This window comes from Methylobacterium phyllosphaerae, from assembly GCF_001936175.1.
Lineage (GTDB): Bacteria > Pseudomonadota > Alphaproteobacteria > Rhizobiales > Beijerinckiaceae > Methylobacterium > Methylobacterium fujisawaense.
Genome location: NZ_CP015367.1, coordinates 4,267,672 through 4,322,507 on the forward strand (window position 1 = coordinate 4,267,672; position 54,836 = coordinate 4,322,507).

The window sequence follows — 54,836 nt, forward strand, 5'->3', positions numbered from 1 at the left end:
CGGCACCGCGGTGATGCTGGTGACCCACGACATGGGCGTGATCGCCGAGGCCGCCGACCGGGTGGCGGTGATGTATGCCGGGCGCGTCGCCGAGATCGGCCCGGTCGCCTCGGTGATCGCGAAGCCCCACCATCCCTACGCGGTGGGGCTGATGGGGGCGATCCCGACCCTGTCGCAGGAGGCCACGCGGCTGAGCCAGATCCCCGGCTCGATGCCGCGCCTCACCGCCATCCCCAAGGGCTGCGCCTTCAACCCGCGCTGCCCGAAGGTCTTTTCGCGCTGCCGGGTCGAGCGGCCGGAGCCGCAGGCCGTGGAGGCGAGCCGGGTGGCCTGTCACCTGTACGATGCAGCGGAGCGCGCAGCGTGAGCGCCTACGTCGAAGTCACCGATCTGCGCCGCCGGTTCGACGTCTCGAAGCCCTGGCTCAACCGGGTGCTCGAGGGCGAGCCCCGGAAATTCCTCACGGCGGTGGACCGGGTCGGGTTCACGATCGAGAAGGGCGAGACCTTCGCGATCGTGGGCGAATCCGGCTCCGGCAAGTCGACGGTGGCGCGGATGGTGGTCGGCCTGCTGCCGCCCTCGGCCGGGGAGGTGACGATCACCGGCGTCTCGATGACCGACCCGCGCCAGGCCGCAGCCCGGCGGCGCCTGCGGGCGCGCATCCAGATGATCTTCCAGGACCCCTACGCGTCCATGAACCCGCGCTGGCGGGTGGGGAAGATCATCGCGGAGCCGATCCGGGCCTTCGGCCTGATCCAGGGGGAGGGGGCGATCCGCGCCCGGGTCAGCGAGCTGCTCGGCCTGGTCGGGCTCCACCCGGACGATGCGAAAAAATACCCGCACGAATTCTCCGGCGGCCAGCGCCAGCGGGTGGCGATCGCCCGGGCGCTGGCGAGCCAGGCGGAGTTCCTCGTGGGCGACGAGCCGACCTCGGCGCTCGACGTCTCGGTGCAGGCGCAGATCCTCAACCTGATGCGCGACCTGCAGGACCGTCTCGGGCTGACCTACCTGTTCATCTCCCACAACCTCGCCGTGGTCCGCCACATGGCGACCCGGGTGGGGGTGATGTATCTCGGCCGCCTCGTGGAGGTCGCCGCCGCCAAGGACCTTTTCGCCAGGCCCCGGCATCCCTACACCCGGATGCTCCTCGACGCGGTGCCCGACCTCGCCCATGTCGGCCGCGCCCGGGTGCCGGTCTCCGGCGAGATCCCGAACCCGATCGACCCGCCGCCCGGCTGCACCTTCAATCCGCGCTGTCCGCTGGCGAACGACCGCTGCCGGACCGAGGTGCCGGCGCTCCTGGACGGCGTCGCCTGCCACGCCGTCCAGGAGGGGCGAGCCTGAGGAGGCCCGCCCGGTCGGCCCGAGGGGCCGTCAGGCCGCCCGGACCGTGGCGAGGAAGCCCGACACTTCGGCCCCGAGCTGCTCGGATTGCCGTGACAGCTCCGACGCTGCGGTGAGCACCTGCGCGGAGGCGGCGCCGGTCTCGCTTGCGGCCTGCGTGACGCTGCCGATGCTGACGGTGACCGACTGGGTGCCCTGAGCCGCCTGCGTGACGTTGCGGACGATCTCCTGGGTCGCCGCGCCCTGCTCCTCCATGGCGGCGGCCACGCCGACGGCGATCTCGCGGAGTTCAGTGATCGTCGCGCCGATCGACTGGATGGCCGCGACGGCCTCGCGGGTCTCGCCCTGGATGGCGTTGATCTGCGCGGCGATGGTGTCCGTCGCCCGCGCCGTCTGCGAGGCCAGCTCCTTGACCTCGCCTGCGACGACGGCGAAGCCGCGTCCCGCCTCGCCCGCACGGGCGGCCTCGATCGTGGCGTTGAGCGCCAGCAGGTTCGTCTGAGCGGCGATCCCGGAGATCAGGCCGACCACCGCCCCGATCTTCTCGGCGCCCTCGGCCAGCCCGCGCACGATCGTGGTGGACTGCGCGGCATCCGCGGCGGCCCGCTCGGCCATGATCGTGGAACGGGCGACCTGCTGGGCGATCTCGCCGATGGAGGCCGCCATCTCCTCGCTCGCCGCCGCCACGGTCTGGACGTTGGAGGAGGTCTGCTCGGCGGCCGAGGCGACGCTCATGGATTGACCCGCCGTCTGATCGGCCGTGCGGCTCATCGACTGGGCGGTCGCCTCCATCTCGGTTGCGGCCGAGGCCAGGCCGTGCGTGAGCTGCGTGACCTGGCTCTGGAACGCCCGCGTCGCATCGTCCAGCACCTGGGCCCGCCGCATCTTGGCGGCGTTCTCGATCGCCGCGGCCGCGTCGGCGTCCCGCTTGGCGATCATCGCCTCCTTGAACACCTGGACGGCCTGGGCCATCCCACCGATCTCGTCCGCCCGTTCCGCGCCTGTGACCGGCGCCTCGAGCTCGCCGGCGGCCAGGCGGGTCATCGTCGCCGTCATGCCGCCGAGCGGACGGATCACCTGCACGACGATCGTGTAGATGCCGTAGGCGATGCTGAGCGCCGCGAGGACGAGGGCGGCCAGCAGGGCGAGGCGCGACCAGCCCGCGGTGGTCTCGGAGCGCTCGAACTCCGCCTCCGCTTCACGGACCTGCAAGGCCGTGAGCTTGCCGAGGGTCGCGTTGGCGGTCCGCAGGCTCGTCAGCAGGTCCGCATGCGTGGACTCGAAATCCGAAGCGCGACCCGCCGCGATGCGCTTGAGGATCTCGGCCGCGATGGCATCGTTCCGGTCGAGCGACCCCTGCAGCTCGGTGGCCAGGGCCTTCTCCTCCGGGGTCAGGTAGGTCGCCAGATAGGCCGACCACTGCGTGTGCAGGTTGGAGAGATCGCGCTCGATCTGGTCCTTCGCCTGGGCCGGGTCGATCTGCCGGCCGCGCAGCCTGCGCGAGACGTCGATCAGGTCGTCATAGGCATCGCGGATGATGCTGAATTGCCGGAGGCAGACGACGCGGTCGTCGAAGACGGTCTTGAAGCTCTGGTGATTCCAGTGAAGGGCGAGATTGCCCATGGCGGCACATGCGAGCAGGAGCAGGCCCATGACGGCCAGGAGTGCGAGCAGTCTGAGTTTGATGGTCATCGTGGGCGGGTGGCCTTCCAGACGGTGGCATCCGAGACCGGCGGCGGCGCAGACACGCGCGCGGTGATTTCGGAGTTTGCACCTTGGTGAGGCACGATGATTAAAGTTTAGTCGATAAATGCAGTCGAGTTTCGAGCCAAGACAAGATTTCAAACGAACGTGATCGCGACTGCAAAGCGCGTGACTGATTTCTATCTAGAACTGATATTTTCAAGAAACTTCTATCGGAAGGTGTAAGTCCCGGCCTGCGACGGGGCTGGCCCGGCGACGGAGCCGACAGGATCGGCCGCTTCCTCAGGCGTCGCGCCATGCCGAGAAGGTCGCGGCCTGTCCCATATTCGTGCCGTCGCGGTCGAGCTGCCAGACCACCGCCTGGTCGATCCAGAACCGCCGGCCGTCCTTGGCGATCCGCAGGCCGCGATAGCCGCGGCTGTAGCCGTCCCGGGTGACCGCGTCGAGGAGGCTCTGCCGCGCGGCCCGTTCGGGCGCCTCGGCCGAGAGCCGCGAGGGCAGGCCGATCAGTTCGTCCCAGGCGTAGCCGAAGCAGGCCTGGGCGGCCCGGTTGCCGTAGACGAAGTGGGGATCCGCGCCGCCATCGTGGGCGAGGACCGCGAAGGGGGCCGCCGCGTAGAGCCAGGCCGCATCGGCACCGGCCGGCACCAGGGACTCGCCGAGCCGCCGCGCATAGCTGCCGGTGAGCAGGGCGAAGAAGTCCGGGTCGTGCGAGAGGTCCGTCATGATCCGCTACAGGACAGGGTCCGCGTCGATGCGCATGCGCAGGATCGCGTAGGGCGGCTGCTGCAGGTCCCGGCCGCGGTTGAATTCCGGCCGCCGGTTGACCTGGGCTGCCGAGATATAGAGCCATCGGTCCGGGGTGATCCAGAAGGTGTCGGCCCAGATCAGCCGGTCGTCGGCGGCCAGCACCTCCACGGTGCCGTCCGGCAGGCGCCGGCCGACCGCGTTGTGCTCCTGCAGGCTGAGATAGACCCGGTCCTCGGAATCGGTGGTCAGCCCGCCGGTCATGCCCTTCTCGCCGAGATCCTTGACAGCGGCGGCCACGGCCGCGTCCGAGACGTTCGGGTCGCGCAGGGCCGCGGTCTCGACCGCGTAGAGCCGCCGGCTCATCAGCGGCGCGTAGTACAGGCGGCGTCCGTCCGGGCTGATCGCGATGCCGTTGGCGCCGCCCTTCGGGCTCTTCTCCGGCGCGTCGCCCTTCCGCTCCATCACGGGCCGCCGCTCCACGAACTTGACCAAGCCCTCCTCGGAGCGCGTGCTGGGATGGTCCGCGAGGCGCCGCACCACCCGCCCGCTGTCGAGATCTACCGCGAGGATCGCCCCCGCGCCGGCCTGCCCCTGATCGGTGACGTAGGCCAGCGCCCGCCCGTCGCGCACGTCGACCCGCAGGTCGTTCAGCGAGGAATCCGGCACCACGCCCGCGTCGAGGGGGATCGTCCGGCGGATGCTGTTCCGGCCGATATCGATCGCCAGGATCTTCGCGCCGCCCGGCACCGGCCGTCCCTTGCCGGTCGGCAGGCCGGCATCGAGCACCCAGAGGGTGTCGTCACGGTCGAAGACGCCGTTCGGCACATGGAACAGGGTGGCCTGCGGCGCCTGCGGATCCGGGCGGTTGGCCGCCGCGTCGGGGTAGGGCTTCACCGATCCGTCGGGCAGCACCTCGCCGAGGGTGATCGGCTCCGCACCGGTGAAGCGCGGCATCGTCACGAAGATCCGTCCGCCCCGGGCGATGGCGAGTCCCGTGGGGGTCGAGGGCGCATCCGCCGCGATGGCGAGGTCCAGAATCCCCGCAGGCCGGCTCGTCGGGGGCGGCGGCGTCCCGGCGCGGGCCGCGGGGGCGGCGAGGGCCAGGAGCCCCGTTCCGATCAGGCGGCGGCGGTCGAGGCGCATGCGGATCCCGGCGTGGCGGTCATCGGAGTCCCGGCGGGGGCGCGGCGCGCGACCGACGGGATGCCGGCCCAACGCACGGGCCGTCCGGGCGATCCCGCGCGCCGGAATCCGCGCCCCGCCGATCGGGAGCCGGCGACGGGCGGTCCACAGGCGCCGCCGCGCGACGCTGGCCCCAGCCAGCGGCGTCACGGTAAGCACGATCGTGCCGGACCTCGATTCGGCGCCGCACGGGCCGAGGCCCGGGCCTGAGATTGGAGAGGTGGGACACGCATGGATCCCGAAGGATCCGAACCGGCGCCGGACACCGCGCCCCGGCCCGGCGCCGGCTCGCTGCGGGTCCTCGCCCTGGCGGTGCAGAAGGGCGGGACGGGCAAGACAACCCTCGCGGCCTCCCTGGCCGTCGCCGCCGCGGAGGCCGGCGAGCAGGTGACCGCCCTCGATCTCGACCCGCAGGGATCCCTGGCCGGCTGGGGGGCCCTGCGCAAGGGCGACCGCGGGAGCGACCGCGAGAGCGACGCCGTCGCGGTCGACCGGATCCAGCCCTGGGAGATGGGCCAGCTGTCGGAGATTCTCGGCATCCTCGCCGAGCAGGGCACGACGCTCGCCGTCCTCGACACCGCCGGCAGCGCGTCCGGCCTCGCGCCGGCCCTGAAGGATGCCGACTTCGTCCTGATGCCGGTCCGCCCCTCGCGGCTCGACATCGTGGCCGCCCGGCCGACCCTCCAGGCGCTCGTCGGGCTCGGGCTGCGGGAGCGGCTGGCCCTGGTGCTGAACCAGTGCCCGCCGCCGCCCTCGCCGCGCACCAGCGCCTACGCGGCGCAGCTGCGCGCCCTGGGCGTCCTGGCCGAGCCCGGCATCATCCACCGGGTCGACCACCAGGACGCCCTGGCGACCGGGCTCGGCGTCACGGAATACGCCCCCGTCAGCCCGGCCGCCGACGAGGTCCGGGCCCTCTGGACCTGGATCGACGGGAAGATGCGTTCGGCCTCCGCCCGCTGACGGCTCAGCCCTGGCCGAGGGCCGCGAGGATCCGCGCCCAGGAGCGCGTGCCCTTGTGGAAGCTCGTCAGGTCGTACTTCTCGTTCGGCGAGTGGATCCGGTCGTCGTCGAGGCCGAAGCCGATCAGCAGGGTGTCGCGCCCGAGGATCCGCTTGAAGTCGCCGACGATCGGGATCGAGCCGCCGGCCCCGACGGTCACCGCCGGCACGCCCCACTCGTCCTGCAGCGCGGCCTTGGCGGCTTCGAGCTGCGGCATGTCGAAGGGCAGGCTGATCGCCCGCGAGCCCTTGTAGGTGATGACCTCGACCCGGCAATCTGCCGGCACGCGTTCCCGCACGAACGCCTCGAAGCTCTCGGCGAGCCGCTTCGGATCCTGGTCGTCCACGAGGCGGAACGAGACCTTGGCGGAGGCGGTCGAGGCGATCACCGTCTTGGTGCCCTCGCCGGTATAGCCGCCGATGATGCCGTTGGCGTCGCAGGAGGGGCGCGACTGCACCAGCTCGATCGGCATGCGCCCGCGCTCGCCCGCGGGCTCCTTGAGGCCGATCGGCCCGAGCAGGGTCTCCGGCGTCAGGCCGAGGCCGCGCCACTGCTCCAGCACCTCGGGCGGGCGCTCGTGCACGCCCTCGTAGAAGCCCGGGATCGTCACGCGACCGTCGGCATCGTGCAGGTCGGCGATGATCTTCGACAGGACGTGGATCGGGTTGCGGGCGGCGCCGCCGAAGAAGCCCGAATGCAGGTCCCGGTCGGCGCAGGTCACCTTCACCTCGAAATAGGCGAGGCCGCGCAGGGACGAGGTGATGGCCGGGGTCTTCCGGTCCCACATGCCGGTGTCGCAGACGAGGACCACGTCGCAGCCGAGCCGGTCGCGGTTGGCGGCGACCCATTCGGGGAGCCCCTGCGAGCCGCTCTCCTCGGCGCCCTCGATCAGGATCGTGACGCCGCAGGGCAATTCGCCGTGCATGGCGATATAGGCCCGGCACGCCTCCACGAAGGTCATCACCTGCCCCTTGTCGTCGGAGGCGCCGCGCCCGACGATTTTCTTGCCGCCCTGCCCGTCATTGGCGAGGTGCGGCTCGAAGGGCGGCGTCGTCCACAGGTCGAGGGGGTCGACGGGCTGCACGTCGTAATGGCCGTAGAACAGGACGTGCGGCGCTCCGGGCTTCGGCTTGTGGGCCAGCACGACCGGATGGAGCGAGGTCTCCTCGACGGAGGTCTCGAAGCCCAGCGCGGTCAGGTCCTTGGCGAGCCAGGCGGCGGCCTCGCGGCACTGGCCGGCATAGGCGGGATCGGTGGAGATCGACGGGATCCGCAGGAAGGCGAACAGCCGCTCCAGGGCGTTCTCCAGATCCGTGTCGATGTCGTTGAGGATCGCGTCGAGCGCGGCCATCGGGGGCTCCGGGGTGCGGCGGGGACTCTGCGGGACGAGGGTTAGCCGAGGCGGGGCGGGGGCGGCAACGTCGGAGGACGAGTTGATTGGCCCCGGAGCCGCTTCGCGGACCCGCCAGCGATCATGGGGTGAGACAGCGCGCACCGGAACAGGCGCAGATTGGAATGGTTATCGATCGAGCCCTCAGGCCGGTGCCCGCGCGTCTCTGCCGGTTGCCGCTTCGGCCGATCCGTTCCCGCCCGGCCCCGGCCGGCCCAGACCGTGGACGACATCATGCGACTCGAGACCCAGCCGCCGGTGTCGGCGGATACGCCCATCGGCATCACGCTGACGATCAACGGGCAGCGGCGCGAACTCCGCGTCGCGCCCTGGACCACGCTCCTCGACCTGCTGCGCGAGCGGCTCGACCTCACCGGCACCAAGAAGGGCTGCGACCACGGCCAGTGCGGCGCCTGCACGGTGCTGGTGAACGGCACCCGGGTGAATTCCTGCCTGACCCTCGCGGTGATGAAGGACGGGGCCGAGATCACCACGGTCGAAGGGCTCGCCGCCCTCGGCGACCGGGCGGGCAGCAACGCCCTCCACCCGATCCAGGAGGCGTTCATCGAGCACGACGCCTTCCAGTGCGGCTACTGCACGCCCGGCCAGCTCTGCTCGTCGGTGGGCCTGATGAATGAGGGCCACGCCCACACCCGGGACGAGATCCGCGAGGCGATGAGCGGCAACCTCTGCCGCTGCGGCGCCTACACCAACATCGTCGACGCCATCGAGGACGTCATGCAGGGAGACGCCCGATGAACCGCTTCGATTACGTCCGCGCCGGCACGGTGGCGGAGGCGGTGCAGGCCTTCGGGGCCGGGGCCCGCTTCATCGCCGGCGGCACCAACCTGATCGACCTGATGAAGTACGAGGTCGAGAAGCCGGGCCGGCTGATCGACATCACCCACCTGCCCCTCGACCGGATCGAGGCGCACGGGGACGGGCTCCGGATCGGGGCGCTCGTGACCAACGCCAAGGTGGCGTACGACGACAGAGTGACGGCGCGCTATCCGCTCCTGCGCAACGCCATCCTGGCCGGCGCCTCGGCGCAGCTGCGCAACGCCGCCTCCACGGGCGGCAACCTGCTGCAGCGGACCCGCTGCTACTATTTCTACGACGTGGCCACGCCCTGCAACAAGCGCGCGCCCGGCTCCGGCTGCCCGGCGATCGGCGGGATGAACCGCATCCACGCGATCTTCGGCACGAGCGACAAGTGCATCGCCACGCACCCCTCCGACATGTGCATCGCGCTGGCCGCCCTGGAGGCCACCGTGCAGGTGAACGGGCCGCAGGGCGAGCGGTCGATCCCGTTCTCCGAATTCCACCGCCTGCCGGGGGAGTCCCCCGAGACGGACACGAACCTCGCCCCCGGCGAGATCGTCGTGTCGGTGGACCTGCCGGAGAGCCGCTTCCCGCAGCACTTCACCTACCTGAAGCTGCGCGACCGGTTGTCCTACGCCTTCGCGCTGGTCTCGGTGGCGGCGGGGCTCGAACTCGACGGCGACCGGATCAAGACCGCGCGCCTCGCGCTCGGCGGCGTCGCCCACAAGCCCTGGCGCAACCGCGAGGCCGAGGCCCTGCTCGAGGGCAAGCCCGCCACCCGCGCCAGCTTCCAGGACGCGGCCGACCTGATCGTCGCGGAAGCCAAGCCGCAATCGGAGAACGGCTTCAAGATCGATCTCGCCCGGCGGGCCATCGTGCGCGGCCTCGAACAGGCCGCCGCCGGCACGCCCCAGTCGCTCAGCGACAAGCGCATCCAGTAGGCCCCGCCATGACCCAGACCTCGAACCCCCAGACCTTCAGCTCCACCGGCCGCGACACCTTCGTCGGCACGCCGCGCAGCCGCATCGACGGGCCCGCCAAGGTCACCGGCCTCGCCAAGTACGCGGGCGAGTTCGCCGCGCCCGACCTCGCCTACGGCTATGTGGTGTCCAGCTCCATCGCCAAGGGCCGGATCACCGCCATCGAGTCCGCCGAGGCCGAGGCGGTCCCGGGCGTCCTCAAGGTCATTACCCACGCGAACCGGCCGCGCACCGCGTGGCGGGACAAGAACTTCCAGGACGCGGTGGCGCCCCCCGGCTCGCCCTTCCGCGCCCTCTACGACGACCTGATCGTGTTCAGCGGCCAGCCGGTCGCCCTGGTGGTGGCGGAAGATTTCGAGACCGCGCGCTACGCCGCGTCCCTCGTCCGCGTCAGCTACGCGATGCAGGAGCCCGTCACCGACCTGAAGGCCGTGCGCGGCGACTCCTACGATCCGCCCACCAAGCGCGAGGGCATCAAGCCGCCGCCGGCTCCGTGGGGCGACGCCGACCAGGCGTTCGGCAGCGCGCCGATCCGCGTGCAGGGCGGCTACAGCATGGCCAACGAGCACCACAACCCGATGGAGCCGCACGCCACCACGGTGGTGGTGGAGCAGGACGGGACCTACACGGTCTACGACAAGATCCAGGGCGTCTCGAACAGCCACCAGTACCTCGTCAACGTGTTCGGCCTGAAGCCCGATCAGGTCCGGGTGCTCAACCCCTATCTCGGCGGCGGCTTCGGCTCCGGGCTGCGCCCCCAATACCAGGCGTTCCTGGCGATGCTGGCCGCCCAGGAGCTGAAGCGCTCGGTCCGGGTCACCCTGACCCGCGACCAGATGTGGTCCTTCACCTACCGGGGCGAGGCGCTCCAGACCGTCGCGCTCGGCGCCGAGCCGGACGGCACGCTGACGACGCTGCGGCACGACGCCGTCCAGGGCACCTCCACCTTCGAGGATTACCAGGAGGTGATCGTCAACTGGTCGGGGGTTCTCTACCGCTGCGAGAACGTGGCCCTGACCTACCGCATCGCCAAGCTCGACACCGCCACCCCGGGCGACATGCGCGCCCCCGGTGCCGTGACCGGGGTCTTCGCCATCGAGACCGCCATGGACGAGCTCGCCTATGCGACCGGCCAGGACCCAATCGCCCTGCGGCTGAAGAACTACGCCGAATCCGACGCCACCGCCCAGGGCAAGCCCTTCGGCTCGAAGGAGCTGAAGAGCTGCTTCCGGCAGGGCGCCGAGCGCTTCGGCTGGGCGAAGCGCAATCCCGAGCCCCGCTCCATGCGCGAGGGGCGGGAGCTCGTCGGCTGGGGCGTGGCCACCGGCATCTGGGAATCGATGATGATGCAGTCGAGCGCCATCGCGACCCTGACGCCGGACGGCCGCCTGACGGTGGGCAATTCCACCGGCGATATCGGCACCGGCACCTACACGATTCTGACGCAGATCGCCGCCGACACCCTCGGCCTGCCGATGGACGCGGTGACGACCAAGCTCGGCGACACCCGCCTGCCGGAGGCGCCGGTCGCCGGCGGCTCCTGGACGGCGGCCTCCTCGGGCACCGCCGTGATGAAGGCCTGCCGCAACGTCGGCGAACAGGTGTTCAAGCTCGCCCGCGGGCTTGAGAACTCGCCGCTCGCCAATGTCGACTTCGACCGGGCCGTCTTCGCGGACGGCCGGATCTCGGTTGCCGGCGATCCGGGCCGCAGCGTCTCCCTGGTCGAGGTGATGCAGGCGGCCGGCGTCGACAAGGTCGAGGCGGTCGAACAGGCCGGGCCCGACAAGGACTTCAATCAGAAATACGAGGCCTACACCCATTCGGCGATCTTCGTGGAGGTGAAGGTCGACGAGGAACTGGGTCAGGTCCGGGTGACCCGCGTCGTCTCGGCGATCGCGGCCGGCAAGGTGCTGAACCCGAAGACCGCGCGCAGCCAGATTCTCGGCGGCGTCGTCATGGGGATCGGCTCGGCCCTGGAGGAGGAGTCGATGCTCGACCACCGGATCGGCCGGTTCATGAACCACAATCTCGGCGAGTATCATGTGCCGGTGAACGCCGACATCTACGACATCGACGTGATCTTCGTGGCGGAGGAGGACAAGGCGAACCCGCTCGGCGTGAAGGGGCTCGGCGAGATCGGGATCGTCGGCACCGCGGCGGCGATCACCAACGCGGTGTTCCACGCCACCGGCAAGCGGGTGCGCGACCTGCCGATCACGATCGACAAGCTGCTCTGAAGCCGAGATCCGAGCGCCGCCGCGCCCCGGGCGCGGCGGTCACATCAACGTCCACGGGCGCATCCGCATCGCGAGCGCCGTGATGCGATCTGGGGGTGCGCGCTCGGTCGGCGTGGCACTCCGCCTGTCGCTCCGCGCGCGAAGACGCCGAGCGCCCGGAACCGAAACGGCGTGAGAGCTCCGTGAGCCACCTGCTGCACTCCTGGCGCTTCTGGGCGCTCGCCGCCGCCGGCTTCGCGGCACTCACCGCGATCCTCGCCAAGGTCGGGGTCTCGGGCGTCCAGTCGGATGTCGCGACCTTCGTGCGGACCGCCGTGATCCTGGTCTTCGCCGGGGCGATCGTCGTCGGCTCCGGGCAGGCCGGCGGCCTCGCGCAGATCTCCGGCCGCAGCCTCGTCTTCCTCACCCTGTCGGGGCTCGCCACCGGGGCGTCGTGGCTCTGCTACTTCCGGGCCCTGTCGCTGGGCGACGCCGCCCGGGTCGCGCCGATCGACAAGCTCAGCGTCGTGCTGGTGGCGATCCTCGGCGCCACCCTGCTCGGCGAAACCCTCAGCCTCGCCGCCTGGATGGGCGTCGGCCTGATCGCCGCCGGGGCCGCCCTCGTCGCATCCGGCTGGTAAGCGCTGGTCAGCGGATGCGTGCCGGCGCACAGATCCGTTAACCGGTGGAGCGCATCCTGACGGTCCCTCGCGAACGGGGACCGTCATGGATTGGGTCTATCGTGGCTTCGAGACCTCGCTGATCGGTCTCGCCCTGTGTCTCGGCCTCGCCGCCTGTTTGACGCTCGGTACCGAGCGGACACCGACCGGCACGCTCTCCGTCACCCTGCCGATGCTCACGGTGACCGCTCCCGCGCCCTGAGGCGAAGGGAGCGGTCGGATCCGGCGGAGCGTCAGGCGGCGCTGTTCACGGCGCGGAACATGAAGCTCCGGGCCTCGTCGTCCATCTCGGCCTTGAAGGCGTGGCGGCCCTTCAGCGCCTCGGCGGCCTGCGCGGCCGGCCGCGCGTTGAGCGCATCGAGGTGGCGCTTGACGTTGGGCAGGTCCCCGAAGGCGCCTTCGCCGAGGATGAACGGCACCATCCGGGCCCAGCCCCAGACCGCCATGTCGACGATCGTGTAGGTGTCGCCCAGCACGTAGGTGCGGTCGGCGAGGCGCTGGTCGAGGATGCCCCAGTGCCGGCGCGCCTCGAAGGTGTAGCGTTCGGTGGCGTAGGCGCCCCCGTCCTGCGCGAAGTGGCGGAAATGCACGCACTGGCCGGAGAACGGCCCGATGCCGGTGGCCACGAACATCAGCCACGACAGCATCTCGCCGCGGACCGGCTCGCCCTCCGGCAGGAACCGGCCGGTCTTGCCCGCCAGATACATCAGGATCGCGTTCGAATCGAACACGGTCACGTCGCCGTCGACGATCGCCGGCACCTTCCCGTTCGGGTTGACCGCCGTGTAGGCGGGATCGAACTGCTCGCCCTTGCGGGTATCGACCGGCACCGGCTCGTAGGGCAGCCCCATCTCCTCGAGGCAGAGGGCGACCTTCATGGGGTTGGGGCTGAGATTGTAGAAGAATCGAATCACGGCGCTCTCCCTGAACGACCCCGGCAGGATGTCCGGGCCGGGCGAACGCACAAGCCGCCGCCGCGCAGGGCGGCTATTCCACGATGATCTTGTAGCCGCGACCCGGCACCAGCGCGGCGCCGCGCTCCAGGCCGTTGAGGACGAGGAACCGGTCGAGCGCCCGGTCGGGCACCGCCATGCGGCGGGCGAGATCCTCGGCATTGGCCGACATCGCCTGGACCACCTGCAGCCGCAGGGGACGCAGGACCGCCTCGTCCGGCGACACGGCGACGAGGGTCGCGGTCCAGCGGCGGAAGGCCGGGTCGGGATCGGCGGTGCCCTTGGCGGCCATGATCATCCGGTAGGTCGAATCGCCGATCCGGATCGCCGCGAGGCGGAAGGTCCACTCCTTCCCCCGCGACAGCGCGAAGGCCGCCGGGTGGCCGCCGACCTCCCGGGTCTCGAAGCCGGCCGGGTCGAAGGCGTCGTTCCAGCTCGCCTTGAGCACCGCGTCGAGGGGCTGGCCCTCCTTGGCCTCGATCTGGTCGAACAGCAGGCGCCGGCTGCCGTCCTGGGTCGTCCCGAGCACCGCCGAGCGGGTGTTCTCCAGGGTGAAGCCCTCCGGCACCTCGAAGGCGATACCGAGGCCGGGATGGATGAAGCGGTGCCCGCGCACCGCGCCGTCGCGCGGATTGTCGCCGTAGGCGAGGCCGTCCACCGCCGCGAGGTAGGTGGCGCGGTCGTCGGTGCCGATGCCCGGCGCGCCGATGCGGCGGGCCGCCCGGGTGACCTGGGTGATGCGCTCGGCCGTGCCCGGATGGGTCGCCAGCATGTCGGGCGCGTTGGCGCTGCCGGCCTTCAGCCCCGTCGAGCGGCTGAGGGCGGTGAGGAAGCGCCCGGCCGCGAACGGATCGTAGCCGGCCTTGGCGAGGGTGCGCACGCCGGTGGCGTCCGCCTCCAGTTCCTGCTCGCGGGAGAACCGGGCCAGGGCGAAGCGGGACTGGTGCTGGAGCTGCGCGCCGGTATCGGGATCGTTCAGCACGTCGGCCACGACCCGGCTGACGAGCGCCGAGCGCAGCTCCAGCTCGCTGCGGGCCGTGGCGTGGTTGAGGGTCACGTGGGCCATCTCGTGCGCCAGGACGGCGGCCACCTCGGAGGTATCGCTCGCCAGGGCCACGAGGCCGCGGGTCACGTAGAGCCGCCCGTTCGGCAGCGCGAAGGCGTTGACCACCGGCGAATCGAGGAGCGTCACCGTGTAGCTCTGATCGGGCCGGTCGCTGGCCCGCACGAGGCGGTCCGTCACCTCCGTGAGCAGCCGCATCACGTTGGGCGCCCGCGCCTCGCCCCCGAAGGAGGCCACGAGCTTGAGGTGGTCGGCGTCCGCGGCGCGCTCGCGGCCCGTCGTGCGCGGCGCCTCCGCGGGCACCCGGACCACGGCCGGCCGCACGGTCGCCTCGGTCTGGTCGGCGACGCAGGCGCCGAGCAACAGGGCGAGCCCGCCGAGCGCCGCCGCACCGCGCGGGCGGCGTCCCGCCCCGTGGACGCACGCCCCGATGATGTGACCCGTGATCCCGCCCATCGCGATCAGCGCCGCAATTCCCGTTCCCTGTCCGGACCGGCCTCCGGCCGGTCCGCCTCGTCCAGAACCTCGATCCCGTCGACGGCGGCCTCCAAGGTCGGGCCGCGCCGGACCTCGAGGAGGCCGCGCACCCGCACGCGCCGGTCTTCGAGCGAGGCCGCACTCAAACCACGGGCGCGCATCATTCGCCAAGTGCGTTTCGATACCGTCACCGTGAGCCCGTCCGTGCCCCGGGCCGCGAAATCGAGATAGGTGCGCGCGCCCCGCTCGCCGATATGGCGGATGCGCCCCTCCACGACGACGAAATGCCCCGCCTTCGCCCGGAGCGCCGGGCCGTCCTGCGCCCCTGGAAGCGGCGCGCGCCAGAGGCCGAGCCTGCGCGCGCGGGCCGCCGCCTCCACAAGGCGCAGGGCGGGGCGGCAGAGCGAATCGGCCTCGTTCGCGTCCGCGACGGCGAGGCCCGCCCCGATGAGGCCGCCCGCCAGATCCTCCTCACCCTCCGCGATCAGGAGATCGGCCCGCACCCGATCCCAGCGGTCGGGCTGCCCGCGCGGAATCATCGTGACCCTGGCGCCCAGACGGGCCTCCAGCCAGGCCTGGGCCGCGGATGCGGCCTCCGGCGCGTCCGGCCACCGCAGCGAGTCCGGCACCGCCCGGACGCCCGACGCGAGGCGGATCTCCCCCCGGGGACCGATCCCCGCGATGACCTCGACGCGCGCCGGCCCCGCGATGCATTCGGACAGGCTGGTCCGCGGGGCGGCCCGGACCGGAAGGACGCCCGGCGTCGCGGCGAGGGAGGCCGTGAGCACGACCGCGCGCACCGCTGCGCGCACCACCCGCGCCGCTGCCGCGCTCCGCTGTCTCTCCCAGCCCGTGATCCCGCCCATGGAACACCCCCGAGGCCGCGAGCCCCGGCCGTCCGCCTTTCCACCGGGCGCGGTTGGCCTCGGACGGGGAGAATGCTATGGAGCACGCGGTTGTCTCCGTAGCTCAGCTGGACAGAGCACAGGTTTCCTAAGCAGGTTCAATTGGGCGTCGCGTCGGGAAACCACGCGGCGGATCCGCTCAAAGTCGGGGAAAGCTTCCGGCATCGGCGCTCAGGCGTCCGATGCTCTGCCGATCCCGAGCCAAGCCCGACGGTGCCCCGGCGGGAAGGTGTAGAGACTAGACGGGCGGCACCTAACGGCTGGAGGCGATCCAGCCCACGGTGAAGGGATAGTCCAGGCCACGAACGCGAGCCTTCGGGACGCGGCGGCGAAAGCCGAAGTGGTATGAAACCTGGGGTCGCAGGTTCGAGCCCTGCCGGGGACGCCAAGTTTTCGCGTCTTGCAATTCTCTCCGGCCGCGGAGCCGCGCGCAAATCGTCCGCCACGGTGACCGCCTGCCGGTGACAAGTACCGAGGGCCGCGCTAAGCTTTGCTGCCAGGATTCATGGCGGGGGTGGACGAGCACTTCATGGCGGGCCAGAAGACCGATCAGCGCGACGTCTATGTCGGGCAACGCATCGCCGAGCAGCGCCGGAAGGCGTCGCTCACACAGCGCCGCGTCGCGCAGAGCTTCGGTATGTCTGCTGCCCAGCTCCAGAAGTATGAGAAGGGCACCAACCGGATCAGCGCCGTCCATCTCGATATCTTCTCGCGGATGACCGGCGTGCCGATGGATTACTTCTTCAAAGGCATGCCCCGGAACGATGACTTCGTCGCGCCGGGCTTCGGCGAGCGCGAGCAATCGGCCCTGTCGGATGGCGGCCTGAAGGGGCTGGCCGAAATCGTGGGCCGTCACATCACCGAAAACTTCTCCGAGGAAGCGCGCCGCGACGTGGCCGACGCCATCCGCGCCCTGGAGAGCAAGATCGGCGGTTGAGGCCGCGGCGGGATCCCCGGGTCGGCCGTTCTTTCGGTCGTTTCGTTCGTTATAACGGATCCGTTCGTTCCTCCATCTTGACCGTCCACTGCTCGGGTGCGAGAACGCCCGCCCCATGAAGGGTCTAACGCCGCGATCGCGACGGCGTACCTCTGAAACTGAGGCCGTCTGATGCCGCGCTCAAACTATCTGTTCACCAGCGAGTCCGTGTCCGAGGGGCACCCCGACAAGGTCTGCGACAGAATCTCCGACACCGTCGTCGACGCCTATCTCGCGGCGATGCCGGAGGCACGGCTCGGCGTCGAGACCCTCGCCACCACCAACCGCATCGTCATCGCCGGCGAGGTGCGCGGGCCCGATTCGGTCACCTTCAAGGACCTCGAGGCCCTGACCCGCGAGGCCGTGAAGGATATCGGCTACGAGCAGTCGGGCTTCCACTGGAAGAACAACGACGTCGCCATCTACCTCCACGCCCAGTCGGCCGACATCGCCCAGGGCGTGGACGCCGCCGGCAACAAGGACGAGGGCGCGGGCGACCAGGGCATCATGTTCGGCTACGCCGCCGACGAGACCCCCGAGCTGATGCCGGCACCGATCTTCTACGCCCACAAGATCCTCAAGGACCTCGCCGACGCCCGCAAGGCGAAGCAGGGCGACGCCGCCAAGCTCGGGCCCGACGCCAAGAGCCAGGTCACGGTCCGCTATGAGAACGGCCGCCCGGTCGAGGTCACGCAGATCGTGCTGTCGACGCAGCACCTCGACGAGTCCCTCGATTCCGCGGACGTGCGCGCCATCGTCGAGCCCTACATCCTCAAGGCCCTGCCGCAGGGCTGGGTCAACGAGGGCACGGCCTGGCACGTGAACCCGACCGGCAAGTTCGTGATCGGCGGTCCGGACGGCGATGCCGGCCTCACCGGCCGCAAGATCATCGTCGACACCTACGGCGGCGCGGCCCCGCATGGCGGCGGCGCGTTCTCCGGCAAGGATCCGACGAAGGTCGACCGCTCGGCGGCCTACGCGGCGCGCTACCTCGCCAAGAACGTGGTGGCCGCGGGCCTCGCCAGCCGCGCCACGATCCAGCTCGCCTACGCGATCGGCGTCTCGAAGCCGCTCTCGATCTACGTGGACCTGCACGGCACCGGGAACGTGGACGAGGCCAAGCTCGAAGCCGTGCTGATGGACGCCATGGACCTGTCGCCCCGCGGCATCCGCACGGCGCTCGGCCTCAACAAGCCGATCTACGCGCGCACCTCGGCCTACGGCCATTTCGGCCGCGCCCCGGAGGCCGATGGCGGCTTCTCCTGGGAGCGGACCGACCTCGCCGGCAAGCTGAAGTCCGCCCTCGCCTGAGGACGGAATCGCCCCGGACCCGCGGAGCGGGTTCGGGGCAGCGCCGGTTCCGGTGTCGTCCGGGGCCTGCTCCGGACGCACACCCACCGCGATCGGCGCCCCCATGCCTGGGTCCGACCGGTGGCCGGCTCGGGCCGGCAACCGCTGCGTCATCCGGGGCCGCCCCGCGGAGTCCGCATCCAGACGCGCCGGCGGATCCGGATCCGCGTCGGGACGGCGATCCCGGATCCGGGCTTGCCCGCGGCCCCCGGACCGATGGCGCGAGACACCGGCACGGGACGAAGGTCCCACGCCGCCGAGCAACCCCGCTGAGATGCGCAAGCCCTTCGACGGCGCACCGTGACCATGTCTGACACGTCTGGACGCGCCGCACCGCCGGCCGAGGAGCTGGAGCGCGCCTTTTTCGGCCGGCGCAAGGGCAAGCGCCTGCGCGGCCAGCAGGAGCGCCGGCTCGCCGAGCTTCTGCCGGCCCTGCGCATCGACCTGCCGCCGGACGACCGGCCCCTCGATCCGCGGACGCTGTTTCCCGCGATGGCGGCGCCGCCCGAGGCGCTCTGGCTGGAGATCGGCTTCGGCGGCGGCGAGCACCTCGCCGCCCAGGCGGCCGCGCAGCCGACCGTCGGCATCATCGGCGCCGAGCCCTTCGTGAACGGTGTGGTCAAGCTGCTGGCGGCGATCGAGGCGCAGGGTCTGCGCAACGTCCGCATCCGCGACGCGGACGTGACCGCCCTCCTGGCGCGCCTGCCGGATGCCTGCCTCGATCGGGTCTACCTGCTCTATCCCGATCCCTGGCCCAAGCGCCGGCAGCGCAAGCGCCGCTTCGTCTCCGATGCCTCGCTCGCCGAGATCGGCCGGGTGCTGAAGGATGGCGGCCTGTTCCGCTTCGCCAGCGACATCGACGACTACGCCGGCTGGACGCTGGTCCGGGCCGCGCGCTGCCCGGACCTCACCTGGACGGCACGGGGTGCGCAGGACTGGACGCAGCCCTTCCCGGGTTGGCCCGGCACGCGCTACGAGGCCAAGGCGCTGGAAGCGGGGCGGCGGCCCACCTACCTGGAATTCGCCCGGCATCCGCGCTGAGACCGGCCTCGATCGCGCCGCCCGGGCGCCCGGTCGCCGCAGGCGGAGCGGAACGCCTTGCCACAGTCACGCTCGATCGCCATCCTGAAGTCCCGCCGCGGTTGCGGATCGCGGGGCGGGGTTCATCTCCGGCGGGAGCGTGCCACGGCACGTTCGAGGATTCTTCCGAGTGAATGAGAGGGTGGGGCAGGACCCGGCGGCGGCGGACCCGTCCCGCACCGGCTTCGACGACGCCGCGATCGGCCTCGTCGTGCTGTCGGCGGACGAGGCGACGATCGCTGCCGCCAATCGGGCGCTGCACGATCTCCTCGGCTGGCCGCAGGGCGCCCTGCCCGGGCGGGCGGCCACCGATCTCCTGACCGAGGGACCGGAGGGGCTCCGGGACGGCCTCCAGTTCTGGCGCCGCTCGGACGGCACCTCCCTCGACGTGCGGGTCCGGCGCGCAGGCCTGACCCTGGTCGTCGAGGCGGTCGACGTGGATGCGGCCGCCCATTCCGAGGCGAACCGGGAGGCGCTGGCGGCCGCCGGGCTCGGGGAATGGCGCTGGGACCGGGCGACGGGCCTTCTCACCCTGTCGCGCCGCGCCGCCCGGATCCTCGGCCGGCCGCCGGGTCGCTCCGTCTCGTGGGAGGCGCTCAAGACCGGCCTGTCGCAGGCGGAACTCACCCGCCTGAGCGCGCTCATCGACGACGCGGCCGGAACCGACGAGCCCTATCAGTTCGACACGGCCACGACGGTGGCGGGGCGCTCCGTGATCCTGCGGGTGCGGGGGCAGGCCGTGCCGGGCCCGGACGGCAGACCGGCCAGTATGGTCGGCGTCATCCAGGACATCACCACACGGGTCGAGGCCCGGGACGAGATCCTGTCCCGCGACCAGCGCCTGCGGGTCGCGACCACGGTCGCCAAGCTCGGGATCTTCGAGTGGCACATGCTCGAGGACCAGGCGATCTGGGAGAACGAGCACATGTACGAGATCTTCGGGCACACGCCCGAGGACGGGACGATCGGCAAGACCGAGTTCCTCAACGACATCCTCCATCCCGAAGACCGTCCCGCGGTCCGCCGGGCGATCTCCAAGGCGCTGCGGGAGGACGGCGATCTCCACATCAGCGGCCGGATCCGGCGCAAGTCCGACGGCGTGTGGCGCACGATCGACATGGCCGGGCGGTTCGAGCGCGACGCCCCCGGCCGCCTGCCGCGCCGCCTGATCGGCGTCGTGGCGGATGTGACCGACCGCCGGGTCGCGGAGGAGCGCCAGAGCCTGCTGATCCGGGAACTGCATCACCGGGTGAAGAACACGCTGGCCACCGTCCAGGCCATCGTCGGCTCCACGGCGCGGACGGCGTCGAGCATCGAGAGCTTCTACGAGGCGTTCGTCGGGCGCATCAAATCCCTGGCGCACACGCACTCGGTCCTCACCGAGGACACGTGGCAGATGGCGTCCCTCGCCAACCTCCTGCGCAACGAGCTGAAGCCCTACGCGGAGGTGGCGCCGGACGGCGGCGCCGAGGGCCGCATCAGCCTCGACGGGCCGGCGATCGACCTGCCCTCCGAGATCGCGGTCCCGATCGGCATGGCGATCCACGAACTGACCACCAACGCCGCGAAGTACGGGGCGCTCTCGAACCGCACCGGGCGGGTGGCGGTGGAATGGTCGCTGGAGCCCGGCGGACCGGCCGGGATCCTGCGGTTCTCCTGGCGTGAGACGGGCGGTCCCCCCGTCTCGCCGCCGAGCCGTCAGGGTTTCGGGTCGCGCCTGCTGCAGCGCGTCCTGATCACCCAGGTCCAGGCCGAGGTGACGACCGACTACGCCCCCGGCGGTTTCGCCCTGACGATGCGGGCGCCGATCCCGCCGCGCAACGACAGCCTCAACCCGCTGGTGTGAGGCCGCGTCCCCGCCGCTGGCTCGGACAGGTCACCGTCCTTGCGGGGGACGGGGCCATCGAGCAGCGCACCGCGCCCGCAGACGGCGCGCGGCCCTGGGTCGCTGCGCTGCGCGCGCGCGGACGCGGGGCTCAGGCCGCGCCGCGGGTCCCGGCCTCGCCGCCGCCATCCACGAAGGCCTTCAGCTCGTCGAGCGACCCGAAGGTGAAGCGGCCCTGCGGCGTCTCCGCCTCGATCGAGCCGTCCTCGAACATCACGTAGGTGTTGCCGCCCGAGGCGTAGCGCCCCACCACGGTGCGCGTGGCGGGCTTCGGAGCCGGCTCGGGCTCAGGGGGAGTGTCGAGGCTCGGGCGCAGGGCGGGTGTCTCCTCCTGCGGTCCTTCCTGCGGTTCCTTATGGGGCTCCTCCGACCGGGATTCCGGAGGCGGCTCGGGGGCGGCGAACAGGTCGTCGTCGGGCGCGATCGCGGCTTCGGCCTTCGGGGCTTCCGGCGCGGGTGCGCGGATCGGCTCCGCCACGTGGACGGGAGGCGCCACATGCAGCGGCGGCGGCTCGGCCGGAACGGGTCTCTCCAACTCGGCCAAAGAGGGGCCCGCGACGGGCGTGCGGGCCTCGTCGGCCCGAAGTTCCAGGTTCGGCTCGATCCGGGGGCGCTCGGGGTCGAAGGCCGGCTCCACCACCGAGGGCACGATGAAGGCGGGCGCCGCCGGCAGGACCGGCGGCAGCCGGATCCGGCCCTCGTCGGGGGACATCGTCGGTGCGGCGCCCGCGGTGGCCTCCCGCGGGCCGGCCATCGGATTCCGCCCGATCGCCCGTTCGACCCGTCGGAAACCGAGGGCCACCACGCCGAGGCCGAGGAGGACCGCACCCGACGAAGCCGCCACAGACCCCGCGATCACCATCGCGAGCCCGCTCTCCAGACGCACGTACGGGAAGCCCTGGATCACGGCGGCGCAGCCCCCGATGATCATGGCGGCGGCGAGCGCGAACAGCGCAGCGATCATGATACTCTCTAGACACGGGCCGGCTGACGGCCGGCACTCAAGGCGGTCGCACAGTAAGGCCTACCGATCATATTGCAAAACTCGGGGCTGAGATTGTCCGGGAAAGCGGAATAGTCCGGATCTCACCCGGCAATCCGCCGCGCGGACCGATCCGCCGCCGCGGCTTCGGGATCGACGGAACGTCCCGCGCTGCGGCCGAACGGCGTTGCCGTCCCGCGGTCACCGACTTACCTAGCGGGCTCTCGACTCGGGACCCCCGCCGGGGACGAGGCCGCCCCCTGCTAAGCGGAGAAAGACGCGATGACCTTCACCCTGCCGGAACTGCCCTACGCCTACGACGCGCTGGGGCCGTACATGTCGAAGGAAACCCTCGAGTTCCACCACGACAAGCACCACAAGGCCTATGTCGACACGGGCAACAAGCTGCTTGAGGGCACGGATCTCCAGGGCAAGAGCGTCGAGGAGATCGTCAAGGCCGCCTACAACACGAATCAGCCGCTCTTCAACAACGCCGGCCAGCACTACAACCACATCCATTTCTGGCAGTGGATGAAGCCGAATGGCGGCGGCGCGATCCCCGGCGCGATCGCCAAGAAGATCGACGAGGATCTCGGCGGTGCCGAGAAGTTCAAGGCGGACTTCATCCAGGCGGGCGTCGGCCAGTTCGGCTCGGGCTGGGCGTGGCTCGCCGTCAAGGACGGCAAGCTCGCGATCATGAAGACCCCGAACGGCGAGAACCCGCTGGTCCACGGCGCCAAGCCGATCCTCGGCGTCGACGTGTGGGAGCACTCCTACTACATCGATTACCGCAACCGCCGGCCCGACTACCTCAAGGCGTTCATCGAGAACCTCGTGAACTGGGAGCACGTGGAGAAGATGTACGCCGAGGCGACCCGCTGAGGCGTTTCCCCGGTGCCGCGGGCTTTGTGTCCGCGGCACCCTTGAGGTGGCGGCGGAAACCGGCTCTTGATGCGCCCGACGCCGGATGACCCGGTGCAAAGGGTCCGGCCATTTCCCTCCCAGCGACCTCCGCGACGTTCCCAGGGCGCGCCTATCCGCCTCCGCGGTGGGAGATACCATCCCGGCAGCGCCCCGCCCCATGATCCGCTCCATCCTGTCCGTCGGCGGCTGGACGCTGGTCTCCCGCGTCACCGGCTTCGCCCGCGACGTGGTGATGGCCGCCGTGATGGGCGCCGGGCCCATGGCCGACGCCTTCGTGGTCGCCTTCCGGCTCCCGAACCACTTCCGCGCGATCTTCGGCGAGGGCGCGTTCAACACCGCCTTCGTGCCGGCCTATGCCGGGCTCGCAGAGGCCGGCGAGCCCGGGGCGGCGCACCGCTTCGCCGACCGCGTCTTCACCCTGATGCTGATCGTGCAGCTCTTGCTGCTCAATCTCGCCCTGCCGGCCATGCCCTGGGTGGTCCACGCCCTGGCGCCGGGCTTTGCCGAGGACGGCGAGCGCTTCCAGCTCGCCGTGGCGCTGACCCGCATCACCTTCCCGTACCTGCTGTTCATGACGCTGGTGACGCTGCTGTCAGGCATCCTGAACGCCCACCGGCACTTCGCGGTGGCGGCGGGCGCCCCGGTCCTGCTCAACCTCGCCATGCTGGCGGCCTTGAGTGTGAGCTTCCTGTTCCCGAACGCCGCCTATGCCGCCGCCTGGGGCGTCGCCGTCTCCGGCGTGCTCCAGTTCGGCCTGCTCTGGTGGGGCTGCCGCCACGTCCGGGTGATGCCGGACCTCGCGGTGCCGCGCCTCGATCCGGCGCTGAAGCGCTTCTTCACGGTGCTCGGTCCGGCGGTGGTCGGCTCGGCCGGCTTCCAGATCGCGGCCTTCGCCGACACGATCATCGCGAGCTGGCTGCCCACCGGGGCGGTCTCGGCGCTCTACTACGCCGACCGGCTCTACCAGCTGCCCTTCGGCGTCATCGCCATCGCGGCCGGCACCGTCCTGCTGCCGGAGATGAGCCGCCGGATCGCGGCCGGCGACGTGGCCGGGGCCCACGCGGCGCAGAACCGGGCCGCGGGTTTCTCCCTGGCCCTGTCGGCGCCGTTCACCGTGGCCTTCCTGACCATCCCGGGCCTGATCATGGCGGCCCTGTTCCAGCGCGGCGCCTTCAGCGCCGAGGATGCGGCCCGGGCGGCCTCGGTGCTGGCGGCCTACGGGCTGGCGCTGCCGGCGGTGGTGCTGGTGCGCAGCGCCGTGGCGAGCTTCTACGCCCGCCAGGACACCAAGACGCCGCTCTGGGCCTCCCTCACGGCGATCGGCGTCAACGTGGTCCTGAAGCTCTGGCTGACCGGCCCCTACGGCGTCACCGGGCTGGCGCTCGCCACCGCGGTCAGCCAATGGGTGAACCTGCTGCTGCTGCTCGTCCTGGCCAAGCGCCGGAACTGGACGGCGCCGGGGCGCACGCTCGGCCTCACCGTCGCCGGGGTGGCCCTGGCCTGCCTCGGGCTGGCGGCGGTCGCCGTCTTCGGCCAGGGACTCGTCCAGGCGCTGGTGCCGGCCCTCCCGCACGGGCGCGACCTCGTCGTCCTGGCGGTGCTGGGGCTCGTGGGAGCGCTGGTCTATGGCGGCCTGCTGGCGGGCCTTCTGCACCTGTTCGGCCTGCGCCTGCGCCGGGCCTGAGTGACCCGGCCGGGCTCGCCGCAGCGCGGGTCCGGCCCCAGATCGGGCGAGAGCACCGAGTGAGGAACACCATGACCGACGCATCAGGACCCCTCGCGGGCGTGAAGGCCGCGGTGTTCGACGCCTACGGCACCCTGTTCGACGTGAACGCCGCGGTCCAGCGCTACGCCGAGGCGGTGGGGCCGGACGCCGCCCACCTCTCCGAGGTCTGGCGCAACAAGCAGCTCGAATACAGCTGGACCCTGTCGCTGATGGGCCAGTACGCGGCCTTCTGGGACCTCACCGTGCGGGCCCTCGACTACGCCCTGGCGGTCCACCCGCAGGTCGATCCCGGCCTGCGCGAGCGGCTCCTCGACGCCTACCGCGACCTCGATGCCTATCCGGAGGTGCCGGGCGTGCTGGCGGCCCTGCGCAAGCGCGGGATCCGCACGGCGGTGCTCACCAACGGCAACGCCGCCATGGTCGACCGGGCGGTGGCCTCGGCGGGGCTGGCCGATCACCTCGACGCGGTTCTCTCGGTGGACGACGCGCAGGTGTTCAAGACCCATCCCGACGCCTACCGGATCGCCCTGACCCGGCTGGCGGTGGGGCAGGGCGACGTGCTGTTCTGCTCGTCGAACCGCTGGGACGTGGCGGGGGCCGGGGTCTTCGGGTTCCGGACCGCCTGGGTCAACCGCAAGGGCCTGCCCGACGAGTACATGGATTCGGCGCCGACGGTCGTGATCGGGGCCCTCGACGGTCTGCTTTGACATCCGAGCCCGCGGGGGACGCGGTGCACCGGATGGCCCGCAGCGCGGCCGGGGCGGAATTTTTCGGCCGCGTCTTGGACTAAAGTCGACCTTGCAACGTTGGCGTGTCGCTCTTGGTTTGGGCCTGACTCGGACGCCGGGAAATCGAGCGTCGAGCGGGAGGAAGCGACTGATGAAGCGTATGTTGTTGGCGGCCGCCGCGATCTGCCTCGGGGCGGCGGGGCCGGCCTGGGCCCTGGACGTCACCAAGTCGGTGGATGTGGCCGCGTCGCCCGAAGCCGTGTGGAAGACGATCGGCGGGTTCTGCGGGATCGGCGACTGGCATCCGGTGATCGAGAAATGCGCCCTGTCGAAGAAGGGCGGCAAGGCGGTCCGGACGCTCAGCCTGAAGGGTGGCGGGACGATCGTCGAGGAGGAGGAATCCCGCAACGACACCAAGATGGACTACACCTACACCATCCTGGAAGGCCCGCTGCCCGTCACGGACTATCATTCCACGATCATGGTCGCGAAGGCCGGCAGCGGTTCCAAGGTGACCTGGAAAGGGACGTTCAAGGCCAAGGGCGCTCCCGACGCGAAAGCGGAAGAGGCCATCGCGGGCGTCTATGAGGCCGGCCTGAAGGGCATCGCCGACAAGGCGAAGTAGCCGGCCGGCGGAGGCGGGCCCTGCGCGCCTCCGCCCAGGAACTTCGGACGGGCCGATGCCATATCCGGCACACAATTCAATTGGCCCACTTCGGGGATTCTTAATCCTCCCGGTGTTGGATCGTCCTCAACACGAACGGGAGATCTTTCGCGTGTCCTTGAACGGTTCCTTCACGATGATTCGCGCTGGGGCCGCAGCCCTCGCGGCGACCCTGGTGCTCGGGGCGGTCGCCCCGGCCACCGCCCGCGACCAGACCGGTGCCATCGTCGGCGGCCTCGCGGCCGGCGTCGTCGGCGGCATGGTCGGCAGCGCCCTCGTCAACGGCGCGAACCCGCCGCCCCCGCCGGAGTACCGCCCGCGCCGCGTCGTGGTCGAGGAGCCCGAGACCATCGTGGTGCGCGAGCGCCGCGGCCCGATCTGCCACTACGAGCGCCGCAAGGAATGGCTCGGCGACGGCGAGTTCACCTACCGCCGCGTCGAGGTCTGCGAGTAAGGCATCCGCGCGGTCGCGCGACCGGCGCCGCGTCCCCCGGGGGCGCGGCGCTTTTCATTTCACCACCAGCCAATCCTCGACCACGATGGCGTCGAGGCCGGTGGTGTAGAACATCAGGATCGCGTCCTCCGCGCCGTGGAGGATCGGCTTGCCCATCACGTTGAAGCTCGTGTTGAGCAGGATCGGCACGCCGGTGATCGCCGCGAAGGCGCCGATCAGGGCCGCGTAGGCCGGGTTCCGCGCCGCCGTGACGCTCTGGAGCCGGCCGGTCCCGTCCGCGTGGACCACGGCCGGAACCCGGGCCCGGACCGCCTCGCGCCAGACCAGGGTGCGCTCCATGTAGGGGCTGTCGGCGTAATCCTCGAACCAGTCCGGCCCGGCCTCGGCCAGGATCGACGGCGCGAACGGCCGGAACGCCTCCCGGTACTTCACCTTGGCGTTGAGGGCGTCCTTGGCGCCCTCCGGCCGCGGATCGGCCAGGATCGACCGGTTGCCGAGCGCCCGGGGCCCGAACTCCGCCCGGCCCTGCACCCAGCCGACGAGGCCGCCCTCGGCGAGGATCCGCGCCGCCGCGCGTGTCGCCTCCGCGTGGCCGACGCGCTTGGCGCGGGGCTCCTGCTCGGCGAGCCGCTCCATCGGGCCGGTGGAGACCCGCGAGCCGAGATAGGGGGTCAGCGGGCGCTGCGCGTGCGGCGGTCCCGCCCAGTCCGGATGGTCCTCCGCGTAGGCGAGCCACGCGGCGCCCACGGCGTTGCCGTCATCCGCCGGGGCGGAGGGCACGTGCAGCCGGGTGAAGCCGGAGCGGCCGAGCACCCGGCCGTTGTAGGAGGAGTTCAGCCCGCAGCCGCCGGCGATCACGAGGTTCTCGGCGGGCGCCAGGGCGTAGGCTTCGGCCACCAGCGCGTCCATGAGGGTGCCGAAAAGATCCTGGCCGCAGCGGGCGAGATCGGCCCAGCCGGTCTCCAGGGCGTCCGCGGGGCGGCGGGCGCGGATCTCCGCGGCCACGGAGCGGATCGTCTCCGCGTCGGCATAGCGCAGGCGGTGGCCCTCGACCGTGCAGAGCCGGCCGAGCAGCGCGGCGAGATCCGGATCGGACCGCCCGTAGGGGGCGAGCCCCATGATCTTCCACTCCTCGCCCTTCACCTGGTCGAAGCCGGCGAGATCCGTGATCAGCCCGTACAGGAACCCCAGCGAGCCGCGCCCGCGATGGCGGCGCAGCTCCGTGATCCGGCCGCCCTCCAGGCGGTGGATCGCCGCCGCGCCGGTCTCGCCCATGCCGTCGACCACCAGGGCCGTGGCGGTGTCGAAGGGGCTGCCCCAGAGGCCGTAGGCGGCGTGGCAGAGGTGGTGCGGGTAGCGCCGCTGCCCGGCGATGGTCGCCCGGGGCGCCGCGCCGGTGATCCGGGCTTCCTGGTTCAGGGCCAGCAGGGTGCCGTGGCCGGCCCGCTCCTGCGCGCCGTGGAGGTCGGCGATGAACACCCGCTCGGCCTGCTCGGGCACGAAGGAGCGGTTGAGCGCCGTGGTGTGGGCGGACAGCGCCATGAGGTCGAAGGCGCCGGTGCCCGCCTGACCACGCAGGAAGTCGGTGAATTGCGGGCCCCAGCTGGAGGCGACGACGAGTTCGGAGCCCGGCGGGACGTGGTCCCTCAGCAGCGACGCCATCACGGCCGGGGCGTCCGGCTCGCAGTTCGGCGCGCGCTTGTACTGCAGGACCCGCTCCGCCGCCTCGGCGAAGAGCAGGGTGCCGTCGGGCCCGACCAGGGCGAGGGCCGGGTCGTGGAAGGTGGTGGCGAGGCCGAGATAGAAGCGCATGCCGACGCGGGGTAGCGCATTTTTCCGCGCAGCGGATCCCGCCTCGTGCGCGGGACGCCGCTATCGCGTGGCGGTCCGCGGCTTGGCCAGCAGCAGAATCGCCGCGCCGGCGAGCCCCGACAGGACCGAGCCCGCGAGCACGCCGAGCTTCACGGCGGTCTCATGCTCCGGATCCGGGAAGGCGAGGCCGCCGATGAACAGGCTCATGGTGAAGCCGATGCCGCACAGCACCGCGACCCCGTAGACCTGCCCCCAGCCGGCCCCGGCCGGGCGCTTGGCCCATCCCAGCGCCACCGCCAGCCGGAGGCTCGCGAACACGCCGGCCTGCTTGCCGAGGAACAGCCCGGCCGCGATGCCGAGCGTCACCGGCTGCAGCAGGGCCTCGGGGGTGAGGCCGGAGAGGTCCACGCCCGCATTGGCGAAGCCGAAGACCGGCACCACCAAGTAGGTGATCCAGGGGGCGAGGGCGTGCTCCAGCCGGTGCAGGGGCGAGAGCGCATCCTCCGGCCGGCCCGGGCTGACCCGGATCGGGATGGTGAGCGCGAGCAGCACGCCCGCGATCGTCGCGTGGATCCCGGAGCGCAGCACGAGGACCCAGAGCACGAGGCCGAGCAGCCCGTAGGCCGGAAGCCATCCGATCCCCGCCCGGTTGAGGCCGTAGAGGGCGGCCACTACCAGGGCGGCGAGCCCCAGCATGGTGAGGTCGAGGCCGGAGCTGTAGAACAGCGCGATCACCACGACGGCGCCGAGATCGTCGACGATGGCGACCGCGCTGAGGAAGATCTTCAGGGAGATCGGCACCCGCGATCCGAGGAGCGCCAGGACCCCCAGCGCGAAGGCGATGTCGGTGGCCGCCGGGATCGCCCAGCCCCGCAGGGTGCCGGCGCCGAGATTGGCCAGGGCGTAGAAGGCGGCCGGCACCGCCATGCCGCCCAGAGCCGCGCAGCCGGGCAGGATCCGGTCGGGCCAGGTGCGCAGCCGCCCGTCGAGGGCCTCGCGCTTGATCTCCAGCCCGACCAGCAGGAAGAACCCGGCCATCAGGCCGTCGTTGATCCAGTGCTGGACGCTCATCGGCCCGAGGGCCGCGTGGAGCCCGTGCGCGTAGGTTTCGGCGAACGGCCCGTTGGCGACGACGAGCGCCAGGGCGGCGGCCGCCATCAGGATCAGCCCGCCCACCGCCTCGCCGGCGAGCAGCGTGCGGATGATCGAGAGGGGGCGCGGGCCCCGCCTCCGCGGCGCGGTGTGGGGAGATGTCATCGCAGCAGGCCTTGCCGCGCATCCCAGGTGGGCGCAAGGGCGCGACCGTAACCCCTATGGCGCCAACCTCTATGGCGCCAACCTCTATGAGGTCCGTCCCAGCGCCGCACGGATCAGGGCCAGCCCGTCCGGGCTCGACCACGCGGCCGGTCCCTTCATCACCCCGAGGGTGCAGCCCTGCGCGTCGATCAGCATCGTGGTCGGCAGGCCGGGCGATTGCGTGTCGCGCTGGATGATCGGAAGCACGCGGCCCCCGGGATCGGCATAGAAGGCGAGGTCGCGGATGCCGGCCTGCTTCAGCCAGGCCGGCGGCGTCTCGAGGTTGCGGGTGTCGACGTTGATGGCGACGACCTGGAAGTCGGGCCCGCCGATCTGCGCCTGGAGCCGGTCGAGGGCCGGCATCTCGGCCTTGCAGGGGGCACACCACGTCGCCCAGAGATTCACGAGGAGCAGCCGGCCCTTGAGGTCGGCGAGGCCGGTCTCGGCGCCGTCCGGCCCCTTGAAGCGGATGTCCGGCGCGGGCCGGGCCTGCGGCAGGGCCTGCATGGCGGCGACCTCGCCCTTCGCGGCGGCGTCGACCCGGGCGAGGGCGGGCTTTGCGGCGGCGCAGGGCTGAAGGGCGCCGCCCATGTTGCCGGGCAGGAGACCGCTCCCGTATAGGGCGAGGCCGAGGACGGCGAGCGCGGCGACGCCCGCGCCGGCCAGGATGGGCGTGCGGCCGGGCATCAGGCTCGGGCCTCGGGACGGTCAGGGCGCGGAAGGATCGACATGAGCAACCGGATGTGGGGCGGCCGCTTCGCGAGCGGCCCGGCGGAGATCATGGAGGAGATCAACGCCTCCATCGGGTTCGACAAGCGCCTCGCGCCCCAGGATATCCGCGGCTCGCTGGCGCATGTGGCGATGCTGGGCCAAGCCGGCATCCTGCCGGCGGAGGATGTGGCCGCGATCGAGGCCGGGCTCAAGTCCGTGCGCGACGAGATCGAGGCCGGCACCTTCACGTTCAAGCGCGAGCTCGAGGACATCCACATGTCCGTGGAGAGCCGCCTGACCGAGATCGTCGGGCCGGCCGCCGGCCGCCTGCACACGGCGCGCTCGCGCAACGACCAGGTCGCCACCGACATGAAGCTCTGGGTGCGCGACACCCTGGATTCGCTCGACCAGCAGGCCGCCGACCTGCAGCGCGCCCTCAGCCAGACGGCGCTGCAGCACGCCGGCACCGTGATGCCGGGCTTCACCCATCTCCAGTCGGCGCAGCCGGTGACCTTCGGCCACCATTGCCTCGCCTATGTCGAGATGCTGGCCCGGGACCGGGGCCGGTTCCGCGACGCCCGGGCGCGCCTCAACGAGTGCCCGCTCGGCGCCGCGGCGCTCGCCGGCACCTCCTTCCCGATCGACCGGCACGCCACCGCGGCGGCGCTTGGCTTCGACCGGCCGACCGCGAATTCCCTGGATTCCGTCGCCGACCGCGACTTCGCCCTGGAGGCGCTCGCGGCGGCCTCGATCTGCGCGGTGCACCTGTCGCGCTTCGCCGAGGAACTGGTGGTCTGGACCTCGGCCCAGTTCAACTTCGTCCGCCTGTCGGACGGCTACACCACCGGCTCGTCGATCATGCCGCAGAAGCGCAACCCCGACGCCGCCGAGCTGGTGCGGGCCAAGAGCGGCCGGATCATCGGCGCGCTGACCGGCCTGCTCATCGTCATGAAGGGCCTGCCGCTCGCCTATTCGAAGGACATGCAGGAGGACAAGGAGGGGACGTTCGACGCCCTCCAGGCCCTGTCGCTGTGCCTCGCCGCCATGACCGGCATGGTGAAGGATCTGGAGCCCAACGCCGAGGTGCTCAGCCAAGCCGCCGGCTCCGGCTACGCCACCGCCACCGACCTCGCCGACTGGCTGGTGCGCGAGCTCGGCCTGCCGTTCCGGCAGGCCCACCACGTCACCGGCCGTCTCGTCGGCGTCGCCTCCGCCAAGGGCGTCGGGCTGGAGGCGCTGTCGCTGCCCGAGATGCAGGAGGCGGAGCCGCGGATCACCGATGCGGTCTACGCGGTGCTCGGCGTCGCGAACTCGGTGGCGAGCCGCACCAGCTACGGCGGCACCGCGCCCGACAACGTCCGGCGGCAGGCGCAGGCCTGGATCGAGCGGCTGGGCTGAGCCAGCGCGCCCCGCGGGTGCCCGGCACCCCCGGCACCCCTGGCGGGGCGCCCGGTGGTTCGTCGCTCATCGGGCATAAGACGGGCTGGAGGCGGTCCCGCGAGCCGCTCCGCCTCCAAGAGGGCGCCCCGGTCTCCTCGATTCGACGACGGGCCCTGTCCGTAAACCCTGCGCGGCTCCGGTCCGGCGTGCCCCCGAGGCCGTCGCCTCGGGCCCGATGACGGGCGCCCGGTCATCCACAGCGCCCATCAAAATTGTGCATTGCAACCCTCGGCCCGCCCGTGCGTTCAGCGTCTGGATAAGTCCGCTCAGCTACAAGCTTCGCCGTTCGGATCGGAGTTCGCAGGATGCCTGTCGAGAGTTGGCTTAACCCGGAGGACGTGCCGGATTTCGCGGCGCATGCCACGGCGATGATCGACGCCGCGTTGACCGGGTCTGGCCTGACGCGCGAATCCTACTGGGCCGCGGTCCGCAAGGGCTACAACACGCCCTACAACGATCCGCCCCGCAAGCGCGCCGCGCCGGCCCAGCCGGACGCGATCGCGGTCCCGGCCGGCCAGGCGGTCGAGCCGCTGCCGGTTCCGGCCGGACTGATCGCGGCCCGGGCGACGGAAGCCCGCGCGGTCTGATGTTCGAGAGATCCGGCCTCGCCATCTTGCCGACGTTTTACGCAAGCTTCACTAATCCCGATCCCCGGCCCGGCTCCTGACGGAGCCGCCCGTCGTCAGGAAGTGAAGATGGTCCGCGTTTCCCGCTCGCTCCCGGTCGGAGCTCTCGCCCTGCTCGCATCCGGGCTGGCCACCGGTTTGCTCGGCGGGGTCGGCCTTTCGGCGACGACGGCCCATGCCCAGGAGGTGGCGCAGGCCCCGGATGCCGGGGGCGGCGACGCGGCCCCGGGCCGCCGGGGGCGGCGGCATGGGCGCGAGCGGACCAAGCGCGCGGAGAAGGCGGCGACGCCGCCCGGCATGCAGCAGGCCACGCCGGTGGCGATCTTCGGCGACTGGAACGTGTTCGTGAACGGCGACGGCCGCAACAAGCTCTGCTACGCCATCGCGCAGCCGCAGACGCGCTCGCCCAAGACCCTGAAGCGCGACACCGCCTATCTGTTCGTGAGTGTGCGCAAGGGCGAGAACGTCCAGAACGAGGTGGCGGTGATGCTGGGCTTCCCGTCGAAGCCCGCGGCCTCCCAGATCAAGCCCGGCTCCGCGGCCGCGCCCACCGATCCGAGCCTCAACCTCGGTGCCAGCCGCTACGGCCTCGTGGTGAAGGACGGCAATGCCTGGCTGCAGAACCCCGCCGAGGAGGCGCGGGTCGTCTCGGAGATGAGCGCCCGCAACCCCAAGCTCGTGATCAAGACCACCTCGCTGCGCGGGAACCCGACGAGCGACGAATACGCCCTCGGCGGGTTCGCGGAAGCCCTGAAGCGCACCCGCGACGAGTGCGGCCGGTAGCGCGCGGGGCGGCGCGCGGGTCAGGCCCGGCGCAGCGCGGGGCGATGCGCCCGCGCGGCCGGCCGGCTCGGGGCACGCATGCGCGCGCGGGCCGCCCGGGCCGCCTGCTCGGCCGTGCGGAACACGGCGCCGTCGAGACCGTCGAACGCGCGCGCCGATGAGAAGAACCGGACGCCGCGCCCCTCGGGCACGGCGATCCCGGCGGTGACCTCACCGATCTCGATCACCCGGGCCGGTTCGGCAGGCCCGATGGCCGGGTCTGCGAAATCGGGACGGTCTTCGGGCTGGAACTCTGCGAGACTGTGCATCGGACTGGGAACTCCCTGGGCCGGCATATCGCCGTGCCGGATCGCGTGGGCTGCTGCGGACGGTCGACGGGGCTAGCGTCGACAGCGCCGACGGGCGGCGGGGCAGCAGGGCGCGTTCAGGAGCGGGTGTCGAAGGGACGGTGTTCGCAGGACCATCGGATGTCCTCCAGACTGAAGGACCGCGCGGCACGGGGCCGTCGCAGTGCTTTAGCGTTTGATCACGCGGCGCAAGCTACGCTTCTCAAATCACCGCGGCCGGGCCGGCGGAGCGCCCGGGCGTTCAGCCCGGCCGGCACCCTGAAAATGGGCGTGGCGCCGCACACCGTCAACGGAACGGACTTCCGATTTTCGGTGCCCGCCTGGCAGGAATCCGGTGCCGGCCGCGCTCGGGGGAGGCGGGATCGTTCAGGCGGCGGCGATCACCGCGGCGAGGTCGGAGAAGTCCGAGAAGATCCGGGTCGCGCCGGCCTCCGCGAGGCCGGTGCCCGCCGGGTCGTGCCCCCAATGGCCGCCCCCGGTGAAGCCCGCCACCCGCATGCCGGCGCTCCGGGCCGCCGTGACGCCGGGCACGCTGTCCTCGATCACCAGGCAGGCGGCCGGAGCGGCGCCCATGCGCGCGGCGGCAAACAGGAACAGGTCGGGGAACGGCTTGCCCCGTGCCACCTGGGCCGAGGAGAAGACGTGCTCGCCGAACAGCGGCAGCAGCCCGGTCAGGGTCAGGGAATGGCGCAGCCGCACCGGGTCGCTGCTCGACGCGACGCAGACCGGCAGGCCCACGGCGGCGACCGCCTCGGCGACGCCGCGCATCGCCCGCAACTCCGCGTCGAACAGCGCCAGGGTCTCGGCCTTCACCGCCTCGATGAAGCCGGCGGGTGCGGCGACCCCGTAGTCGCTGGCGATATGGGCCATGATCGAGGGCATCGCGGTGCCGGTGAAGCGGGCCCGCACGGTGGCGAAGTCGATATCGACGCCGATCCGGTTCAGTCCGGCCGTCAGGCAGGCGAGGCTCAGGGGCTCGCTGTCCACCAGAACGCCATCGCAATCGAAGATCACGAGGCCGAGATTCGTCGCGCGCGCGTTCAAGGTCGACCGCTCTCCCGCGGCCCGCCGCCGCGGGGCGAGCCTGTGGCACGGGCCCGGCGACCCGGCAACCGCGCGGATCGACGCTCGCCCCGGACGCGCCGCAGACGCGCCGCTGGCGCTTGCACCTTGCGGTCCGGACCCATACTCCCGGGGCGGGCGCCCTCGGGCGCGCCGGCGAAAGCCCAAACGGTCCGTAAGGCAAGGCTCAGAAGGCCCCGCGATGTTCCGCTTCCTGGCCCGCGTCCTGGGCTTCCTGCTGATGGCCGGCGGCTTCGTCGCGCTGATCTATGACGGCGCCCGTTCCATCGCCAACAACGGCCTGCGGGTGACGCCCCTCTCCGACGTGATCGCCACCCTGTTCAAGGACAAGGCCAGCGCCCTGCAGGGCAGCGTGGAGGGGGCGGCGCCCTGGCTCTGGCACATCCTGGGCCTGCCGCTCACCCTGGCGCCGGCCTCCCTGATCGGCCTGGGGCTCGGCGCGGTGCTGCTCTGGCTCGGCCAGCCGGGCCGCGAGCCGATCGGCTTCCTGACGAAGCCCTGACGAAGTAATGACGAAGCCCTGGCGCTCGGGCGCGGCCTAACGGCCCGCGAGCCGGGCCTTGGCCTCCGCCAGCGCCCCCTTCAGCCGTTCGACCTCGGCGGTCAGCGCGTAGCGCTCGCTGACGTCGAACTGCGAGGCGAAGAAGTAGACGACCCGGTCCGCCTCATCCCGCACCGGCCCGACATAGAGGGCGTTCTGGAAGGTCGAGCCGTCCTTGCGATAGTTGAGGAGGTCAACCCGGATGTCCTCCTCCCGCCGGATGGCCTCGCGCAGGCGATCGACGGCCTCCGCCTCGGTTTCGGGACCCTGCAGGAAGCGGCAGTTGCGGCCGATCACCTCCATCCGGGTATAGCCGGTCAGCGTCAGGAAGGCGTCGTTCACGAAGACGATCGGGTTGTCGTGCTGGGCCGGATCCGTGATGATCATCGGCATCCGCGTCGCGCGCACGGCTGCGGCGAACGGATCGCCCCGCTGCGACCCCACCTTCACATTGTCCGGCACGTGGCTCGTGGCAGTCCCGCCCGTCTCCATGCGGATCAGCCCTTCCCAACGCCGCTCGGAGCGGCCATTCGATCAGTGTCTCTCGGGGGTACAAGCCGGAATTCGCGTCCGAGGTCCAGTCTCGCGTCAAGGTTTCGCGTCGCCGGGCCGCCGAACGCTTTTCCGGCCGCCTCCGCCTCCCCATATCGGCGGGAGTTCGACACCGGAAGGCAAGCCGATGTTTTCGTTCCGCAAGCGTCCCGAAATGCCGGCCCCGGCCGACGCCCTGCCGGGCCGCCCGACGCCGGTCCCGACAGCCGAGACGCATTTCGTCAACGGCAACCCGCTCAAGGGGCCGTATCCGCCGGGCATCGAGACGATCGTGCTGGGGCTCGGATGCTTCTGGGGCGCCGAGCGCCGGTTCTGGCAACTGCCCGAGGGCGTGTTCGTGACGGCGGTCGGCTATGCCGGCGGCTACACGCCGAACCCCACCTACGAGGAAGTCTGCACCGGCCAGACCGGCCACAACGAGGTCGTGCTGGTGGCCTTCGATCCGGCGGTGCTGTCCCGGGAGGCGGTGCTGCGGACCTTCTTCGAGAGCCACGACCCGACGCAGGGCATGCGCCAGGGCAACGATGTCGGCACGCAGTACCGCTCCGGCATCTACACGGTCGGCCCCGACCAGGAGGCCACGGCCCGGGCCGTGCGCGACGCCTACGCCGAGGCGCTCCGGACGCGCGGCTTCCCCGACGTCACCACCGAGATCAAGCCGCTGGAGCGGTTCTATTTCGCGGAGGCCTACCACCAGCAGTACCTCGCCAAGAACCCGGCGGGCTATTGCGGCCTGGGCGGCACCGGCGTCAGCTGCCCGGTGGGAACCGGCGTCGCCGCCTGAGCCTCACGGGCTCCGTCCGTCGGGCCGCGTCTGCGGGCCCGGCAACGGGGCGGCGCTGCCGTGCGGCGGCGGCGTGCTGTTCGGGCTGCGGAGCACGATCAGCACGCTGCCCAGCACCGAGAGGGCGACGGCGGTCGCGAAGAGGATGAAGAGCCAGCGGGGCATCCGCAGGCGTTAGCACATCGCGTCCGGCGCGCCGAGCGACCAGTCTCGCCGGGCGGATCGTTTCCGCGCCGCTCATCCCTTCGACTGTGCCACCGTCAGCGCGGGTGGCCCGCGGCCGGGTCGCCGCGCCCGCGCTGACGGCCGCCCCGCCTCCGCGCCTCCGCCCTACGGCGCCTTCAGAACCGCCCGGCAGGCGTTGGGGAGCGCGGCCATGGTCATGGCGGGCTTGGGCTTCGGCGGCACCTTCGGGGGCTTCGGATGCAGCACCGCATCCGAGAACCAGTAGCTGAGGTCGTCGCAGCCGTCGCCCGGCGGCGGCGCGCCCTGCGGCTGGCAATCCTCCTGGCCGGCCGGACAGGCGAGCCGGATATGGTAGTGGTAATTGTGCCCGTACATCGGGCGCACCTTGGACATCCAGCGGCTGCCCGCGGCGTCGCGGCACAGCGCCTTCTTGATCGCCGCGTTGACGAAGATGCGCTCCACCTCCGGCTGCTCGGCGGTGACCTTGATCAGTTGCAGGTGCGTCGGCGTCCAGACCTCCGGATCGATGTCGAGGCGGTCGCGGCGGACCATGTCGGTGGCCGAGGTCTCCTCGCGCTCCGCCCGGCTCATGCGGTGGTCGGGCATCGGCGTCAGCCAGACATCGGCGTCGATGCCGATCTGGTGCGAGGCGTGGCCGGTGATCATCGGGCCGCCCCGGGGCTGGGCCATGTCGCCCACGAGGAGGCCGGGCCAGCCGACCCGGGCCGCCTTCTGCGACAGGCGCTCGATGAAATCGACGAGGTAGGGCGTGCCCCACATCCGGTTGCGGGACGGGCGCATGACCTGCCAGTTCGGACCGTCCAGCGGCAGCGCCTCACCCCCGGAGAAGCAGCCCTTGGCATAGAAGCCGTAGATGTGCGCCGGCCCGGAGGCCGCCTTGGTGACGCGCCCGAACAGCGCCTTGGCGGGCGTCGAGGGCGCGTCCGGATGCTCCAGGGGCGGCAGGGGCTTCGGATTGACGCTGCCGCGATCCTGGGCCTGCGCGGCGGCGGGCAGGAGCAGGGCGGCGAGCGCGAGGCTCGGGGCGAAACGCGGCATCGGCATGCGGGGGCTGTTCGTCCGGCTGGAGGGGGCGGGCGCGGGCGGCCCCCCCGAACCTCGCCCAGGGGCGGGGCGTTTTTCGGGCAGACAGCCCGCCGCGTCACGCGAAACGGTCGGGCGGATCCACCGCGACGACCCGGCGGCGCCCTAGCGGATGGGGCGGGTCACCGGTCCGCACCAGCCGGGCAGGTAGTCGGCGTCCTTGGATTTCGCCAGCGCCATCGCCCGCTCCAGAGCGGAGGAGAAGTCGCCCTCGATCCGCTTCTCCTTGATGTTCCGCCGCAGGAAGTCGGCCCACAGGAACTCGCTGAACGGGGTGGTATCCTTCGCGAAGCCGCCGGCCCGGCGCAGCTCGCCGGCGAGGCTGCGGTAGGGATCGTCCGCCAGGGCATCGACCGATTTCGGGATGTCCTTGAAGTGCTGGCGCACGCCCTCGGCATCGTAGGGATGCGCCCAGGATTTGTGGTCGCACACCGTCCAGAAGGCGTCCTTGTCGAGGTAGTGCAGGTCGGCCACCACGGTGACGAGCACGCTCTCGACCCCCTCCTCGTGCAGGGCGCGGGAGAGGTGGTGATGATCGATGATGTAATGGCGCTTCTTCGGCCCGAGCAGCGTCGGGATCATATGGGCGCCGAGGAACTCCTCCTTCTTCTCGCCGTCGTATTCCCGCCAGCGCCGCCGCTTCTCCGCCACTTCACGGTAGCCCACCGTCATCTGCGTCGGGCGCAGCTCGGCGATCGGGATTGTTCTGAGCAGCGGCTCTCGGGTGGCCATGGGATCTCCTGACTGCGGGATTTTGTCACGCGCACGTCACAAGCTATTCGGGACCGGCAGATCGGACAGGGCGCGACGCGCTCACGATTCCGGCATCGCGCGCACGGCTTCGAGGACGAAGACCCGGATCGCCGAAGACAGGTTCTGTCCGTCGCGCCCGGCATCGATCGCGCCGATGAGGGCCTGGACGGACTGGCCCCGCGCCTCCGCGATCTCCCGCAGCGCCGCCCAGAACGGATCCTCCAGGGACACGCTGGTGCGGTGGCCGGCGATCATCACGGAGTGCTTGGTGAGGCCGGCGCTCACGGGAGGCGGATCATGCGTTCGGGTCGGAATCCGGCTCGTGCCGCGCGAGGCGATGGCCCTCGTGGCGCTCGGTCTCGAGGGCCTTGCGCCGCTGCTGGAGGGTCTTGGCCTTCTTCGGCTGGCCGAAGGCGATCCGGTTGGCCTCGGCCTTCGTGTCGGCCTCGGCACGGGCCTTCGCCTTGCGGATCTGGCGCAGATTGATGATCTCGGCCACGGATCGCCTCCCGTAACCGGCGCGGGAGGCTCCGCGCCGGGACGTCACACAACAATCAGTCGGCGCTCGGCGCCAGCATCGTCTCCGGCCGGACCACGCGCTCGAACTCCGCCTCGGTGACGTAGCCGAGGCGCAGGGCCTCCTGCTTGAGGGTGGTGCCGTTCTTGTGCGCGGTCTTGGCGATCTCGGCGGCCTTGTCGTAGCCGATCGAGGGGGCGAGCGCGGTCACCAGCATGAGCGAGCGGCTCATCAGGTCGGCGATCTTGTCCTCGTTGGCCTTGATGCCGACGACGCAATTGTCGGTGAAGCTCACCGCCGCGTCGGCGAGCAGCCGCACCGATTGCAGCACCGCGTTGGCGATCACCGGCTTGAAGACGTTGAGTTCGAAATTGCCCTGGCTGCCGGCGAAGCTCACCGTCGTGCCGTTGCCGATCACCTGGGCGCAGACCATGGTCAGCGCCTCGCACTGGGTCGGGTTGACCTTGCCGGGCATGATCGAGGAGCCGGGCTCGTTCTCAGGGAGCGACAATTCGCCGAGGCCGGAGCGCGGGCCCGAGCCGAGGAAGCGGATGTCCTGGGCGATCTTGAACAGGCCGGCGGCGAGGGCCGCGAGCGCGCCCTGCGTGAACACCAGCGCGTCGTGGGTGGCCAGCGCCTCGAACTTGTTCTCGGCGGAGGTGAAGGGCAGCCCGGTCAGCTCCGCGACCTTGGCGGCGAAGCGGTCGGCGAATTCCGGATGGGCGTTGAGCCCGGTGCCGACCGCGGTGCCGCCCTGGGCGAGTGCCAGAACCCCCGGCAGGGTCGCGGCGACCCGCGAGCCGCCGAGCGCCACCTGGGCGGCGTAGCCGGAGAATTCCTGGCCCAGCGAGACCGGCGTCGCGTCCTGCAGGTGGGTGCGGCCGATCTTGACGATCGACGCGAACGCCTTGGCCTTGGCGTCGAGCGCGCCGTGCAGGTGGGAGAGCGCCGGCAGCAGGCGTCCCTGGATCTCGCGGGCCACCGCGATGTGCATGGCGGTGGGGAAGGTGTCGTTGGAGGACTGGCCGCGGTTGCAATGGTCGTTCGGGTGGACCGGGGACTTGCCGCCGCGCTGGCCGCCCAGCCGCTCGTTGGCGAGGCTCGCGATCACCTCGTTGGCGTTCATGTTCGACTGCGTGCCCGAGCCGGTCTGGTAGATGACCAGGGGGAACTCGTCGTCGTGGCGGCCCTCCACTACCTCGGCGGCCGAGGCCGCGATGGCGTCGGCGAGCGTCGCGTCGAGGGCGCCGAGATCCTTGTTCACCAGGGCGGCAGCCTGCTTCACCACCCCGAGGGCGTGGACGAGGGGCGCCGGCATCCGGTCGGTGCCGATCTTGAAGTTCTGGATCGAGCGCTGCGTCTGCGCGCCCCAGTAGCGATGCGCCGGAACCTCGATCGGCCCGAAGGTGTCGGACTCGGTGCGGGTGGCGGTCTCGGTGGGCGACATCGTGGCCTCTACGTCTGGTGCCGTGCGGTGCCTACTTAAATGAGGCGCGGGTGAATCGCGATGCCGGTTTTCCCGGCACCCCGACAAGAGCGAAGCTCTGTTCCCGCCGGACAAGGAGCCGATGAGCGCGACGATCGATCTGTCCGAACCCGCCGCCCGGTTCCGCCCCGTCGTGCCGCCGCCGCTGAAGGCGCCGCTCGGCCTGTTCGACTTCCTGCGGGCGGCCCGGAAGAATCCGATCACCACCTGGATGGACGCGCATTTCAAGCTGCCGGTGGTGGCGGCCGAGGGCGCGATGGGCCGGATCACCCTGGTGAGCGACCCGGCGCTGATCCGCTACCTGCTCATCGAGAACGCCGACGGCTACCGCAAGGACGACCTGCAGCGGCGTGTCCTCGCCCCGGGGCTCGGCAACGGTCTGCTCAGCGCCGAGGGCGACGAGTGGCGCCTCCAGCGCCGGACGCTGGCGCCGATCTTCAACGCCCGCACGGTCCAGGGCTTTTCGGAGGCGATGAACGCCGCCGGCGCCCGTCTCGGCCGCCGCCTCGTCCGCCGCGACGGCAAGCAGGTCGATGTGGCCCTTGAGATGACCCGCGTCACGCTCGACGTGCTGGAGCGGACGATCTTCACGCAAGGCCTGCCGAGCGATCCCGATGCCCTCGGCCGTGCGATCACGCGCTTCCTGGAAGCGGTCGGGCCGATCGACCCCCTCGACGTGTTCGGCGTGCCCGATTTCGTGCCGCGGATCGGCCGCCTGCGGGCCCGTCCGGCGGGCCGCTTCTTCGCCGAGGTGGTCGATGAGCTCATCGCCCGCCGCAAGGCGCTGATGGCGCGGGGGGAGGCGCCCCGGGACCTGCTGACCCTGCTGCTCGAAGCGCAGGATCCCGAGACCGGCAACGGGCTCTCGGATCTCGCCGTGAAGGCCAACATCGTCACCTTCATCGCCGCCGGGCACGAGACCACGGCCAATTCCCTGACCTGGACGCTCTACTGCCTGTCGCAGGATCCGGCCGCCCAGGCGCAGATCGAGGCCGAGGTCGACGCCGCCGGGCCGGGGGATTTTTCCGCGGAGCGTCTGCCGTTCACCCGGGCGGCGATCGAGGAGGCCATGCGCCTGTTCCCGCCGGTGCCGTTCCTCAGCCGTCAGGCGATCCGGGACGACCGGCTCGGCCGGATCAAGGTGCCGCGGGGCTCGCTGGTCATGGTGGCGCCCTGGGTGCTCCACCGCCATCATCTGCTGTGGGAGGATCCGGAGGCCTTCGTGCCGGAGCGGTTCCTGCCCGAGAACCGCGACACGATTCCGCGCTTCGCCTATCTGCCGTTCGGGGCGGGGCCGCGGGTCTGCATCGGCCAGAGCTTCTCGATTCAGGAGGCCGTGATCGTGCTGGCGCATGTGGTGCGGGCGGTGCGCTTCCGGCTGCCGGCGGATCATCCGCCGGTGACGCCGCTCCACCGGGTGACGCTGCGGCCGGAGCACGGCTTGCGCATGGACGCGGTGGCGCGGGGCTAGGCCGGGCCCGGTCACCGTGCCGCGGTGCAGGCCGGCGCCGTGCAGCAGGACGGCCGGAAGGGACGGGCGACCGAATCTGATCGACGGTCTCGAGGGTCGCGGATCGCCTGGCGATCGGGCGCGGGCTCCCCGCAGCCGCCGACAGCATCGACGGCGCGACCGTGTCGTCCCCCGTACGACGCCCGGCCGTCGATCCGGCCCGGGAGACGCTCAGCTCTTCTTGCGGAAGGCGTCCAGGCTCACGACCTCGGCGCTACCCTCCTCGCCCTCCTTCTTGGCGGCGGGGCGGGGGGCCTTGTCGTCGGACTTGCCGGCGGCTTTCTCGCCCTGAGCGGCGGGAGCGGGCAGCCCCTTCGGCGCACCGGAGCCGATCGTGGCGAGACCGGCGCTCTTGGGCCGCACCTCGCCGGGTTCCGAACCGGCCCCGCGCGGGCCGGGCTTGGCCGCCGGGGCGGCGTTCGCCTCCTCGGGGGTTTCGCCGGCTTCGCTGAGATCGAACTTCAGGCCGAACTGCACGGAGGGATCGAAGAAGCCCGACAGGGCGTCGAACGGCACCAGCAGCCGCTCCGGCACCCCCGAGAAGGACAGGCCGACTTCGAAGGCGTGCTCGGTGACGTTGAGGTCCCAGAACTGGTGCTGCAGGACGATCGTCATGTCCTGCGGGTACTTCTCCCGCAGGGCCTGCGAGATCCGCACGCCGGGCGCTTCCGTCCGGAACGAGACGTAGAAGTGATGCTCGCCCATCAGGCCCTCGCGGGCCGCGTCGGTCAGCACCTTGCGGACCACGCCGCGCAGGGCGTCCTGTACCAGTAGATCGTAGCGGATGAGGTCGTCTGCCATCTGCGGTTGCGCTCTCGCCCGGTCTGCCCGGCGCCCCGCCGCGGATGGCTGGACCGAGGATTGGAAGTGGAGGCTTCTGTTGCCAGGTGCCTCCGAACCCCGCCTATGCGGTGCTACCCGCTAGGACTTTAGGTCGGTATTGGGGACCGCTTACGCGGCCACCGCCACCGGAGCAAAGTTGTCGTTGGCAACTATTGCAAAGGCCCGATAACGGCGGAACCATGCCGAGCGAAAGTCCAACCTTTACGCCCTCGTCGATCCTATTTCGCCCCCGCCAAAGCCCAGGCTAAGATCACGCGCCTTGCGGCAGCATGTCCTGGGCTCGGGTGGAGGCGCCGGGTACCGCCCCCGGGTCCGATAGGTTTATTGCGAAGAACGTTTATCGCCATAGCCGGCCTCGCGACCGGCTCCCAAGATATAGAGGGGATCGGTCCGGTTTTGAAGCCCGATCGTGTCGCGCCGCTGTCTCATTTGGAGCCTCCGGGTGAGGCTGTTGCCGGAAGCGCGCAGTCGTCTTCCGGCGCGGTGGCCGACGCCCCTCGTCCCGGCATCTGGTCGGCGGCCTGGCATCTCGGCGGGCTGGTCGCGCTCGTCGTCTTCTATCTCGGCGCCGCGAGCCTGCTCGCGCTGGCGGTCGTGCGCGTCGGGTTCGATCTGTGGAGCGGGATCGATCCGTTCCTGCCGCCGGAGCGGCGCCCGTTCCTCGGTGCGGTGGAGCTGACCCACCGTGCCTTCGCCACGGACGTCCTGCGTCAGGTGTTCCTCGCCGTTCTGGTGGTGGGTGCGGCCTGGTGGCGCGACCGGACCGGCTGGCGCCGCCGCCTCGCCCTCGACCGCGAGCGCCCGAACGGGATGCGGCCCGTCGCCCTGCTGGGGCTCCTCCTCGTCTGGCCGGTTCTGCACATCGCCTGGGTCACCGGCACCGCGGAACTGTTCGGTGCCAGCTTCGGCCAGCACGTGCGGCTGTCCCCGTTCATGAGCCAGGCCGCGGTGGCGGCGTGGCTCGCCTATCTGGCGATCCTGGCGCCCGTGGCCGAGGAGCTGCTGCTGCGCGGCGAGGCCTTCGCCCGTGCCCGGGCGGTGCTGGGGCCGGCGGGGGCGATCCTGGTCACGGCGGTCATCTTCGCCGCCGCCCACATCTCCTCCTGGGGGCTCGCCCGGCCGGTCTCCCTGCTGCCGCTCGCCCTGGCGCTCGGCTGGCTGCGCTGGCGGACCGGCCGGCTCTGGCCCGGGATCGCCCTGCACGGCTGGTCGAACCTCGCCCTCGTAACCTACCTGCTCTGGCCGGCCTGACCGCCAGCTGGTGACGGCGGTGGACAGATGTCGGCGGCGCGCTTGCCCGCCGTCGCGTCGGCGCGCAGGAATGACCGATGGACGCTTATCAGGACCTGCTCCGGCGCATCCTCGACGAGGGCGTGGCCAAGGACGACCGCACCGGCACCGGCACGCTCTCGGTGTTCGGCCACCAGATGCGCTTCGACCTGTCGGCCGGCTTCCCGCTGGTCACCACGAAGCGGCTGCACCTGCGCTCGATCATCCACGAGCTGCTCTGGTTCCTGACGGGCGATACCAACGTGGCCGCGCTCCAAGCCAACGGCGTGACGATCTGGGACGAGTGGGCCGACGCGCACGGCGATCTCGGGCCGGTCTACGGCAAGCAGTGGCGCTCCTGGGAGAAGCCCGGCGGCGGCACCGTCGACCAGATCGCCTGGGTGCTCGACGAGATCCGGCGCAACCCCGATTCCCGCCGCCTGATCGTCTCGGCCTGGAACCCGGCCGACCTCGACCGGATGGCGCTCGCCCCCTGCCACTGCCTGTTCCAGTTCTACGTGAGCGAGGGGCGGCTCTCCTGCCAGCTCTACCAGCGCTCGGCGGACGCCTTCCTCGGCGTGCCCTTCAACATCGCGAGCTACGCCCTGCTGACCCACATGATCGCCCAGGTGACCGGCCTCGGGGTCGGCGACTTCGTCCACACCTTCGGCGACGCGCATCTCTACCGGAATCACCTGGAGCAGACCCGGACCCTGCTGGGCCGGACCCCGCGCCCGCTGCCGCAGCTGCGGCTCAACCCGGAGGTCCGCGACCTCTTCGCCTTCCGGTACGAGGACATCGCCATTGCGGGCTACGAGCCGCACCCGGCCATCGCGGCCCCGGTGGCGGTATGAGCCCGATCGTCTCCCTGGTCGCCGCGGTCGCCCGCAACGGCGTGATCGGCCGCGACAACGGCCTCGCCTGGCATCTCTCCAGCGACCTGAAGCGCTTCAAGGCCCTGACCATGGGCAAGCCGATGCTGATGGGCCGGCGGACCTGGGATTCGATCGGCCGTCCCCTGCCGGGGCGTCGCACCCTGGTGCTCACCCGGGATGCCGGCTTCCGCGCCGAGGGGGTCGAGACCGTCCATGACTGGCCCTCCGCGCTGGCGGCCGCCGCCGGGGCGGAGCTGATGGTGGTGGGCGGGGCCGAGATCTATGCGCTCGCACTCCCGCAGGCCGACCGGCTCCATCTCACCGAGGTCGAGGCCGAGCCCGAGGGCGACGTGCGCTTCCCGGCCTTCGACCGCGGTCGCTTCCGGGAGACGCTCCGCGAGGCGCATCCGGCGGGACCCCGGGACGAGCACGCCTTCGCGTTCGTCGATTGGGAGCGCGTCCGCTGAGGCGCGCCGCCGCAATTGCGTTCCATGCCGCGCATGCCCACCTGCCAGCCTTGACAGCACGGGGCGCGCGCCCGCAGGTGCCTGTCGGGTGCGCGTGCTCACGCCGGGCCTGCGCATCCTGCGGGAAGATGCGTGCGTGCAGGCTCTTAAGGCTTGAGGCCGGATGCGGTCGCCTCGCGATCGATCCGGATGGCCGGGACTAGGCGGGCGAGCGTGGCCGTTCAGGCAGGGGGCGCCGGCCGGGGTATGGGCCGGGCGCGGACAGGCAGGAGACGACGTCTAGGATGCCTTGGAGCAATCAGAGCGGCGGCGGGGGCCCGTGGGGCCGGCCCGGCGGCAACGGCGGCGGTCCCTGGGGTGGTGGCGGCGGCGGCGGCAAGACGCCGCCGAATCTTGAGGACCTGCTCCGGCGCGGGCAGGACCGCCTGCGCGGTCTGATCCCGGGCGGCGGTGGCGGCTCGGGCGGCTACGGGGGCGGCGGGGCGCAGGGTGTCGGCGGCGGCCGCAGCGCGGCGGTGATCGCCGTGCTCGCCGTCGCGATCTGGCTCGCCACCGGCTTCTACACCGTCTACCCCCGTCAGGTCGGCATCGAGACGATCTTCGGCCGCTATGTCGGCACCAAGGGCGAGGGCCTGCGCTACAACTTCCCCTATCCGATCGGCGGGGTTGTGAAGCCGGATGTCGGCTCCCAGAACTCGATCCAGATCGGTTTCCGCGCCGGTCCGAACGGCCAGGGCCGCACCCGCGACGTGCCGGACGAGAGCCTGATGCTCACCGGCGACGAGAACATCGTCGATCTCGATTTCGAGGTGCAGTGGCGGGTCAACCCGCTGAAGGCCTCCGACTTCGTGTTCAACCTCCAGAACCCGGAAGGCACCATCAAGGCGATCTCCGAGAGCGCGATGCGCGAGGTGATCGGCCGCCGCAACATCCAGGCGATCCTCACCAACGAGCAGTCGAGCATCGCCCAGGAGGTGAAGGAGATGGTCCAGAAGGCGCTCGACGAGTACGGCGCCGGCGTGCGCATCGAGGTGGTGCAGCTCGTCTCGGTCAATCCGCCGCCGGAGGTGCGCCCCGCCTTCATCGACGTGAACGCGGCCCAGCAGGACGCCGACACGGCGCAGAACGAGGCCAAGACCTACGCGAGCCGCGAAGTGCCGCAGGCCCGCGGCAAGGCGTCCCAGATCGTCCAGCAGGCCGAGGCCTACCGGACCAAGGCGACCGCCGACGCCACCGGCCAGGCGGCCCGCTTCAGCGAGGTCTACGCCTCCTACAAGGCCGCCCCGGCGATCAGCCGCGAGCGGATCTTCCTGGAGACGATGGAAAAGGTACTGGGGTCCGTGAACAAGGTGATCATCGACCAGAACGGGACGCAGCCCGGGGCGGCGACCGCCGCCGGCGTGCTGCCGGTGCTGCCGCTCTCCGAGTTCGGCGCCCGCGCCCAGACCCAGACGGGAGCCGCCCGATGAAGCAGGCTCTCCGCACCGGCCTGATCGCGATCGCGGCGATCGTCGCGATCGGCCTCTACGCGTCGATCTTTACCGTCGGCCAGATGCAGCAGGCCCTGGTCCTGCAGTTCGGCCGCGTCCGCGCCGTCCTCAACGCCACCGGCGAGGAGAAGCCCGGCCTGTACTTCAAGATCCCGTTCATGGAGAACGTGGTCCTGTTCGACAAGCGCGTGCTCGACCTCGACCTGCCGGTGCAGACGGTGCTCACCGCCGACCGGCAGAACCTGGAGGTGGACGCCTTCGCCCGCTACCGGATCCTCGACCCGCTCCGCTTCTACCAGGCGGTGGGCAATATCGGGCTCGCCAACCAGCGGCTCGCGAGCTTCACCAATTCCGGCCTGCGCAACGTGCTCGCCCGCTCGACCCGCGACGCCATCGTGAAGACCGACCGCGGCCAGCTGATGCACCAGATCCAGGAGGACGTGAACCGGCAGGCCAAGGCGCTGGGCATCGAGATCGTCGACCTGCGCATGACCCGCGTCGATCTGCCCGCGCAGAACTCGGCCGCCGTCTACCGGCGGATGAAAACCGAGCGCGAGCGCGAGGCCGCCGACATCCGCGCCAACGGCGACCAGATCGCCGCCACGATCCGCGCCAAGGCCGACCGCGAGGTCACGGTGATCCTCGCCGACGCGACGCAGACCTCCGAGCAGCTGCGCGGACAGGGTGACGCGGACAAGAACCGCATCCTCGCCGAGGCGTTCGGCAAGGATGCGGACTTCTTCAGCTTCTACCGCTCGATGCAGGCCTACGAGAGCGGGCTGAAGGGACCCGACACCCGTCTGGTGATCAGCCCGACTTCGGACTTCTTCCGGTACTTCAGCGACCCGCAGGGCCGGCCCCCGGCCCCGGCGGCCCGCGGGCCGCGCGGACCGGCCGATCCGAGCGCCGCCACCGGGTCCACCACCGGGTCCGCGGCCGGGACGGCACGCTGATCGGGATGCGAGTTGGCGCCCCGGCGTCCGGAGACTACCTTGCAGGAAAACCCGCGGGCCCCCGATCATCGGTCGAGGCCCGCGGCGCCGGAAACGCGTTCTTGAAGAGGTCGACCATGCACCCCGTCGCGAGCGCCCCCGTGGCGCCCTTCGGCCGCGCCACCGCGCAGCCCCGTTCCCGCGCCCGCGCGCTGATGGCCTCGATCCTGATCGGCGCCTCCGTAGCCGCGGCCGCCCTGCCGGTTCCCGCCCTCGCCAAGGGGCCGGCCTCGCTCGCGGATCTCGCCGAGCAGGTCACCGACGCGGTGGTCAACATCTCCGCCTCCACCACCGTGGAGGCCCGCGGCGGCCGCGCCATGCCGCAGGTCCCCCCGGGCACCCCGTTCGAGGACCTGTTCGAGGAGTTCTTCAACCGGCGCGGCGGCCGAGGCGGCGGCGGCGGTGGTGACGGCGAGGCGCCGCGCGCGCAGCGCAAGTCCAATTCCCTGGGCTCCGGCTTCATCATCGACGCCGCCGGCCTCGTGGTGACGAACAACCACGTCATTGGCGACGCCAACGACATCCAGGTCATCCTGCACGACGGCACCAAGCTCAAGGCCGAGATCGTCGGCAAGGATTCGAAGATCGATCTCGCGGTCCTGCGGGTGAAGCCCCCGGCCGATCACCCGCTGAAGGCGGTGCCGTTCGGCGATTCGGACAAGATGCGCCCGGGCGACTGGGTCATCGCCATCGGCAATCCGTTCGGGCTCGGCGGCTCGGTCTCGGCCGGCATCGTCTCGGCCCGGGGCCGTAACATCGAGTCCGGACCCTACGACAACTACATTCAGACCGACGCGGCCATCAACAAGGGCAATTCCGGCGGTCCGCTGTTCAACATGGACGGCGAGGTGATCGGCATCAACACGGCGATCCTGTCGCCGACCGGCGGCTCGGTGGGCATCGGCTTCGCGGTCCCGTCGGGTACGGCCAAGCCCGTGATCGATCAGCTCCGCGATTTCGGCGAGGTCCGCCGCGGCTGGCTCGGCGTCCGCATCCAGAACGTCGACGACACCACCGCCGAGGCGCTCAACCTCAAGGGCGGGGCGCGGGGCGCCCTGGTGGCCGGCGTCGACGAGAAGGGTCCGGCCAAGACCGCCGGGATCGAGGTCGGCGACGTGATCCTGAAGTTCAACGGTGCGCCGGTGAAGGCCTCCGGCGACCTGCCGCGGATCGTGGCCTCGACCCCCGTGGGTCAGAAGGTCGACGTGGTCGTGGTCCGCAAGGGCGAGGAGGTGACGAAGCCCGTCACCCTCGGCCGCCTGGAGGACAGCGACAAGCCGCAGCTCGCCAACCTGCGCCAGCCGGAGCCCGAGAGCGCCACCCGGCAGGCGCTGGGCCTCAACCTCTCCGGCATGACCGACGAGCTGCGCAAGAAGTTCTCCATCAAGGACACCGTGAAGGGCGTGGTCGTCACCCGGGTCGACCCGAACTCGACGGCGGCCGACAAGCGGATCCAGCCCGGCGAGGTGATCGTCGAGGTCGGCCAGGAGGCGGTGAGCACCCCGGCGGAGGTGACCAAGCGGATCGACGCTCTGAAGAAGGATGGGCGCAAGTCGGTGCTGCTGCTGGTGGCGAGCGCCACAGGCGACGTCCGTTTCGTGGCCGTCGGGCTGGACTGAGCGCTGTCCCACGCGAGATCGAAGGCCGTCGCTTCGCGAGGAGCGGCGGCCTTCCTGCGTTCAGGACACCCGTGGTGCCGCGGCGCGGCACGCCGGTGCCGCGAGGCGCAGCGGTTCGCGAACCAACCGGAGATCGAGAAGCTCCGCGTATCGACACGCTCTGACATCGCGGCCGCGATGGGCGCCGTCGCCTGCGCGAAGGTCGAGCCGGTGCGCCGGCCAGTCGGTGCGATCGGCGTTCAGGCCCCGGCCGTTCCGGGCGCGGTCCTCGCCCCGACCCGCACCCTTCAGTGAGGGCTCACCCCACGAACTCCGCCGCCGCATAGCCCTGCAGGTACAGGAGCGCGGTGAGGTCGCCGTGCTCGACCCGGACCCGCGCCGCGGCGGCGACCGCGGGCTTCGCGCGGAACGCCACGCCGAGGCCGGCCTCGGTCAGCATGTCGAGATCGTTGGCCCCGTCGCCCACCGCCAGCGTCTCCGCAGGGCCGAGGGACAGCGCCTCACGGAGTTCGATCAGCGCCGCGCGCTTCTCGGCCTTCCCGACGATCGGATCCTCCACGAAACCGGTGAGCCGTCCGTCCGCCACGCCCAACAGGTTGGACCGGTGCTCGTCGAAGCCGATCATCGCCGCGATCGGGCCGGTGAACAGGGTGAAGCCGCCCGAGACCAGGCAGGTGTGGGCGCCGTGCGCCCGCATCGTCCGCACCAGGGTGCGGCCGCCCGGGGTCAGGGTCAGGTGCTCGGCGATCAGCCCGTCGACCGCACCGACCGGGATGTCCTTCAGGAGCGCCACGCGCTCGCGCAGCGCCGGCTCGAAGGCGATCTCCCCGCGCATCGCCCGCTCGGTGATCGTCGCGACATGATCCTTGAGGCCGAGCGTTCCGGCGAGCTCGTCGATGCATTCCTGCTCGATCATGGTGGAATCCATGTCGGCCAGGAACAGGCGCTTGCGTCGGTGCGCGTCGGCGGGGAGCACGGCGAGGTCGATGGGTTCACCGGCGAGGGCCGTCCGCAGCGCGTCGGTGAGGGACGCCGCGGCGGCGGGCTCGCCCGGGACGAGCAGCTCGGCCGCCACCGCGCCGTGCAGGATCCGGGGCTGGTGCTCCGTCCGCAGCACCGCGCGGGCCTCGGCCAGCACCGCATCGGTGATGGACGGCCGATCCGGGTTTGCTATCAGGACCGCGACCAGCATCGTGGAGTTTCACCTTGCCGCCAGACCGGGAGGAAGCCGGGGGGCGCCCGGCGGCGATCCTCATCGCAGGGCCCACCGCGTCGGGCAAGTCGGCGCTGGCCGCCCGGCTGGCGGAGCGTCACGGCGGCGTGGTGATCAACACCGATTCCATGCAGGTCTACGGCGACCTGCGGCGCCTCACCGCCCGGCCCGACCCGGACGAGGAGGCACGGGTGCCCCACCGGCTCTACGGGCATGTCGACGGCGCCGTGAACTATTCCGTGGGGCATTTTTCACGGGATGTGGCGGCGCTGCTGACGACGCTCGGCGGGCAAAGGCCGGTCTTCGTCGGCGGCACGGGCCTGTACTTCCGGGCGCTGGAGCAGGGGTTTTCGGAGCTGCCGCCGGTGCCCGAGGCCGTGCGCGCGCAGGTGCGGGCGGAGGCCGAGGGCCGTCCCACCGAGGCGCTGCACGCCGACCTCGCCCGCCACGATCCCGAGGGCGCCGCCCGCCTGCGCCCGAGCGACCGGATGCGGGTGATGCGGGCCCTGGAGATTTTTCTCGCCACCGGCCGGCCGATCGCGAGCTTCTACGGCGATCCGATACCCGGGCCGCTCGCCGGGTGGGCCCTCGAAAAAATCTTCCTGGCCCCCGACCGCGCCGTGTTGCGCGCCCGCATCGACGCCCGCTTCCGGACCATGATCGCCGAAGGGGCGCTGGACGAGGTCGCCCGCCTGCACAGGCGAACCCTCGACCCGCTGCTGCCGGTGATGCGCGCCCACGGCGTGCCGGGCCTGATCGCGTATCTCGAGGGGGCGATCGGACTCGAGGAGGCGATCGTCCGGGGGCAGGCGGATACCCGGGCCTACGCCAAGCGCCAGTTCACGTGGTTCCGCCACCAGATGGGGGAGGACTGGCGCTGGATGGATCCGGAGGAGGCCGCGGCGGCGCTGTGAGGCTTCCCGCGGGCTCCCTCCCCGTGCGGGTGAGGGAGCCCGGCTTCCGGAGAAGGCAGGGCCTGCACGCGGGGCAGAATCTTCTGCACCGACGCTGTCCTCGCCCGACACCCTCTCCCGCGACGGGGCGAGGGAGGGGGCTTACGGGGCCGTTTCCGACCCCTCCGGACCGCGAGGGGAGCTGCCGCCCTCAGCGCTCCAGCCGGGCCACGAGGCTCGACGTGTCCCAGCGGTTGCCGCCCATGGCCTGAACCTCGGCGTAGAACTGGTCCACCAGCGCCGAGACCGGCAGCTTGGCGCCGTTGCGGCGGGCCTCGTCCAGCAGGATGCCGAGATCCTTGCGCATCCAGTCGACCGCGAAGCCGAAGTCGAACTTGCCCGCGTTCATGGTCTTGCCGCGGTTCTCCATCTGCCAGGAGCCGGCGGCGCCCTTGGAGATCACGTCGAGCACCGCTTCCACGTCGAGGCCGGCGCGCTTGGCGAAGTGGACGCCCTCGGAGAGGCCCTGGACGAGGCCGGCGATGCAGATCTGGTTGACCATCTTGGTGAGCTGGCCGGCGCCCGCCGGGCCCATCAGCCGGCAGGCCCGGGCGAAGGACCCGATCGCGCCCTCGACCTTGGCGTAGGTCGCCGCGTCGCCGCCGCACATCACGGTCAGCACGCCGTTCTCGGCGCCGGCCTGGCCGCCGGAGACCGGCGCGTCGATGAAGCCGAGCCCCTTGGCCTCCGCGGCCGCGGCCAGTTCCCGGGCCACCTCGGCGGAGGCGGTGGTGTGGTCCACGAAGACCGCGCCCGGCGTCATGCCGGCGAGCGCCCCGTCGTCGCCCAGCACGACGCTGCGCAGGTCGTCGTCGTTGCCCACGCAGGCGAAGACGATCTCGGCGCCCTCGGCGGCCTGTCGGGGCGTGGGGGCGAAGGCACCGCCATAGATCTTCACCCAGGCTTCCGCCTTCGGCGTGGTGCGGTTGTAGACGGTGACGTCGTGGCCACCCTTCTTGGCGAGGTGGCCGGCCATCGGCCCGCCCATCACGCCGAGACCCAGGAATGCGACCTTCGCCATGGTTGTCCGCTCCTCGCAGGCCCGGACCGCGCCGGCGCCCTTCCTTCTCCGACGGCGGGCGGCGACGGAGCTCGGCAGCCTGGCCGTGAAGGGGGTCGGGGCCGTGCCGGAGACCCGATGTGACACATTGGGCGTCGTGCCGCCGCCGACGCTGCATCACAGCTCGGATCGCTTGCGTCAACGGCGGACGAATAGGATAACCCGCCCGTGTAGCCCGGGACCACGAAGTCCCAGCCGGAGCCCCCGCGCGTGGCCCCGTGCGCGAGGCGGTCGGTCAGGGAGTGGGACATGGGTACGGCGCTCGGCAGGCATGGGCCATGGGCCCTCGTGGGCGCCCTCGGCGCCGCGGCGCTGGCGATCGTGGCGAGCCAGCGGGGCGAGACCATCAACGCCCTCTGGGTCGTGGTCGCGGCGGTCTGCGTCTACCTGATCGCCTACCGCTACTATTCCCAGTTCATCGCCGACAAGGTGATGCGCCTCGACCCGAAGCGCATGACGCCGGCCGTGCGGCACAATGACGGTCTCGATTACGTCCCCACCAACCGCGGCGTCCTGTTCGGCCACCACTTCGCGGCGATCGCGGGCGCGGGCCCGCTGGTCGGCCCGGTGCTCGCCGCCCAGATGGGCTACCTGCCCGGCATGCTCTGGATCCTGGCCGGCGTGGTCCTCGCCGGCGCCGTGCAGGACTTCATGGTCCTGTTCGTGTCGATGCGTCGGGACGGCCGGTCGCTCGGCGAGCTGATCCGGGCCGAGCTCGGGACGATTCCCGGCATCATCGCGCTGTTCGGCACCTTCCTGATCATGGTGATCCTGCTGGCCGTGCTGGCCCTCATCGTGGTCAAGGCGCTCGCCGAGAGCCCCTGGGGCACCTTCACGGTGATGTCGACGATCCCGATCGCCATGCTGATGGGCGTCTATTCCCGCTATATCCGGCCCGGCAAGATCGGCGAGGTCTCGATCCTGGGCTTCGTCCTGCTGATGCTGGCGATCGTGGCCGGCGGCTCGGTGGCGGCGAGCCCGGTCTGGGGACCGGCCTTCACCTTCACGGGCCCGCAGCTCTGCTGGATGCTGATCGGCTACGGCTTCGTCGCCTCGATCCTGCCGGTCTGGCTGCTGCTCGCTCCGCGCGACTACCTGTCGACCTTCCTCAAGATCGGCACCATCGTCGGGCTGGCGCTCGGCATCGCGGTCGTGGCGCCGCACATGCAGATGCCGGCGGTCACCAAGTTCGTCGACGGCACCGGTCCGGTCTGGGCGGGCAGCCTGTTCCCGTTCCTGTTCATCACCATCGCGTGCGGCGCGGTCTCGGGCTTCCACGCCCTGATCTCGTCGGGCACCACCCCGAAGCTGATCGCCAGCGAGGCCGATGCCCGCTTCATCGGCTACGGCGGCATGCTGATGGAATCCTTCGTGGCGATCATGGCGCTGGTCTCGGCCTGCGTGATCGACCCCGGCGTCTACTTCACCATGAACTCGCCCGCCGCCCTGCTCGGCACCACGCCCGAGACCGCCGCCGCCGCGGTGACCAAGCTCGGCTTCGCCACCACCCCGGAGGTGATCACCCAGACCGCCGCCGATGTCGGCGAGCACACGATCATCTCCCGCGCCGGCGGCGCCCCGACGCTCGCGGTGGGCATGGCCCACATCATCTCGTCGGCCATCGGCGGCAAGGCGATGATGGCCTTCTGGTACCATTTCGCGATCCTGTTCGAGGCGCTGTTCATCCTCACGGCCGTGGACGCGGGCACCCGCGCCTGCCGGTTCATGGTGCAGGATCTGGTCGCGCTGGCGGTGCCGTCGTTCAAGAACACCACGTCGTGGGGGCCGAGCATCGCGGCCACCGCCATCTCGGTGGGGGCCTGGGGCTACTTCCTCTACCAGGGGGTGACCGACCCGCTCGGCGGCATCAACACCCTGTGGCCGCTCTTCGGCATCTCGAACCAGATGCTGGCCGCGGTGGCGCTGACGCTCTGCACGGTGGTGATCTTCAAGATGAAGCGCGAGCGCTACGCGTTCGTGACCATCATCCCGACCGCGTGGCTGTGCATCTGCACCCTCACGGCCGGCTGGCAGAAGATCTTCTCCGCCGATCCGAAGATCGGCTTCCTGGCGCACGCCCAGCGCTACGCGGCCGCCGCCGCGGAGGGCAAGATCCTGGCCCCGGCCAAGAACGCCGACCAGATGAGCCAGATCATCCTCAACGACCGGATCGACGCGGTGCTGGCGGCCCTGTTCATCGGCCTCGTCGTCGCCATCGCGGGCTTCGGCATCGCCGCCTGCCTGAAGGCGTGGCGCGCGGATCGCTGGACCGCCCTGGAAACCGAGCCCC

Annotated in this window: 54 protein-coding genes and 1 other RNA gene (2 of these 55 only partly in view); 31 read left to right on the forward strand and 24 right to left on the reverse strand. The window is 71.4% G+C overall.

Annotated elements, in window-relative coordinates:
- Together MCBMB27_RS19380 and MCBMB27_RS19385 are read left to right on the forward strand one after the other, a co-directional pair.
- Window positions 1-367 carry the end of an ABC transporter ATP-binding protein gene (locus MCBMB27_RS19380; RefSeq protein WP_043354012.1) on the forward strand. It extends 614 nt beyond the left edge of the window, so the window shows 367 of its 981 coding nt (coding positions 615-981); its start codon lies beyond the left edge, outside the window; its stop codon occupies window positions 365-367.
- Window positions 364-1,344, forward strand: a complete 981-nt coding sequence (locus MCBMB27_RS19385; RefSeq protein ID WP_075381076.1) for an ABC transporter ATP-binding protein — start codon at window positions 364-366, stop codon at window positions 1,342-1,344. The genes MCBMB27_RS19380 and MCBMB27_RS19385 overlap by 4 nt, the downstream gene beginning before the upstream one ends.
- Before the next feature lie 30 nt (window positions 1,345-1,374).
- Here the strand turns inward: MCBMB27_RS19385 and MCBMB27_RS19390 are convergent, their stop codons facing one another.
- From MCBMB27_RS19390 to MCBMB27_RS19400, 3 genes are all read right to left on the reverse strand, one after another.
- Window positions 1,375-3,036: a methyl-accepting chemotaxis protein gene (locus MCBMB27_RS19390; RefSeq protein ID WP_043379378.1), complete on the reverse strand. Its 1,662-nt coding sequence runs from the start codon at window positions 3,034-3,036 to the stop codon at window positions 1,375-1,377.
- A 294-nt stretch (window positions 3,037-3,330) separates the two neighbouring features.
- Window positions 3,331-3,774, reverse strand: a complete 444-nt coding sequence (locus MCBMB27_RS19395; RefSeq protein ID WP_075381077.1) for an MEKHLA domain-containing protein — start codon at window positions 3,772-3,774, stop codon at window positions 3,331-3,333.
- Window positions 3,775-3,780: 6 nt separating this feature from the next.
- Window positions 3,781-4,941, reverse strand: a complete 1,161-nt coding sequence (locus tag MCBMB27_RS19400) for an SMP-30/gluconolactonase/LRE family protein (RefSeq protein WP_083683854.1) — start codon at window positions 4,939-4,941, stop codon at window positions 3,781-3,783.
- Window positions 4,942-5,211: 270 nt separating this feature from the next.
- Between MCBMB27_RS19400 and MCBMB27_RS19405 the strand changes: the two genes are divergently transcribed.
- Window positions 5,212-5,940, forward strand: coding sequence for a ParA family protein (locus MCBMB27_RS19405; RefSeq protein WP_043759721.1), 729 nt, complete (start codon window positions 5,212-5,214; stop codon window positions 5,938-5,940).
- Window positions 5,941-5,944: 4 nt separating this feature from the next.
- On the opposite strand, the gene MCBMB27_RS19410 is transcribed toward MCBMB27_RS19405, so the two are convergent.
- Window positions 5,945-7,330, reverse strand: a complete 1,386-nt coding sequence (locus tag MCBMB27_RS19410; RefSeq protein WP_075381078.1) for a M20/M25/M40 family metallo-hydrolase — start codon at window positions 7,328-7,330, stop codon at window positions 5,945-5,947.
- 273 nt (window positions 7,331-7,603) lie between these two features.
- Between MCBMB27_RS19410 and MCBMB27_RS19415 the strand changes: the two genes are divergently transcribed.
- The 5 genes from MCBMB27_RS19415 (at window position 7,604) to MCBMB27_RS30275 (ending at window position 12,269) form a co-directional block, all read left to right on the forward strand.
- The gene (locus tag MCBMB27_RS19415) at window positions 7,604-8,128 is read left to right on the forward strand and encodes a (2Fe-2S)-binding protein (RefSeq protein WP_043379471.1); all 525 of its coding nucleotides are present in this window, start codon (window positions 7,604-7,606) and stop codon (window positions 8,126-8,128) included.
- The gene (locus tag MCBMB27_RS19420; protein WP_043354027.1) at window positions 8,125-9,132 is read left to right on the forward strand and encodes an FAD binding domain-containing protein; all 1,008 of its coding nucleotides are present in this window, start codon (window positions 8,125-8,127) and stop codon (window positions 9,130-9,132) included. Before MCBMB27_RS19415 ends, MCBMB27_RS19420 begins: the two co-directional genes overlap by 4 nt.
- An 8-nt stretch (window positions 9,133-9,140) precedes the next feature.
- The gene (locus MCBMB27_RS19425; RefSeq protein ID WP_075381079.1) at window positions 9,141-11,408 is read left to right on the forward strand and encodes a xanthine dehydrogenase family protein molybdopterin-binding subunit; all 2,268 of its coding nucleotides are present in this window, start codon (window positions 9,141-9,143) and stop codon (window positions 11,406-11,408) included.
- Window positions 11,409-11,590: 182 nt separating this feature from the next.
- Window positions 11,591-12,028, forward strand: coding sequence for an EamA family transporter (locus MCBMB27_RS19430; protein WP_043346438.1), 438 nt, complete (start codon window positions 11,591-11,593; stop codon window positions 12,026-12,028).
- Between the two features lie 85 nt (window positions 12,029-12,113).
- Window positions 12,114-12,269 carry a hypothetical protein gene (locus tag MCBMB27_RS30275; RefSeq protein ID WP_167380420.1) on the forward strand — a complete coding sequence of 52 codons (156 nt, stop codon included), beginning with the start codon at window positions 12,114-12,116 and terminating at the stop codon, window positions 12,267-12,269.
- Between the two features lie 31 nt (window positions 12,270-12,300).
- On the opposite strand, the gene MCBMB27_RS19435 is transcribed toward MCBMB27_RS30275, so the two are convergent.
- The 3 genes from MCBMB27_RS19435 to MCBMB27_RS19445 form a co-directional block, all read right to left on the reverse strand.
- Window positions 12,301-12,981 (reverse strand): glutathione S-transferase family protein, encoded by a 681-nt coding sequence (locus tag MCBMB27_RS19435; protein ID WP_043346447.1) that lies wholly within the window; start codon window positions 12,979-12,981, stop codon window positions 12,301-12,303.
- Window positions 12,982-13,054: 73 nt separating this feature from the next.
- The gene (locus MCBMB27_RS19440) at window positions 13,055-14,539 is read right to left on the reverse strand and encodes a M48 family metalloprotease (protein ID WP_043379364.1); all 1,485 of its coding nucleotides are present in this window, start codon (window positions 14,537-14,539) and stop codon (window positions 13,055-13,057) included.
- A 5-nt stretch (window positions 14,540-14,544) separates the two neighbouring features.
- The gene (locus MCBMB27_RS19445; RefSeq protein ID WP_075381080.1) at window positions 14,545-15,426 is read right to left on the reverse strand and encodes a thermonuclease family protein; all 882 of its coding nucleotides are present in this window, start codon (window positions 15,424-15,426) and stop codon (window positions 14,545-14,547) included.
- Window positions 15,427-15,994: 568 nt separating this feature from the next.
- On the opposite strand from MCBMB27_RS19445, the gene MCBMB27_RS19450 reads away from it, so the two are divergent.
- The 4 genes from MCBMB27_RS19450 (at window position 15,995) to MCBMB27_RS19465 (ending at window position 20,717) form a co-directional block, all read left to right on the forward strand.
- Window positions 15,995-16,402 carry a helix-turn-helix domain-containing protein gene (locus MCBMB27_RS19450; protein ID WP_043346443.1) on the forward strand — a complete coding sequence of 136 codons (408 nt, stop codon included), beginning with the start codon at window positions 15,995-15,997 and terminating at the stop codon, window positions 16,400-16,402.
- 171 nt (window positions 16,403-16,573) lie between these two features.
- Window positions 16,574-17,752 carry a methionine adenosyltransferase gene (gene metK, locus MCBMB27_RS19455; RefSeq protein ID WP_043379362.1) on the forward strand — a complete coding sequence of 393 codons (1,179 nt, stop codon included), beginning with the start codon at window positions 16,574-16,576 and terminating at the stop codon, window positions 17,750-17,752.
- Between the two features lie 345 nt (window positions 17,753-18,097).
- On the forward strand, window positions 18,098-18,832 hold the full coding sequence (gene trmB, locus MCBMB27_RS19460; protein ID WP_053609374.1) for a tRNA (guanine(46)-N(7))-methyltransferase TrmB: 735 nt from the start codon (window positions 18,098-18,100) through the stop codon (window positions 18,830-18,832).
- Window positions 18,833-19,001: 169 nt separating this feature from the next.
- Window positions 19,002-20,717 carry a sensor histidine kinase gene (locus tag MCBMB27_RS19465; protein WP_075381081.1) on the forward strand — a complete coding sequence of 572 codons (1,716 nt, stop codon included), beginning with the start codon at window positions 19,002-19,004 and terminating at the stop codon, window positions 20,715-20,717.
- 130 nt (window positions 20,718-20,847) lie between these two features.
- On the opposite strand, the gene MCBMB27_RS19470 is transcribed toward MCBMB27_RS19465, so the two are convergent.
- Window positions 20,848-21,720, reverse strand: a complete 873-nt coding sequence (locus MCBMB27_RS19470) for a hypothetical protein (protein WP_075381082.1) — start codon at window positions 21,718-21,720, stop codon at window positions 20,848-20,850.
- Window positions 21,721-22,020: 300 nt separating this feature from the next.
- Here MCBMB27_RS19470 and MCBMB27_RS19475 point away from each other — a divergent pair, with 300 nt between their 5' ends.
- From MCBMB27_RS19475 to MCBMB27_RS19495, 5 genes are all read left to right on the forward strand, one after another.
- On the forward strand, window positions 22,021-22,620 hold the full coding sequence (locus MCBMB27_RS19475; RefSeq protein WP_043351079.1) for a superoxide dismutase: 600 nt from the start codon (window positions 22,021-22,023) through the stop codon (window positions 22,618-22,620).
- A gap of 199 nt (window positions 22,621-22,819) precedes the next feature.
- Window positions 22,820-24,346 carry a murein biosynthesis integral membrane protein MurJ gene (gene murJ / locus MCBMB27_RS19480; RefSeq protein WP_075381083.1) on the forward strand — a complete coding sequence of 509 codons (1,527 nt, stop codon included), beginning with the start codon at window positions 22,820-22,822 and terminating at the stop codon, window positions 24,344-24,346.
- Between the two features lie 71 nt (window positions 24,347-24,417).
- Entirely contained in the window at window positions 24,418-25,095 is a 678-nt protein-coding gene (locus MCBMB27_RS19485) for a haloacid dehalogenase type II (RefSeq protein ID WP_075381084.1), read from the forward strand.
- A 172-nt stretch (window positions 25,096-25,267) separates the two neighbouring features.
- Entirely contained in the window at window positions 25,268-25,741 is a 474-nt protein-coding gene (locus MCBMB27_RS19490; protein ID WP_043379349.1) for an SRPBCC family protein, read from the forward strand.
- A gap of 175 nt (window positions 25,742-25,916) precedes the next feature.
- The gene (locus tag MCBMB27_RS19495; RefSeq protein WP_075382036.1) at window positions 25,917-26,234 is read left to right on the forward strand and encodes a hypothetical protein; all 318 of its coding nucleotides are present in this window, start codon (window positions 25,917-25,919) and stop codon (window positions 26,232-26,234) included.
- 54 nt (window positions 26,235-26,288) lie between these two features.
- Here the strand turns inward: MCBMB27_RS19495 and MCBMB27_RS19500 are convergent, their stop codons facing one another.
- From MCBMB27_RS19500 to tlpA, 3 genes are all read right to left on the reverse strand, one after another.
- A complete protein-coding gene (locus tag MCBMB27_RS19500; RefSeq protein ID WP_075381085.1) occupies window positions 26,289-28,046 on the reverse strand; it encodes a carbamoyltransferase family protein in 1,758 nt (585 codons plus the stop codon).
- A gap of 60 nt (window positions 28,047-28,106) precedes the next feature.
- Window positions 28,107-29,303, reverse strand: coding sequence for a Na+/H+ antiporter NhaA (gene nhaA / locus MCBMB27_RS19505; RefSeq protein WP_075381086.1), 1,197 nt, complete (start codon window positions 29,301-29,303; stop codon window positions 28,107-28,109).
- Between the two features lie 84 nt (window positions 29,304-29,387).
- Window positions 29,388-30,029, reverse strand: coding sequence for a thiol:disulfide interchange protein TlpA (gene tlpA / locus MCBMB27_RS19510; RefSeq protein ID WP_043351090.1), 642 nt, complete (start codon window positions 30,027-30,029; stop codon window positions 29,388-29,390).
- Window positions 30,030-30,071: 42 nt separating this feature from the next.
- Here tlpA and argH point away from each other — a divergent pair, with 42 nt between their 5' ends.
- From argH to MCBMB27_RS19525, 3 genes are all read left to right on the forward strand, one after another.
- Window positions 30,072-31,451 (forward strand): argininosuccinate lyase, encoded by a 1,380-nt coding sequence (gene argH / locus MCBMB27_RS19515; protein ID WP_075381087.1) that lies wholly within the window; start codon window positions 30,072-30,074, stop codon window positions 31,449-31,451.
- A gap of 347 nt (window positions 31,452-31,798) precedes the next feature.
- The gene (locus tag MCBMB27_RS19520) at window positions 31,799-32,080 is read left to right on the forward strand and encodes a hypothetical protein (RefSeq protein ID WP_043379336.1); all 282 of its coding nucleotides are present in this window, start codon (window positions 31,799-31,801) and stop codon (window positions 32,078-32,080) included.
- Window positions 32,081-32,188: 108 nt separating this feature from the next.
- Window positions 32,189-32,902, forward strand: coding sequence for a hypothetical protein (locus MCBMB27_RS19525; protein WP_043379333.1), 714 nt, complete (start codon window positions 32,189-32,191; stop codon window positions 32,900-32,902).
- A 20-nt stretch (window positions 32,903-32,922) separates the two neighbouring features.
- Here the strand turns inward: MCBMB27_RS19525 and MCBMB27_RS19530 are convergent, their stop codons facing one another.
- Window positions 32,923-33,210, reverse strand: a complete 288-nt coding sequence (locus tag MCBMB27_RS19530; RefSeq protein WP_043351096.1) for a hypothetical protein — start codon at window positions 33,208-33,210, stop codon at window positions 32,923-32,925.
- Window positions 33,211-33,615: 405 nt separating this feature from the next.
- Window positions 33,616-34,293 carry an HAD family hydrolase gene (locus MCBMB27_RS19535; protein WP_075381088.1) on the reverse strand — a complete coding sequence of 226 codons (678 nt, stop codon included), beginning with the start codon at window positions 34,291-34,293 and terminating at the stop codon, window positions 33,616-33,618.
- A 220-nt stretch (window positions 34,294-34,513) separates the two neighbouring features.
- On the opposite strand from MCBMB27_RS19535, the gene MCBMB27_RS19540 reads away from it, so the two are divergent.
- The gene (locus tag MCBMB27_RS19540) at window positions 34,514-34,834 is read left to right on the forward strand and encodes a hypothetical protein (RefSeq protein ID WP_043351099.1); all 321 of its coding nucleotides are present in this window, start codon (window positions 34,514-34,516) and stop codon (window positions 34,832-34,834) included.
- 36 nt (window positions 34,835-34,870) lie between these two features.
- Here MCBMB27_RS19540 and MCBMB27_RS19545 read toward each other — a convergent pair whose 3' ends face one another.
- Window positions 34,871-35,335: a PAS domain-containing protein gene (locus MCBMB27_RS19545; RefSeq protein WP_269466599.1), complete on the reverse strand. Its 465-nt coding sequence runs from the start codon at window positions 35,333-35,335 to the stop codon at window positions 34,871-34,873.
- 217 nt (window positions 35,336-35,552) lie between these two features.
- Here MCBMB27_RS19545 and msrA point away from each other — a divergent pair, with 217 nt between their 5' ends.
- Complete coding sequence (gene msrA, locus MCBMB27_RS19550) at window positions 35,553-36,209, forward strand: peptide-methionine (S)-S-oxide reductase MsrA (protein ID WP_043379331.1); 657 nt, start codon at window positions 35,553-35,555, stop codon at window positions 36,207-36,209.
- A gap of 3 nt (window positions 36,210-36,212) precedes the next feature.
- Here msrA and MCBMB27_RS30280 read toward each other — a convergent pair whose 3' ends face one another.
- The 6 genes from MCBMB27_RS30280 to fumC form a co-directional block, all read right to left on the reverse strand.
- Window positions 36,213-36,374 (reverse strand): hypothetical protein, encoded by a 162-nt coding sequence (locus tag MCBMB27_RS30280; protein ID WP_164706358.1) that lies wholly within the window; start codon window positions 36,372-36,374, stop codon window positions 36,213-36,215.
- A gap of 165 nt (window positions 36,375-36,539) precedes the next feature.
- The gene (mepA, locus tag MCBMB27_RS19555) at window positions 36,540-37,460 is read right to left on the reverse strand and encodes a penicillin-insensitive murein endopeptidase (RefSeq protein WP_043351108.1); all 921 of its coding nucleotides are present in this window, start codon (window positions 37,458-37,460) and stop codon (window positions 36,540-36,542) included.
- A gap of 144 nt (window positions 37,461-37,604) precedes the next feature.
- Window positions 37,605-38,231: a ParB-like protein gene (locus tag MCBMB27_RS19560; RefSeq protein WP_043351110.1), complete on the reverse strand. Its 627-nt coding sequence runs from the start codon at window positions 38,229-38,231 to the stop codon at window positions 37,605-37,607.
- A gap of 81 nt (window positions 38,232-38,312) precedes the next feature.
- Window positions 38,313-38,537 (reverse strand): ribbon-helix-helix domain-containing protein, encoded by a 225-nt coding sequence (locus tag MCBMB27_RS19565; protein ID WP_170861819.1) that lies wholly within the window; start codon window positions 38,535-38,537, stop codon window positions 38,313-38,315.
- 10 nt (window positions 38,538-38,547) lie between these two features.
- The gene (locus MCBMB27_RS19570; RefSeq protein WP_043351113.1) at window positions 38,548-38,751 is read right to left on the reverse strand and encodes a DUF4169 family protein; all 204 of its coding nucleotides are present in this window, start codon (window positions 38,749-38,751) and stop codon (window positions 38,548-38,550) included.
- A 55-nt stretch (window positions 38,752-38,806) separates the two neighbouring features.
- Window positions 38,807-40,216 carry a class II fumarate hydratase gene (gene fumC / locus MCBMB27_RS19575; RefSeq protein ID WP_043351115.1) on the reverse strand — a complete coding sequence of 470 codons (1,410 nt, stop codon included), beginning with the start codon at window positions 40,214-40,216 and terminating at the stop codon, window positions 38,807-38,809.
- Window positions 40,217-40,337: 121 nt separating this feature from the next.
- Here fumC and MCBMB27_RS19580 point away from each other — a divergent pair, with 121 nt between their 5' ends.
- A complete protein-coding gene (locus tag MCBMB27_RS19580) occupies window positions 40,338-41,726 on the forward strand; it encodes a cytochrome P450 (protein WP_075381090.1) in 1,389 nt (462 codons plus the stop codon).
- Window positions 41,727-41,936: 210 nt separating this feature from the next.
- Here the strand turns inward: MCBMB27_RS19580 and MCBMB27_RS19585 are convergent, their stop codons facing one another.
- Together MCBMB27_RS19585 and ssrA are read right to left on the reverse strand one after the other, a co-directional pair.
- On the reverse strand, window positions 41,937-42,566 hold the full coding sequence (locus MCBMB27_RS19585) for an SspB family protein (protein WP_043759756.1): 630 nt from the start codon (window positions 42,564-42,566) through the stop codon (window positions 41,937-41,939).
- 65 nt (window positions 42,567-42,631) lie between these two features.
- Window positions 42,632-43,013, reverse strand: a transfer-messenger RNA (tmRNA) gene (ssrA, locus tag MCBMB27_RS19590).
- A 78-nt stretch (window positions 43,014-43,091) separates the two neighbouring features.
- On the opposite strand from ssrA, the gene MCBMB27_RS19595 reads away from it, so the two are divergent.
- The 6 genes from MCBMB27_RS19595 to MCBMB27_RS19620 all read left to right on the forward strand — a co-directional run bounded on the left by MCBMB27_RS19595 (window position 43,092) and on the right by MCBMB27_RS19620 (window position 49,320).
- Window positions 43,092-43,859, forward strand: coding sequence for a CPBP family intramembrane glutamic endopeptidase (locus tag MCBMB27_RS19595; protein WP_236952750.1), 768 nt, complete (start codon window positions 43,092-43,094; stop codon window positions 43,857-43,859).
- A gap of 77 nt (window positions 43,860-43,936) precedes the next feature.
- On the forward strand, window positions 43,937-44,731 hold the full coding sequence (locus MCBMB27_RS19600; protein WP_043348249.1) for a thymidylate synthase: 795 nt from the start codon (window positions 43,937-43,939) through the stop codon (window positions 44,729-44,731).
- Window positions 44,728-45,219, forward strand: a complete 492-nt coding sequence (locus tag MCBMB27_RS19605) for a dihydrofolate reductase (RefSeq protein ID WP_075381091.1) — start codon at window positions 44,728-44,730, stop codon at window positions 45,217-45,219. The genes MCBMB27_RS19600 and MCBMB27_RS19605 overlap by 4 nt, the downstream gene beginning before the upstream one ends.
- A 284-nt stretch (window positions 45,220-45,503) precedes the next feature.
- Window positions 45,504-46,688 (forward strand): FtsH protease activity modulator HflK, encoded by a 1,185-nt coding sequence (gene hflK, locus MCBMB27_RS19610; protein ID WP_043348254.1) that lies wholly within the window; start codon window positions 45,504-45,506, stop codon window positions 46,686-46,688.
- Entirely contained in the window at window positions 46,685-47,662 is a 978-nt protein-coding gene (gene hflC, locus MCBMB27_RS19615) for a protease modulator HflC (RefSeq protein ID WP_075381092.1), read from the forward strand. Before hflK ends, hflC begins: the two co-directional genes overlap by 4 nt.
- A 116-nt stretch (window positions 47,663-47,778) precedes the next feature.
- Window positions 47,779-49,320, forward strand: coding sequence for a DegQ family serine endoprotease (locus tag MCBMB27_RS19620; RefSeq protein ID WP_043354872.1), 1,542 nt, complete (start codon window positions 47,779-47,781; stop codon window positions 49,318-49,320).
- A gap of 298 nt (window positions 49,321-49,618) precedes the next feature.
- On the opposite strand, the gene serB is transcribed toward MCBMB27_RS19620, so the two are convergent.
- Window positions 49,619-50,512 carry a phosphoserine phosphatase SerB gene (gene serB / locus MCBMB27_RS19625; protein ID WP_075381093.1) on the reverse strand — a complete coding sequence of 298 codons (894 nt, stop codon included), beginning with the start codon at window positions 50,510-50,512 and terminating at the stop codon, window positions 49,619-49,621.
- Window positions 50,513-50,526: 14 nt separating this feature from the next.
- Here serB and miaA point away from each other — a divergent pair, with 14 nt between their 5' ends.
- Window positions 50,527-51,447, forward strand: a complete 921-nt coding sequence (gene miaA, locus MCBMB27_RS19630) for a tRNA (adenosine(37)-N6)-dimethylallyltransferase MiaA (protein WP_075381094.1) — start codon at window positions 50,527-50,529, stop codon at window positions 51,445-51,447.
- A gap of 190 nt (window positions 51,448-51,637) precedes the next feature.
- Here miaA and MCBMB27_RS19635 read toward each other — a convergent pair whose 3' ends face one another.
- Window positions 51,638-52,507 carry an NAD(P)-dependent oxidoreductase gene (locus MCBMB27_RS19635; RefSeq protein WP_075381095.1) on the reverse strand — a complete coding sequence of 290 codons (870 nt, stop codon included), beginning with the start codon at window positions 52,505-52,507 and terminating at the stop codon, window positions 51,638-51,640.
- Between the two features lie 288 nt (window positions 52,508-52,795).
- On the opposite strand from MCBMB27_RS19635, the gene MCBMB27_RS19640 reads away from it, so the two are divergent.
- On the forward strand, window positions 52,796-54,836 hold the 5' portion of the coding sequence (locus tag MCBMB27_RS19640; protein ID WP_043379307.1) for a carbon starvation CstA family protein. 20 nt of this gene lie beyond the right edge of the window; the window shows 2,041 of its 2,061 coding nt (coding positions 1-2,041); it begins with the start codon at window positions 52,796-52,798; the stop codon falls past the right edge of the window.

Coding starts and splice junctions, on each gene's coding strand:
- argH (WP_075381087.1), top strand. CDS start 30,072: ATGAGCAACCGGATGTGGGGCGGCCGCTTCGCGAGCGGCCCGGCGGAG.
- MCBMB27_RS19400 (WP_083683854.1), bottom strand. CDS start 4,941: ATGCGCCTCGACCGCCGCCGCCTGATCGGAACGGGGCTCCTGGCCCTC.
- MCBMB27_RS19420 (WP_043354027.1), top strand. CDS start 8,125: ATGAACCGCTTCGATTACGTCCGCGCCGGCACGGTGGCGGAGGCGGTG.
- MCBMB27_RS19475 (WP_043351079.1), top strand. CDS start 22,021: ATGACCTTCACCCTGCCGGAACTGCCCTACGCCTACGACGCGCTGGGG.
- MCBMB27_RS19415 (WP_043379471.1), top strand. CDS start 7,604: ATGCGACTCGAGACCCAGCCGCCGGTGTCGGCGGATACGCCCATCGGC.
- serB (WP_075381093.1), bottom strand. CDS start 50,512: ATGCTGGTCGCGGTCCTGATAGCAAACCCGGATCGGCCGTCCATCACC.
- MCBMB27_RS19490 (WP_043379349.1), top strand. CDS start 25,268: ATGAAGCGTATGTTGTTGGCGGCCGCCGCGATCTGCCTCGGGGCGGCG.
- MCBMB27_RS19405 (WP_043759721.1), top strand. CDS start 5,212: ATGGATCCCGAAGGATCCGAACCGGCGCCGGACACCGCGCCCCGGCCC.
- MCBMB27_RS19390 (WP_043379378.1), bottom strand. CDS start 3,036: ATGACCATCAAACTCAGACTGCTCGCACTCCTGGCCGTCATGGGCCTG.
- MCBMB27_RS19395 (WP_075381077.1), bottom strand. CDS start 3,774: ATGACGGACCTCTCGCACGACCCGGACTTCTTCGCCCTGCTCACCGGC.
- MCBMB27_RS19445 (WP_075381080.1), bottom strand. CDS start 15,426: ATGGGCGGGATCACGGGCTGGGAGAGACAGCGGAGCGCGGCAGCGGCG.
- MCBMB27_RS19530 (WP_043351096.1), bottom strand. CDS start 33,210: ATGCACAGTCTCGCAGAGTTCCAGCCCGAAGACCGTCCCGATTTCGCA.
- MCBMB27_RS19410 (WP_075381078.1), bottom strand. CDS start 7,330: ATGGCCGCGCTCGACGCGATCCTCAACGACATCGACACGGATCTGGAG.
- MCBMB27_RS19520 (WP_043379336.1), top strand. CDS start 31,799: ATGCCTGTCGAGAGTTGGCTTAACCCGGAGGACGTGCCGGATTTCGCG.
- MCBMB27_RS19540 (WP_043351099.1), top strand. CDS start 34,514: ATGTTCCGCTTCCTGGCCCGCGTCCTGGGCTTCCTGCTGATGGCCGGC.
- murJ (WP_075381083.1), top strand. CDS start 22,820: ATGATCCGCTCCATCCTGTCCGTCGGCGGCTGGACGCTGGTCTCCCGC.
- MCBMB27_RS19580 (WP_075381090.1), top strand. CDS start 40,338: ATGAGCGCGACGATCGATCTGTCCGAACCCGCCGCCCGGTTCCGCCCC.
- fumC (WP_043351115.1), bottom strand. CDS start 40,216: ATGTCGCCCACCGAGACCGCCACCCGCACCGAGTCCGACACCTTCGGG.
- MCBMB27_RS19495 (WP_075382036.1), top strand. CDS start 25,917: ATGATTCGCGCTGGGGCCGCAGCCCTCGCGGCGACCCTGGTGCTCGGG.
- mepA (WP_043351108.1), bottom strand. CDS start 37,460: ATGCCGATGCCGCGTTTCGCCCCGAGCCTCGCGCTCGCCGCCCTGCTC.
- MCBMB27_RS19605 (WP_075381091.1), top strand. CDS start 44,728: ATGAGCCCGATCGTCTCCCTGGTCGCCGCGGTCGCCCGCAACGGCGTG.
- MCBMB27_RS19635 (WP_075381095.1), bottom strand. CDS start 52,507: ATGGCGAAGGTCGCATTCCTGGGTCTCGGCGTGATGGGCGGGCCGATG.
- MCBMB27_RS19500 (WP_075381085.1), bottom strand. CDS start 28,046: ATGCGCTTCTATCTCGGCCTCGCCACCACCTTCCACGACCCGGCCCTC.
- hflK (WP_043348254.1), top strand. CDS start 45,504: ATGCCTTGGAGCAATCAGAGCGGCGGCGGGGGCCCGTGGGGCCGGCCC.
- MCBMB27_RS30275 (WP_167380420.1), top strand. CDS start 12,114: ATGGATTGGGTCTATCGTGGCTTCGAGACCTCGCTGATCGGTCTCGCC.
- trmB (WP_053609374.1), top strand. CDS start 18,098: ATGTCTGACACGTCTGGACGCGCCGCACCGCCGGCCGAGGAGCTGGAG.
- MCBMB27_RS19470 (WP_075381082.1), bottom strand. CDS start 21,720: ATGATCGCTGCGCTGTTCGCGCTCGCCGCCGCCATGATCATCGGGGGC.
- MCBMB27_RS19485 (WP_075381084.1), top strand. CDS start 24,418: ATGACCGACGCATCAGGACCCCTCGCGGGCGTGAAGGCCGCGGTGTTC.
- metK (WP_043379362.1), top strand. CDS start 16,574: ATGCCGCGCTCAAACTATCTGTTCACCAGCGAGTCCGTGTCCGAGGGG.
- MCBMB27_RS19450 (WP_043346443.1), top strand. CDS start 15,995: ATGGCGGGCCAGAAGACCGATCAGCGCGACGTCTATGTCGGGCAACGC.
- MCBMB27_RS19425 (WP_075381079.1), top strand. CDS start 9,141: ATGACCCAGACCTCGAACCCCCAGACCTTCAGCTCCACCGGCCGCGAC.
- MCBMB27_RS19585 (WP_043759756.1), bottom strand. CDS start 42,566: ATGGCAGACGACCTCATCCGCTACGATCTACTGGTACAGGACGCCCTG.
- MCBMB27_RS19440 (WP_043379364.1), bottom strand. CDS start 14,539: ATGGGCGGGATCACGGGTCACATCATCGGGGCGTGCGTCCACGGGGCG.
- MCBMB27_RS30280 (WP_164706358.1), bottom strand. CDS start 36,374: ATGCCCCGCTGGCTCTTCATCCTCTTCGCGACCGCCGTCGCCCTCTCG.
- nhaA (WP_075381086.1), bottom strand. CDS start 29,303: ATGACATCTCCCCACACCGCGCCGCGGAGGCGGGGCCCGCGCCCCCTC.
- MCBMB27_RS19560 (WP_043351110.1), bottom strand. CDS start 38,231: ATGGCCACCCGAGAGCCGCTGCTCAGAACAATCCCGATCGCCGAGCTG.
- MCBMB27_RS19600 (WP_043348249.1), top strand. CDS start 43,937: ATGGACGCTTATCAGGACCTGCTCCGGCGCATCCTCGACGAGGGCGTG.
- hflC (WP_075381092.1), top strand. CDS start 46,685: ATGAAGCAGGCTCTCCGCACCGGCCTGATCGCGATCGCGGCGATCGTC.
- MCBMB27_RS19525 (WP_043379333.1), top strand. CDS start 32,189: ATGGTCCGCGTTTCCCGCTCGCTCCCGGTCGGAGCTCTCGCCCTGCTC.
- tlpA (WP_043351090.1), bottom strand. CDS start 30,029: ATGCCCGGCCGCACGCCCATCCTGGCCGGCGCGGGCGTCGCCGCGCTC.
- msrA (WP_043379331.1), top strand. CDS start 35,553: ATGTTTTCGTTCCGCAAGCGTCCCGAAATGCCGGCCCCGGCCGACGCC.
- MCBMB27_RS19620 (WP_043354872.1), top strand. CDS start 47,779: ATGCACCCCGTCGCGAGCGCCCCCGTGGCGCCCTTCGGCCGCGCCACC.